The sequence below is a fragment of the Palleronia salina genome (genome assembly GCF_900141995.1).
In the GTDB taxonomy this organism is placed as follows: Bacteria; Pseudomonadota; Alphaproteobacteria; order Rhodobacterales; family Rhodobacteraceae; genus Palleronia; species Palleronia salina.
This window is the reverse complement of the sequence record NZ_FQZA01000001.1, coordinates 148,365-204,112: the sequence shown is the minus strand read 5'-3', so window position 1 is coordinate 204,112 and position 55,748 is coordinate 148,365. Positions and strand designations below refer to the sequence as shown.

At 68.3% G+C, this 55,748-nt stretch carries 52 protein-coding genes and 1 tRNA gene (2 of these 53 cut by a window edge); 19 read left to right on the top strand and 34 right to left on the bottom strand.

Annotated features, from left to right (window positions below):
• From glgX to BUB76_RS01010, 9 genes are all read right to left on the bottom strand, one after another.
• Positions 1–759: the 5' end (the start) of a glycogen debranching protein GlgX gene (glgX, locus tag BUB76_RS01050; RefSeq protein WP_073125782.1), read on the bottom strand. 1,335 nt of this gene lie to the left of the window's left edge; only the first 759 of its 2,094 coding nucleotides appear in the window; its start codon is at positions 757–759; its stop codon lies off the left edge, out of view.
• Positions 759–2,180, bottom strand: a complete 1,422-nt coding sequence (gene glgA, locus BUB76_RS01045; protein WP_073125780.1) for a glycogen synthase GlgA — start codon at positions 2,178–2,180, stop codon at positions 759–761. Before glgA ends, glgX begins: the two co-directional genes overlap by 1 nt.
• Entirely contained in the window at positions 2,177–3,463 is a 1,287-nt protein-coding gene (glgC, locus tag BUB76_RS01040; protein ID WP_073125777.1) for a glucose-1-phosphate adenylyltransferase, read from the bottom strand. Before glgC ends, glgA begins: the two co-directional genes overlap by 4 nt.
• A gap of 43 nt (positions 3,464–3,506) precedes the next feature.
• Positions 3,507–5,708, bottom strand: coding sequence for a 1,4-alpha-glucan branching protein GlgB (glgB, locus tag BUB76_RS01035; protein ID WP_073125774.1), 2,202 nt, complete (start codon positions 5,706–5,708; stop codon positions 3,507–3,509).
• A 51-nt stretch (positions 5,709–5,759) separates the two neighbouring features.
• Complete coding sequence (locus BUB76_RS01030) at positions 5,760–8,126, bottom strand: glycogen/starch/alpha-glucan phosphorylase (RefSeq protein WP_073125771.1); 2,367 nt, start codon at positions 8,124–8,126, stop codon at positions 5,760–5,762.
• A gap of 178 nt (positions 8,127–8,304) precedes the next feature.
• Positions 8,305–8,982, bottom strand: coding sequence for an alpha/beta hydrolase (locus BUB76_RS01025; RefSeq protein WP_073125767.1), 678 nt, complete (start codon positions 8,980–8,982; stop codon positions 8,305–8,307).
• Positions 8,979–9,596, bottom strand: coding sequence for a DNA-3-methyladenine glycosylase family protein (locus BUB76_RS01020; RefSeq protein WP_373280039.1), 618 nt, complete (start codon positions 9,594–9,596; stop codon positions 8,979–8,981). Before BUB76_RS01020 ends, BUB76_RS01025 begins: the two co-directional genes overlap by 4 nt.
• A gap of 4 nt (positions 9,597–9,600) precedes the next feature.
• A complete protein-coding gene (locus BUB76_RS01015; protein ID WP_308417653.1) occupies positions 9,601–10,338 on the bottom strand; it encodes a cobalt-precorrin-6A reductase in 738 nt (245 codons plus the stop codon).
• Positions 10,339–10,343: 5 nt separating this feature from the next.
• On the bottom strand, positions 10,344–11,393 hold the full coding sequence (locus BUB76_RS01010; RefSeq protein WP_073125761.1) for a cobalt-precorrin-5B (C(1))-methyltransferase: 1,050 nt from the start codon (positions 11,391–11,393) through the stop codon (positions 10,344–10,346).
• Between the two features lie 109 nt (positions 11,394–11,502).
• Between BUB76_RS01010 and cobA the strand changes: the two genes are divergently transcribed.
• From cobA to BUB76_RS00995, 3 genes are read left to right on the top strand one after another with little or no spacing between them, the layout of a single operon-like run.
• The gene (gene cobA / locus BUB76_RS01005; protein WP_073125757.1) at positions 11,503–12,354 is read left to right on the top strand and encodes a uroporphyrinogen-III C-methyltransferase; all 852 of its coding nucleotides are present in this window, start codon (positions 11,503–11,505) and stop codon (positions 12,352–12,354) included.
• On the top strand, positions 12,351–13,661 hold the full coding sequence (locus BUB76_RS01000; protein ID WP_073125754.1) for a cobyrinic acid a,c-diamide synthase CobB: 1,311 nt from the start codon (positions 12,351–12,353) through the stop codon (positions 13,659–13,661). The genes cobA and BUB76_RS01000 overlap by 4 nt, the downstream gene beginning before the upstream one ends.
• A gap of 36 nt (positions 13,662–13,697) precedes the next feature.
• Entirely contained in the window at positions 13,698–14,912 is a 1,215-nt protein-coding gene (locus tag BUB76_RS00995) for an MFS transporter (RefSeq protein ID WP_073125751.1), read from the top strand.
• A 106-nt stretch (positions 14,913–15,018) separates the two neighbouring features.
• On the opposite strand, the gene BUB76_RS00990 is transcribed toward BUB76_RS00995, so the two are convergent.
• The 3 genes from BUB76_RS00990 to cysS all read right to left on the bottom strand — a co-directional run bounded on the left by BUB76_RS00990 (position 15,019) and on the right by cysS (position 18,881).
• Positions 15,019–15,759 (bottom strand): squalene/phytoene synthase family protein, encoded by a 741-nt coding sequence (locus tag BUB76_RS00990; protein ID WP_073125748.1) that lies wholly within the window; start codon positions 15,757–15,759, stop codon positions 15,019–15,021.
• Positions 15,760–15,790: 31 nt separating this feature from the next.
• Positions 15,791–17,431: a citramalate synthase gene (gene cimA / locus BUB76_RS00985; protein WP_073126485.1), complete on the bottom strand. Its 1,641-nt coding sequence runs from the start codon at positions 17,429–17,431 to the stop codon at positions 15,791–15,793.
• Between the two features lie 88 nt (positions 17,432–17,519).
• Positions 17,520–18,881, bottom strand: coding sequence for a cysteine--tRNA ligase (gene cysS, locus BUB76_RS00980; RefSeq protein WP_073125745.1), 1,362 nt, complete (start codon positions 18,879–18,881; stop codon positions 17,520–17,522).
• Between the two features lie 217 nt (positions 18,882–19,098).
• Here cysS and BUB76_RS00975 point away from each other — a divergent pair, with 217 nt between their 5' ends.
• Together BUB76_RS00975 and BUB76_RS00970 are read left to right on the top strand one after the other, a co-directional pair.
• Positions 19,099–19,785 (top strand): RraA family protein, encoded by a 687-nt coding sequence (locus BUB76_RS00975; RefSeq protein ID WP_073125742.1) that lies wholly within the window; start codon positions 19,099–19,101, stop codon positions 19,783–19,785.
• Positions 19,778–20,602, top strand: coding sequence for an isocitrate lyase/PEP mutase family protein (locus BUB76_RS00970; protein WP_073125739.1), 825 nt, complete (start codon positions 19,778–19,780; stop codon positions 20,600–20,602). The genes BUB76_RS00975 and BUB76_RS00970 overlap by 8 nt, the downstream gene beginning before the upstream one ends.
• 52 nt (positions 20,603–20,654) lie before the next feature.
• Here the strand turns inward: BUB76_RS00970 and BUB76_RS00965 are convergent, their stop codons facing one another.
• The 3 genes from BUB76_RS00965 to BUB76_RS00955 all read right to left on the bottom strand — a co-directional run bounded on the left by BUB76_RS00965 (position 20,655) and on the right by BUB76_RS00955 (position 24,148).
• Complete coding sequence (locus tag BUB76_RS00965; RefSeq protein WP_073125734.1) at positions 20,655–21,236, bottom strand: outer membrane protein; 582 nt, start codon at positions 21,234–21,236, stop codon at positions 20,655–20,657.
• Positions 21,237–21,428: 192 nt separating this feature from the next.
• Positions 21,429–23,270, bottom strand: a complete 1,842-nt coding sequence (locus BUB76_RS00960) for an ABC-F family ATP-binding cassette domain-containing protein (RefSeq protein WP_073125731.1) — start codon at positions 23,268–23,270, stop codon at positions 21,429–21,431.
• 146 nt (positions 23,271–23,416) lie between these two features.
• Positions 23,417–24,148, bottom strand: coding sequence for a GNAT family N-acyltransferase (locus tag BUB76_RS00955; protein ID WP_073125728.1), 732 nt, complete (start codon positions 24,146–24,148; stop codon positions 23,417–23,419).
• 129 nt (positions 24,149–24,277) lie between these two features.
• Here BUB76_RS00955 and msrB point away from each other — a divergent pair, with 129 nt between their 5' ends.
• Entirely contained in the window at positions 24,278–24,670 is a 393-nt protein-coding gene (msrB, locus tag BUB76_RS00950; protein WP_073125725.1) for a peptide-methionine (R)-S-oxide reductase MsrB, read from the top strand.
• Positions 24,671–24,710: 40 nt separating this feature from the next.
• Here msrB and BUB76_RS00945 read toward each other — a convergent pair whose 3' ends face one another.
• Positions 24,711–25,157, bottom strand: a complete 447-nt coding sequence (locus tag BUB76_RS00945) for an outer membrane protein assembly factor BamE (RefSeq protein ID WP_073125721.1) — start codon at positions 25,155–25,157, stop codon at positions 24,711–24,713.
• 94 nt (positions 25,158–25,251) lie between these two features.
• Between BUB76_RS00945 and BUB76_RS00940 the strand changes: the two genes are divergently transcribed.
• Both BUB76_RS00940 and BUB76_RS00935 read left to right on the top strand, forming a co-directional pair.
• On the top strand, positions 25,252–25,809 hold the full coding sequence (locus BUB76_RS00940) for a YceD family protein (RefSeq protein WP_073125718.1): 558 nt from the start codon (positions 25,252–25,254) through the stop codon (positions 25,807–25,809).
• Positions 25,809–28,055, top strand: a complete 2,247-nt coding sequence (locus BUB76_RS00935; protein ID WP_073125715.1) for a xanthine dehydrogenase family protein molybdopterin-binding subunit — start codon at positions 25,809–25,811, stop codon at positions 28,053–28,055. The genes BUB76_RS00940 and BUB76_RS00935 overlap by 1 nt, the downstream gene beginning before the upstream one ends.
• Here the strand turns inward: BUB76_RS00935 and BUB76_RS00930 are convergent.
• From BUB76_RS00930 to BUB76_RS00885, 10 genes are all read right to left on the bottom strand, one after another.
• Positions 28,052–28,387, bottom strand: coding sequence for a dihydroneopterin aldolase (locus BUB76_RS00930; RefSeq protein WP_073125712.1), 336 nt, complete (start codon positions 28,385–28,387; stop codon positions 28,052–28,054). The genes BUB76_RS00935 and BUB76_RS00930 overlap by 4 nt on opposite strands.
• Positions 28,384–29,148: an SDR family oxidoreductase gene (locus BUB76_RS00925; RefSeq protein ID WP_073125707.1), complete on the bottom strand. Its 765-nt coding sequence runs from the start codon at positions 29,146–29,148 to the stop codon at positions 28,384–28,386. The genes BUB76_RS00930 and BUB76_RS00925 overlap by 4 nt, the downstream gene beginning before the upstream one ends.
• Positions 29,141–29,995: a hypothetical protein gene (locus BUB76_RS00920; protein WP_073125704.1), complete on the bottom strand. Its 855-nt coding sequence runs from the start codon at positions 29,993–29,995 to the stop codon at positions 29,141–29,143. Before BUB76_RS00920 ends, BUB76_RS00925 begins: the two co-directional genes overlap by 8 nt.
• Positions 29,992–30,870: an NAD(P)/FAD-dependent oxidoreductase gene (locus tag BUB76_RS00915; protein WP_073125701.1), complete on the bottom strand. Its 879-nt coding sequence runs from the start codon at positions 30,868–30,870 to the stop codon at positions 29,992–29,994. Before BUB76_RS00915 ends, BUB76_RS00920 begins: the two co-directional genes overlap by 4 nt.
• A gap of 56 nt (positions 30,871–30,926) precedes the next feature.
• Positions 30,927–31,001, bottom strand: a tRNA-Val gene (locus BUB76_RS00910).
• Between the two features lie 13 nt (positions 31,002–31,014).
• Complete coding sequence (locus BUB76_RS18085) at positions 31,015–31,428, bottom strand: HU family DNA-binding protein (RefSeq protein ID WP_236737824.1); 414 nt, start codon at positions 31,426–31,428, stop codon at positions 31,015–31,017.
• 150 nt (positions 31,429–31,578) lie between these two features.
• The gene (gene lon, locus BUB76_RS00900) at positions 31,579–33,984 is read right to left on the bottom strand and encodes an endopeptidase La (RefSeq protein WP_073125698.1); all 2,406 of its coding nucleotides are present in this window, start codon (positions 33,982–33,984) and stop codon (positions 31,579–31,581) included.
• Positions 33,985–34,152: 168 nt separating this feature from the next.
• The gene (locus tag BUB76_RS00895; protein ID WP_073125695.1) at positions 34,153–34,722 is read right to left on the bottom strand and encodes a hypothetical protein; all 570 of its coding nucleotides are present in this window, start codon (positions 34,720–34,722) and stop codon (positions 34,153–34,155) included.
• Positions 34,719–35,846 carry a tRNA guanosine(34) transglycosylase Tgt gene (gene tgt, locus BUB76_RS00890; protein WP_073125692.1) on the bottom strand — a complete coding sequence of 376 codons (1,128 nt, stop codon included), beginning with the start codon at positions 35,844–35,846 and terminating at the stop codon, positions 34,719–34,721. Before tgt ends, BUB76_RS00895 begins: the two co-directional genes overlap by 4 nt.
• A gap of 165 nt (positions 35,847–36,011) precedes the next feature.
• Positions 36,012–36,770 (bottom strand): class I SAM-dependent methyltransferase, encoded by a 759-nt coding sequence (locus BUB76_RS00885; RefSeq protein ID WP_073125690.1) that lies wholly within the window; start codon positions 36,768–36,770, stop codon positions 36,012–36,014.
• Positions 36,771–36,860: 90 nt separating this feature from the next.
• Between BUB76_RS00885 and rimK the strand changes: the two genes are divergently transcribed.
• From rimK to BUB76_RS00855, 6 genes are all read left to right on the top strand, one after another.
• Entirely contained in the window at positions 36,861–38,264 is a 1,404-nt protein-coding gene (rimK, locus tag BUB76_RS00880; RefSeq protein WP_073125687.1) for a 30S ribosomal protein S6--L-glutamate ligase, read from the top strand.
• Between the two features lie 25 nt (positions 38,265–38,289).
• Positions 38,290–39,954 carry a mechanosensitive ion channel family protein gene (locus BUB76_RS00875; RefSeq protein ID WP_073125683.1) on the top strand — a complete coding sequence of 555 codons (1,665 nt, stop codon included), beginning with the start codon at positions 38,290–38,292 and terminating at the stop codon, positions 39,952–39,954.
• A 65-nt stretch (positions 39,955–40,019) separates the two neighbouring features.
• Positions 40,020–40,388 carry an SUF system Fe-S cluster assembly protein gene (locus BUB76_RS00870; RefSeq protein ID WP_073125680.1) on the top strand — a complete coding sequence of 123 codons (369 nt, stop codon included), beginning with the start codon at positions 40,020–40,022 and terminating at the stop codon, positions 40,386–40,388.
• Between the two features lie 108 nt (positions 40,389–40,496).
• Positions 40,497–41,717: a glycerophosphodiester phosphodiesterase family protein gene (locus tag BUB76_RS00865; protein ID WP_073125676.1), complete on the top strand. Its 1,221-nt coding sequence runs from the start codon at positions 40,497–40,499 to the stop codon at positions 41,715–41,717.
• 81 nt (positions 41,718–41,798) lie between these two features.
• A complete protein-coding gene (locus BUB76_RS00860; RefSeq protein WP_073125673.1) occupies positions 41,799–42,335 on the top strand; it encodes a sugar O-acetyltransferase in 537 nt (178 codons plus the stop codon).
• Positions 42,336–42,447: 112 nt separating this feature from the next.
• Complete coding sequence (locus BUB76_RS00855; RefSeq protein WP_073125669.1) at positions 42,448–42,825, top strand: HesB/IscA family protein; 378 nt, start codon at positions 42,448–42,450, stop codon at positions 42,823–42,825.
• Between the two features lie 69 nt (positions 42,826–42,894).
• Here BUB76_RS00855 and ispG read toward each other — a convergent pair whose 3' ends face one another.
• The 3 genes from ispG to hemA form a co-directional block, all read right to left on the bottom strand.
• Positions 42,895–44,022 carry a flavodoxin-dependent (E)-4-hydroxy-3-methylbut-2-enyl-diphosphate synthase gene (ispG, locus tag BUB76_RS00850; RefSeq protein WP_073125665.1) on the bottom strand — a complete coding sequence of 376 codons (1,128 nt, stop codon included), beginning with the start codon at positions 44,020–44,022 and terminating at the stop codon, positions 42,895–42,897.
• Positions 44,023–44,119: 97 nt separating this feature from the next.
• On the bottom strand, positions 44,120–45,412 hold the full coding sequence (locus tag BUB76_RS00845; RefSeq protein ID WP_073125662.1) for a helix-turn-helix domain-containing protein: 1,293 nt from the start codon (positions 45,410–45,412) through the stop codon (positions 44,120–44,122).
• Between the two features lie 131 nt (positions 45,413–45,543).
• A complete protein-coding gene (hemA, locus tag BUB76_RS00840) occupies positions 45,544–46,767 on the bottom strand; it encodes a 5-aminolevulinate synthase (protein WP_073125659.1) in 1,224 nt (407 codons plus the stop codon).
• Between the two features lie 147 nt (positions 46,768–46,914).
• On the opposite strand from hemA, the gene BUB76_RS00835 reads away from it, so the two are divergent.
• Genes BUB76_RS00835 through BUB76_RS00825 form a run of 3 tightly spaced genes read left to right on the top strand, consistent with a single transcriptional unit; the run spans position 46,915 to position 49,719 of the window.
• Entirely contained in the window at positions 46,915–48,285 is a 1,371-nt protein-coding gene (locus BUB76_RS00835) for a M20/M25/M40 family metallo-hydrolase (protein ID WP_073125656.1), read from the top strand.
• Between the two features lie 39 nt (positions 48,286–48,324).
• A complete protein-coding gene (locus BUB76_RS00830; protein WP_073125652.1) occupies positions 48,325–49,254 on the top strand; it encodes a nucleoside hydrolase in 930 nt (309 codons plus the stop codon).
• Between the two features lie 24 nt (positions 49,255–49,278).
• Positions 49,279–49,719, top strand: a complete 441-nt coding sequence (locus tag BUB76_RS00825; protein WP_073125649.1) for a GNAT family N-acetyltransferase — start codon at positions 49,279–49,281, stop codon at positions 49,717–49,719.
• A 48-nt stretch (positions 49,720–49,767) separates the two neighbouring features.
• Here the strand turns inward: BUB76_RS00825 and BUB76_RS00820 are convergent, their stop codons facing one another.
• Entirely contained in the window at positions 49,768–50,307 is a 540-nt protein-coding gene (locus BUB76_RS00820; RefSeq protein WP_073125646.1) for a CBS domain-containing protein, read from the bottom strand.
• 112 nt (positions 50,308–50,419) lie between these two features.
• On the opposite strand from BUB76_RS00820, the gene BUB76_RS00815 reads away from it, so the two are divergent.
• A complete protein-coding gene (locus BUB76_RS00815; protein WP_073125643.1) occupies positions 50,420–51,841 on the top strand; it encodes a protein adenylyltransferase SelO in 1,422 nt (473 codons plus the stop codon).
• 83 nt (positions 51,842–51,924) lie between these two features.
• Here the strand turns inward: BUB76_RS00815 and BUB76_RS00810 are convergent, their stop codons facing one another.
• Together BUB76_RS00810 and BUB76_RS00805 are read right to left on the bottom strand one after the other, a co-directional pair.
• Entirely contained in the window at positions 51,925–52,458 is a 534-nt protein-coding gene (locus BUB76_RS00810) for a peptidylprolyl isomerase (protein WP_073125640.1), read from the bottom strand.
• A complete protein-coding gene (locus BUB76_RS00805) occupies positions 52,451–52,957 on the bottom strand; it encodes a peptidylprolyl isomerase (protein ID WP_073125637.1) in 507 nt (168 codons plus the stop codon). Before BUB76_RS00805 ends, BUB76_RS00810 begins: the two co-directional genes overlap by 8 nt.
• 144 nt (positions 52,958–53,101) lie before the next feature.
• On the opposite strand from BUB76_RS00805, the gene BUB76_RS00800 reads away from it, so the two are divergent.
• Complete coding sequence (locus tag BUB76_RS00800) at positions 53,102–54,280, top strand: phosphoglycerate kinase (RefSeq protein WP_073125634.1); 1,179 nt, start codon at positions 53,102–53,104, stop codon at positions 54,278–54,280.
• Between the two features lie 21 nt (positions 54,281–54,301).
• Here the strand turns inward: BUB76_RS00800 and dusA are convergent, their stop codons facing one another.
• The gene (gene dusA / locus BUB76_RS00795) at positions 54,302–55,291 is read right to left on the bottom strand and encodes a tRNA dihydrouridine(20/20a) synthase DusA (protein WP_073125631.1); all 990 of its coding nucleotides are present in this window, start codon (positions 55,289–55,291) and stop codon (positions 54,302–54,304) included.
• 158 nt (positions 55,292–55,449) lie between these two features.
• Positions 55,450–55,748: the 3' end of a SulP family inorganic anion transporter gene (locus tag BUB76_RS00790; RefSeq protein ID WP_073125628.1), read on the bottom strand. It continues 1,429 nt past the right edge of the window; 299 of the gene's 1,728 nt are visible here — the last part of the coding sequence; its start codon lies beyond the right edge, outside the window; its stop codon occupies positions 55,450–55,452.

Genomic DNA, 55,748 nt, shown 5'->3' with positions numbered 1-55,748 from the left:
CTGGAATTCGTCGATCTGGCCGCGCGCCATGTATTTCGGCTCGGGCGCGAAGAAACCGATGGTCTGGTAGCCCCAGTAGTTGGTCAGGCCTTTCTCGTGCAGGAAATGGTCGGTCAGGTAGGCATGGACCGGCAGCAGCTCGATCGCCGTGATCCCGAGGTTGGTCAGGTAGTCCAGCATCGGGTCCGACGACATCGCCAGGAACGTCCCCGGGTCGGGTACGTCGGCGCGGCGCTTGGTCAGGCCCTTCACATGCGCCTCGTAGATCACCGATTGCTGGATCGGCGTGCGCGGATGTTCGTCCTCGCCCCACGAGAAGGCGGGATCCTCGACGACCGACCGGGGCATGAAGCGGGCATTGTCGCGCGGGTCGATGACCAGATCCGGGTCCTTGGCTGTCCCGACCTTGTAGCCCATCAACGTGTCGTGCCACGTCGGGTGCCCGGTCAGCCGCTTGGCATACGGGTCCATGAGCAGCTTGTTCGGGTTGAACCGGTGACCCTGTTCGGGGGCATAGGGGCCGTGGGCGCGATAGCCGTAGTGCTGTCCGGGCCGCAGCCCCGAGATGTAGCCATGCCACACGTCGCCGTCGCGTTCGGGCAGGTCCACCCGGCCCGTTTCGGTGCCATCGGCATCGAACAGGCACAGCACCATCCGTTCGGCATTTTCGGAAAAGACGGCGAAATTCACACCATCGCCGTCGAAGGTCGCACCGATGGGGGCCGCGCGGCCCTCGGTGATCGTGATCGGGTTATTCATTATGCGGTTATTAAGCTCCGGTAGAGGTCGGCATAGGCCGCCGCCGATACGTCCCATCCCACCGGATGGCGCATCGCGTTTCGGGTCATCTTCGCCCAAACGTCGCGATCCGCGTAAAGGTCCGCCAGCCGCGACAGCGCCTGCGCCACCGCCTCGGCCGAGCCGGGGTCATGCACGATCCCGGTGGCAACCCCCGCGCGCAGGCCCGCGTCGTTGGCGTCGATGACGGTATCCGCCAAACCGCCCGTGCGTGCAACAACCGGGATGGTGCCATAGCGCAGACCGTAAAGCTGCGTCAGGCCACAGGGCTCGAACCGCGAGGGCACGAGCACGGCGTGGCCCCCCGCCATCATCCGGTGGCTCAGCCCCTCGTCGTAGCCGATGCGCACCGCCAGCCCCTCGTGCCGGGCGCCCGCGACTTCCCACGCACGTTCCAGGTCGCCCTGGCCCGAGCCCAGAAGTACCATCTGCCCGCCGCGTGCGAGAAAGTCGGGCAGTCCCTCAAGCACCAGATCCAGGCCCTTCTGTTCGGTCAGGCGCGAGACGACGACGGCCAGCGGGCCATCGCTGTCGGGCAGGCCGAATTCATCGCGCAACGCACGGGTCGCTTTCTTCTTCGAGGCCGCGGTCTTGTAGGTCGCGATCTCGGGGTCCGTCGCAGGATCCCAGACATCGGTATCGATACCGTTAAGAATGCCCTGCAAATCGGCGGCGCGCGCGCGGATCAGGCCGTCGAACCCCATGCCGAAGGTCTCGGTCTGCAATTCTCGGGCATAGGTCGGGCTGACCGTGGTGATCTTGTCGGACCAGACCAGCCCCGCCTTCAGGGCCGAGATCTGCCCCCAGAATTCCAGCCCGCCCGGGTGGTAATCGTCGAGCTCCAGCTTCAACTCGCCCAGCATCTCGGGCGCGGCGGGACCGGGGAAGGCCACATTGTGGATGGTCATGACCGACGGCACGCCGACCTCCATCCGGTGGAGATAGTAGGGCACGAAACCCGCCTGCCAGTCGTGCCCGTGCACGATATCGGGGCGCCAGTCCCCTGCCCCGTCCCGCGCGATCAGCGCCGCCGCGCGGCTGAGCGCGGCAAAGCGCTGGGGGTTGTCCTCCCAGTCCTGTCCGCTTTCATCCAGGTAGATCCCGTGGCCACGGTCGAATAGGTGATCGGCGCGTAGTACCAGCAGGGGCACGCCGCCCGCCTCGGCCTGGAGCAGCTCGGCTGGCCCGCCGAACAGGTCATCGAACCGTGCGACCGCGGGCGCCTGGCCCGCGCGGTCCATCACCTTGGGATACCCCGGAAGAAGAACCCGCATCTCGACGCCCTGCGGCTTCAGGGCGGCGGGCAGCGCGCCGACCACGTCGGCAAGGCCACCGGTCTTGATGATGGGGGCACATTCCGACGCGACCGACAGAACCTTCATCCATGCACCTCGTGCCACTTGTCGACCATGGGCTTGGTGATCAGCGTCACGCCACCCGGCGAGGTGTGGAAGATCGGCTTGCCGTCGCGATCCAGGTGGTCCGGCGCGTCCTCGGTGCCGATCTTCAGCCCCTCGGGAATGTCGACGCCACGATCGACCACGCATTTCGTCAGCTCGGCCGAGCGGCCGATATTGCAGTCTGGCAGGATCACCGCCTGGTTCAGCTTGGCGTAGCTGTTCGTCTTCACCTTGGAAAACAAGAGCGACTCGCGGATCTCGGTGCCCGAGATGATGCAGCCGCCCGACACCAGCGACGACAACGCGTGCCCGCGCCGGCCCTCGGTGTCGTGGATGAACTTGGCGGGCGGCATGGATTCCGAGTAGGTCCAGATCGGCCAGTTGGTGTCCCACAGGTCCAGATCAGGGTCGAAATTGGTCAGGTCGATATTGGCCTGCCAGTAGGCGTCGACCGTGCCCACGTCCTTCCAGTAGGCGGGCGCGTCCGCGGCGTGGCGCACGCAGCTTTCGGTGAAGCGGTGCGCCTGCGCGTGGCCGTTCTCGACGATGTAAGGGATGATATCGCCGCCGAAATCGTGCTTGGAATGATCGGCCTCGGCGTCACGGATCAGAAGCTCGCGCAGGTAGCTCCACTTGAAGACGTAGAGCCCCATCGAGGCGAGCGTTTCCGTGTCGCTGCCCGGCATCGTGGGCGGATCGGCGGGCTTTTCCAGGAACGACGTGATCTTCCAGTTGTCATCGACGGCCATGACGCCGAAGGCCTTGGCCTCTTCCTTGCTGACGGTCAGGCAGCCCACGGTCACGTCCGCGCCGCTGTCCACATGCTCGCGCAGCATGATCTCGTAATCCATCTTGTAGATGTGATCGCCGGCCAGGATCAGGATGTACTCGATGCCGTAGCTGTCGATGATGTCGATATTCTGGGTCACGGCGTCCGCGGTGCCGACATACCACTTGTCCTCGGCCACGCGCTGGGACGCGGGCAGGATATCGAGATACTCGTTCCGCTCGGCCCGGAAGAAGGACCAGCCGCGCTGGCAGTGCCGGATCAGGCTGTGCGCCTTGTATTGCGTGGCGATGGCCATCTTCCGGATGCCCGAGTTCAGCGCGTTCGACAGCGCGAAATCGACGATCCGGGTCTTCCCCCCGAAATAGACGGCGGGCTTGGCGCGGGTCTCGGTCAGATCCTTCAGTCGCGAGCCGCGTCCACCCGCCAGCACGAAGGCCAGCGTCCTATTCGACAGCCTCGAGTTCGGCTTCTCCATGTCTTTCCCCTCCCTGAAATCATTATCTTTTTCGTATCGTGGGTCAGCCCTTGTCCTTGATGAAGATCTGGGTGCTCAGCGGCGGCAGGTAGACGCTCGCGCTGGCCGGTTGGCCGTGCAGCGGTTCGTCCTTCGCCTCGATCGCGCCCATGTTGCCGCGACCGCTGCCGCCATAGACCTCGGCATCGGTGTTCAGCGCCTCGCGCCAGCGGCCCGCGCTGGGCATGGCCAACGTGTGCGACGGCCGCTCGACCGGGGTCATGTTGCAGACCACGACGACCTCGGCATCGCCCGCGTTGCCGCGACGGATCCACGAGAAGGTCGATTGCGCCGCATCGTTGGCGTCGATCCACTGGAACCCCTCGGGGTCGCAGTCCTTCACGTGCAGCGCCGGCGTCTCGCGGTAGAGCTTGTTCAGGTCGCGGATCAGTGACTGAACGCCGCCGTGCTTGGGGTCCTTCAGCAGGTCCCAGGGCAATTGTTCCTTCTCCTGCCACTCGGTCGGCATGCCCAGCTCGTTGCCCATGAACAGCAGCTTCTTGCCGGGATGGCCCCACATGAAGCCGTAATAGGCCCGCAGGTTGGCGAATTTCTCCCATTCGCTGCCGGGCATCTTCTTCAGCATCGACCCCTTGCCGTGCACGACCTCGTCGTGGCTGATCGGCAGGATGAAGTTCTCGGAAAACGCGTAGTGGATTCCGAAGGTCATCTGGTGGTGGTGGTGCTGGCGGTAGATCGGGTCCTTCTGCATGTAGGACAGGGTGTCGTTCATCCAGCCCATGTTCCACTTGAACCCGAAGCCAAGTCCGCCGCCGTCCACGGGGCGCGACACGCCCGGGAAGCTGGTGGATTCCTCGGCCACCGTCATGATGCCGGGGTGTTCGCCGTAGGCAGCGATGTTGGTCTTTTGCAGGACGGCGATGGCCTCGTAATTCTCGTTGCCGCCGTCCTTGTTGGGGATCCATTCGCCCGCCTTGCGGCTGTAGTCGCGGTAAAGCATCGAGGCGACCGCATCCACGCGCAGGCCGTCGACGTGGTATTCGTCCAGCCAGTAAAGCGCGTTCGACACCAGGAAGTTGGCGACCTCGATCCGGCCGTAATTGTAGATCGCGGTGTTCCAGTCGGGGTGGAAGCCCTCGCGCGGATCGGCGTGTTCGTAAAGCGCGGTACCGTCGAACTTTGCCAACCCGTGCGGGTCGACCGGGAAGTGTCCCGGAACCCAGTCCAGCAGGACGCCCATGCCTTTTTCATGCGCCGCTTCCACGAGGTCGCGGAACTCGTGCGGGGTGCCATGACGGATCGTGGGCGCGAAGAGACCCACGGGCTGGTAACCCCACGAGCCGTCGAACGGGTATTCGCTGACCGGCATGAACTCCAGGTGGGTGAAGCCCAGGTCGGCGGCGTAATCCACCAGCTCCACCGCCAGTTCCTGATAGGACAGCGACCGGCCGTCCTCGGCCATGCGCCGCTTCCACGACGGCAGGTGCACCTCGTAGACCGAGATAGGCGCCGCGCGGTCGTTTCGCTGGGCGCGGCCCTTCATGTACTCGGCATCCTTCCATCCGTAGCCGCGCAGGTCGCGCACGATCGACGCGTTCTCGGGCGGATGCTGGCTGCCGAAGCCCACCGGGTCGGCCTTCAGCGGCTGAAGATGCCCCTCGGGGCCGACGATCTCGTACTTGTAGGCCTCGCCCTCGCCGATATTGGGGATGAAGATCTCCCAGATGCCGGTGGCGCCGCGGGCGCGCATGGCGTGGCGGCGTCCGTCCCACTGGTTGAAGCCTCCGACCACGCTGACGCGGCGCGCCGAGGGGGCCCAGACCGCGAAATGGGTGCCGTGCTGGCCTTCGTGCTCCATCACGTGGGCGCCCAGGACGGTCCAGATCTTCTGGTGCGTGCCCTCGCCCAGAAGGTATTCGTCCATCTCGCCCATGACGGGGCCGTAGCGATAGGCGTCTTCGTATTCCCAGACGTTGCGGCCCTTCTTGCCCTTCAGCCAGTAATGGCCATCGCCGGGCGCGGGGCCGGTGAAGACATCCGTGCCGTCGACGCGGGACAGCTTGTGTTCGCCGGTCTGGTCGACGGCGAACAGGTCTTCGGCGCCGGGGTCCAGCGCCGTGACATGGCGCTGCCCACCTTTGACATGCGGCCCCAGGACCGAGAACGGATCACGGTGCTGACCGTTCTGAACCTTGCGGGCATCCTCAAGGGAAATGGCGGCGGGGGGTGTGTCTGCGGTGCTCATGACCAATAGGTTAGGCCATCCACCCTCAGACTCAATCCCCCGCCACGGGCCTTATTCGGCGGCCAGCGCCTCGCTGTACCAGACGTCGCGCATGTAGCCACGAATGGTCCGGTCCGAGCTGAACCAGCCCGACCGCGCCGTGTTCAGCACGGCCATACGCGTCCAGGCATCCTGGTCGGCATAGGCTTTCTCGACCTCGCGCTGGGCGCGGTAGAAGTCGGTGAAGTCCGAGGCGACGAGGAAGTAGTCAGGCCCCGACACGTTGTCGACGATGCCTTCGAAGCCCGGCCCGAAAGTGCCCGAGCGGATGGCGTCCAGGGCGCGTTTCAGGCGCGGATCGGCGTCGATGGCCTTCTGGGCGTGGCCCTCGACCTCGCGCCGCTTCACCACCTCGTCGGCGGTCATGCCGAACAGGAAGAAGTTCTCGGCGCCCACCAGGTCGCGGATCTCGACATTCGCGCCATCCAGCGTGCCGACCGTCAAAGCGCCGTTCAGGGCGAACTTCATGTTGCCGGTGCCCGACGCTTCCTTGCCCGCCGTCGAGATCTGTTCCGAAAGCTCGGCCGCCGGGATCAGCCGCTCGGCCAAGGTGACGTTGTAGTTGGCGGGATAGGCGACCTTCAGCAGGTGACCGGTATCGGCATCGGTGTTGATGACCTCGGCCACCGCGTTGATGAGGTGGATGATCTCCTTCGCGAACACGTAGCCGGGCGCGGCCTTGCCGCCGAAAATCTTGACCCGCGGCACCCAGCCGGCGCCCGGATTGTCCTTGATTTCCTGCCAGTGGGCGATGGTCTCGATGATGTTCAGGTGCTGGCGCTTGTATTCGTGGATGCGCTTGATCTGCACGTCGAACATGGCGTCGGGGTCCACGTTGGTGCCCCGGTCGCCCAGGTAGTTGGCCAGGTCCGCCTTGTTGGCGCGCTTGGCCGCGGCGAAAGCGTCGCGGAAGGTCTTGTCGTCGGCCATGGGCTCGAGCTTGCTCAAACGCTCCAGGTCGTCGACCCATCCGTCGCCGATGGCCTCGGTGATGAGCGCGGACAGCCGCGGGTTGGCCGACAGCACCCAGCGGCGCGGGGTCACGCCGTTGGTCTGGTTCACGATCCGGTCGGGGTGGAGGCGGTGCAGTTCCTCGAACACCGTTTCCTTCATCAGCTCGGTATGAAGCGCCGAGACGCCGTTGACCTTGTGCGCCATGGCGAAGGCCAGCGGCCCCATCAGCACGTCGCCGTCGTCGGTCATGGTCACACCGCGCGACGGATTCTCGCGCGCGTGGGCCGCGTCGATTTCCTCGATCAGCTGCATGTGGCGGGGCAGCAGGTCGCGCATCAGCCCCTCGGACCAGCGTTCCAGCGCCTCGGGCAGCAGGGTGTGGTTGGTGTAGCTGAGGCAGCCGCGCGCGATCTCGATGGCCTTCTCGACCGGCATGCCCTTCTCGTCGGCGAGCAGGCGGACGAGCTCTGGGCCGGCGATGGCGGGGTGCGTGTCGTTCAGCTGGATCGCGACCTTCTGCGGAAGAAGCTCCAGGTCGTCGTATTCGGACTCGAACCGGCGCAGGATGTCGCGCAGCGATGCGGCGGTGAAGAAAAACTCCTGCTTCAGGCGCAGGCGCTTGCCCTCGTCGGTGGTGTCGTCGGGATAGAGCACGCGGCTGATGGTGCGGGCCAGATTCTCGGGCTCGGCCGCACCGTAGTAGTCACCCGCGTTGAACCGGTCGAGGTCGAAGACCTGCTCGGGCTTCGCCGCCCACAGCCGCAGCGTGTTGGCCCAGCGGCCCTCCCAGCCAATGATGGGCGTGTCGAACGCCTCGGCGATGACCGCTTCGGACGGGGTCCACACGGTCTTGCCCCCCAACTCCTCGACCGAACCGCCGAAGCCGATGCGGAACGCGGCCTCGGGACGCTCGAACTCCCACGCGTGGGGCTGCGTCAGCCAATCCTCGGGGCTTTCGATCTGGCGTCCTTCGTGGAAGCTCTGCTTGAACAGGCCATGCTCGTACCGGATACCATAGCCGTAGGCGGGGCAGCCGATGGTCGACAGCGACTCGAGGAAGCAGGCGGCCAGACGGCCCAGGCCACCGTTGCCGAGCGCGGCATCGGGTTCGTCGCCCAGCACGTCGTCCAGCGACAGGTCGTTGGCCTTGAAGGCGGCCTCGGCCTCGTCCATCAGGCCCAGGTTGACCACCGCGTCTTCCAGAAGCCGGCCGATCAGGAATTCCATCGACAGGTAGTAGACGCGCTTGCCCTTCTGGGCATAGGTCGCGCGGGTCGAGGCGAACCACGGATCGACGATGCGGTCGCGGATCGCATAGCTCAGCGCCAGCCGCCAATCGGTGATCTGCGCGTGCCCGGCATCCTTGCCCAGGCTGTATTTCAGGTGATGCTGGATGTCGTCGCGAAGGTCGGTCTTGGTGGGCATGGGACCCCCCTTTGGTTGAAGGACCGCTGCGGTCCGGGACAATTCTGTTTGCGGTAACGCGCACCGCGTCGACGAACGAAATGCACCCGTCGGCGCATGCTTTCAAGTTCGAAGCCCGGCAAATGCAACTTGGCGTCATATCGCCGCAACATTTGCCCACGCCTTGGGCGGGCGGCGATCACCGGGCCGGGGTGTCGAGCCCCAGCCGGTCACGGACGAAGGCCAGCGCGACGCTCAGCCCGTCGGGCGCGATGCCGTGGGCGGTGCCCTCCATCACGTGGGCGTAGACGTCGAGCCCCGCGTCCTGCAACGCCTGCGCCGCCTCGGGCAGGGATTGCGGCGGCACCACGTCGTCCTGATCACCGTGGATCAGCAGGACCGGCGGTTTGGACTTCAGCTCGGCCTCGAGGGTTTCGGGGCGCAGCAACCGGCCCGAGAAGCCCACCAGCGCGGCCACCGGCGCGTCCCGGCGCAGCGCCACGTGCAGCGCCATCATCGTGCCCTGCGAAAAGCCCACCAGCACAAGCTGGTCGGCGCCGATCCCCTCGTTACGCATGAGATTGTCGAGATAGGCGTTGAGGTCATCGACCGCCGCGTCCATGGCCTGCTCGGCCTCGACGGGGTCGGACCCGTCCAGCCACGGGATCGGGAACCACTGGTAGCCCATGGGATTCATGGCCGAGCGTTCGGGCGCGTCCGGCGCGACGAAAACGGTATCGGGCAGGTGCTCGGCCAGCGGCTCGGCCAGGCCCAGCAGGTCGGCCCCGTCCGCGCCGTAGCCGTGCAGGAACACCATGACCGATCCGGTCTGCCCGGATTTCGAGCCGCGCCGCTTGCTGTCCAGGATGCGTGTCATCGGATGCCCTCGCGTGATTTCTCGTGCGCGTAGTAGGCCCAAAGCCCCCGCGCCGCAACGCCCCGCCAGGGCGACCAGTCCTCGGCCATGTCGCGCAGGGCGCGTTCGGTCGGGCGCTCCGGCAACTCGAACAGCAGGCGCGCGCTCTCCTGCAAGGCAAGGTCGCCCGCCGGAAACACGTCGGCCCGGCCAAGCGCGAACAGCGCATAGATCTCGGCCGTCCAGACACCGATCCCCTTCACCGACACCAGCGTGGCGATGACCTCGTCGCTGGGCGCCCGCGACAGCGCGTCGAAATCGATGCCCGCCTCGGCCAGCGCGCGCAGGTAGCGTTGCTTGGGCCGTGACAGCCCGCAGGCCTTCAGCGTCTCGTCATCGGCGGCCAGCACGGTACCCGGGTCATGCAGGCCCGCCGCCTCGACCCGGCCGCCTATGGCCGCGGCCGAGGCGACGCTGACCTGCTGGCTGACGATGGCCTGCACCAGCGCCGGAAAGCCCCCGGGGCGCAGCCGGTCCGGCCATGGCCCCGACAGCTCCAGCGCCCGCGCCCAGGCCGGATCGCGTTCCGCCAGCCACGCCGCGCCCTCGGCCACGCAGGCCGGCCCCTCGATCACCCGCTCAGGCAAGGCGCCGGGCCCATCTCAGTGCCGCGGCCACCGATGTCAGCTTGTCGCATTGGGGTTGCAGGGGCCGCCGGATCATCGCCACCGGCAGACCCAGCTCGCGCGCGGCGTCGAGCTTCGAGCGGCTGGCGCTGCCGCCCGCGTTCTTCACCACCAGCCAGTCGACGCCAAGCCGTGCAAACAGATTGATCTCGTCCTCGAGGCTGAACGGGGGCCGTCCCACGATCCATCCGCCCTTGGGAAACGGAAATGTATCGGGCGCGCTGTCGATCTGGCGGGCATAGATCGTCCGGTCGCTCAGGTTATCGAACAGGTGCAGCGTCTGCCGCCCCGTGGCCAGGAACACGGTGGCGTCTTCGGGGATGTGGCGCGCGGCGTCGGTCTCGTCGTTCAGGAAATGCCAATCGTCGCCGTCGTTGGGTTGCCAGGCGGGACGCAGGAGTTGGGCGTAGGGCATGTCCAGCTCGGCGCAGACCTCGGCGCTGCGGTGACTGATGCGGGCGGCGAACGGGTGGGTGGCGTCCAGCACGGCGCCGATGCGCTCGCGCTGAAGGTAGTCGATGAACCCCTCGCGCCCGCCGAAGCCGCCGATCCGCGTCGCCACGCCCAAGGGCTGCGGCGCCCGGGTCGCCCCGGCGAGGGACGCGATCACCTGCAACGAGGCCTGCCCGCCCAGGGCGGCGGCCAACTGGCGGGCTTCGTTGGTGCCCGCAAGCAAAAGCAGTCGCAGCATCGCCGTCAGGCCCGCGCGAGGATCAGGCCGGCGCGGTCGCACACGACAACGTCGATGACGATGGGGGCGTCTTCCATCATCCGCTTCAGTTCCCTTTCCGCCGTCCGCGCAACGTGATCGGCCAGCGGCTGACCGCAGATCTCGTAGGCTTCCAGCATCGTGTTGGCTGAGCGCAGCCTAGGGCATGCAACCGCATACGCAAGCCGGTCGAAGTCCACCTGGCTGCGCGCGGAGTGCAGGTCGTGCGCGCCCTGCCCCAGCTTGGCGAGCTTAGCGATGCCGCCGCCGACGGTCAGCCGGTCGACCGGGTGGCGGCGCAGGTACTTGACCATGCCGCCCACGAAATCGCCCATGTCCAGCATGGCATGGTCGGGAAGGCCGTAGAGCTCCTGCACCGCCCGTTCCGACTGCGCGCCGGTGCTGCCGGCCACATGGGTCAGGCCGTCCGCCCGCGCGACGTCGATGCCGCGATGAATCGACGCGATCCACGCGGCGCAGGAAAACGGCCGCACGACCCCAGTCGTCCCGAGGATCGACAGGCCGCCCTCGATCCCCAGCCGCGGGTTCCAGGTGCGACGCGCGATCTCGGCCCCGCCGGGCACGCGGATCGTGATGTCGATATCGCGGGCCCGGCCCAGTTCGGCTGCCAGTGCGTCGACCTCGGCGGTCATCATCCGGCGCGGCACCGGGTTGATCGCCGCCTCGCCCGCCGGGATCGGCAGGCCCGGCTTGGTCACCGTCCCCACGCCCTCACCCGCGAAGAACCGCACGCCCGCGCCGGCCTCGCCTTGCGTGACGCGCGCGACGATCAACGCGCCGTGGGTCACGTCGGGATCGTCGCCCGCGTCCTTCACCACGCCCGCCTCGGCCCAGCCGTCGTCCGCGTCGCGATGGGCCAGTTCGAAGACCGGCACCTCGCCGCGGGGCAGCACGATGGATACCCGGTCCGGGAACGCACCCGCCCAGAGCCGCCGCAGCGCGCCCTGGACGGCGGCGGTGGCGCAGGCGCCTGTGGTCCAGCCGCGGCGCAGGGGGCCTTCGGGTTTGCGTGTCATCGCGCGGGACTATGGCCGAAGGTGGAAGGCGGCGGAAGGGTCGCATTCCCGCCGCGGCGCGGCGCATTTCCGCTTCCCCTCGCCCCCCGCCCGCGCGATAGGGTGAGGCATGACCGACTCCCTTCCCCATGCGCCACAGGGGTGGCCCGCCTTCCAGCCCGGTTGGGTCTGGCTCTGCGGGGCCGGTCCGGGTGACCCGGGCCTTCTGACCCTGCACGCGCTGAACGCGCTGCGGCAGGCCGATGTCGTTGTCTACGACGCGCTGGTGGAACCGGCGATCCTCGATTGGGCGCCGGGGGCCGAACACATCTACGCGGGCAAGCGCGGCGGCAAGCCGTCTTCGGTGCAGCGCGACATCTCGCTGCGGCTGGTGGAGCTGGCCCGCGCGGGCAAACGCGTGCTGCGGCTGAAGGGCGGCGACCCCTTCGTTTTCGGGCGCGGCGGCGAAGAGGCGCAGACGCTGGTGCAGCACGACGTGCCGATCCGCATCATCCCCGGCATCAGCGCGGGGATCGGCGGGCTGGCCTACGCGGGCATTCCCGTCACCCATCGCGACGTGAACCAGTCCGTCACCTTCGTCACCGGCCACGACCAGTCGGGCAACACGCCCCAGACGCTGGACTGGGCCGCGATCTCGCGCGGGAGCCAGGTGATCGTGATCTACATGGGCATGAAGCACATCGGCCAGATCGCGGGCGCTCTGCTCGACGCCGGGCGCGCGCCGTCCGAGCCGGTCGCCGTCGTCACGCAGGCCACCACGGGCGACCAGCGCGTGGTCGAGACGACGCTGGCCCGCTGCGCCGACGATATCGCGGCCGCCGCGCTCGAGCCGCCGGCGATCATCTGCGTGGGCCGCGCCACGCTGATGCGCCAGGCGCTGGACTGGCAGGCCATGGCCGCGGGCGCCGCGCCGCGCAACACCGATCCGCTGGACCGGGGGCGCCCAGCCGAAAGCGCATGACCGGCCGGGGCCTGATCCTGGCCGCGCCCGCCTCGGGCAGCGGCAAGACCACCGTGACCCTGGGCCTGCTGCGCGCGCTCCGCCGCGCGGGCCATGCCGTGCGCGGTGCCAAATCAGGCCCCGACTACATCGATCCGCGCTTTCACGAGGCCGCCTGCGGCGCGCCCAGCCCCAATCTCGACGCCTGGTCCATGACGCCCGACCGGATCGCCGCGCTGGCGGCGGGCGACGGTCTGCTGCTGATCGAGGGCGCCATGGGCCTTTTCGACGGCGCGCCGCCCACGGGGCGCGGGGCAACGGCCGAGCTCGCCCGGCAACTGGATCTGCCGGTGGTGCTGGTGGTCGATGCGGGCCGCATGGCGCAGTCGGTCGCGCCGCTGGTCGCGGGCTTCGCGGGGCACGACCCGGCCGTGCGGGTGGCGGGCGTCATCCTGAACCGCGTCGGCAGCGAAAGGCACGCGGCCATGCTGCGTACGGCCCTGGAGCGTATCGGGATGCCGGTGCTGGGCGCGATTCCGCGTGCCGAGGCGCTGTCTCTCCCGTCCCGCCACCTCGGCCTGGTGCAGGCGGGCGAGCATCCCGACATCCGCCGCTTTCTCGATGCCGCCGCCGACCGCATGGCCGATGCGGTCGACCTCGACGCGCTGGCGGACTTGGCAAGCCCCCTGCCCGCTCCGCCACCCGTTTCCCCGGGGATTGCCCCCGCCCGCATCGCCATCGCGCGCGACGCGGCCTTCAGCTTCACCTACCCGCACCAAATCGACGACTGGACCCGCGCGGGCAGCCGGATCGACTGGTTCTCGCCGCTGGCCGATCAGGCGGTGCCCCCCGCCGACCTGGTCTACCTGCCGGGCGGCTACCCCGAACTGCACGCCGGGCGAATCGCCGCCGCGACCACCTTCCTCGGGTCCCTCCGCGCGGCAGCCGAGCGGACCGCGATCTACGGCGAATGTGGCGGCTACATGGTGCTGGGCGAGACCCTCACCGATGCCGACGGGGTGCCGCACGCCATGGCCAATCTTCTGGACCTCCGCACCAGTTTCGCGCGGCGCAAGCTGTCGCTGGGCTACCGGACGCTGGACTGCGCGGCCGCCGCGGGGCCGTGGCAAGGCCGGCTCAACGCCCACGAGTTCCACTATGCCACCACCGAGCGCGCCGAGGGCACGCCGCTGTTCCGCGCCCGCGACGCCGAGGGCCGCGACCTCGGGCCCATGGGGTTGCGCCGGGGGCACGTCTCGGGATCCTTCGCCCACGTGATCGACGCGGCATCCATCGCGGCGGCTGATGGGGACGATCACCTGTCCTGACTTCCCCACCGCGGGCTTTCGGGATACGGCACATCCATGACCGAAGATGCCCCCCACGCGACCGCCGTTCGCAACGTCGTCATCCTGACCGCCGCGCAGGCGTTCCTGGGCGCGCAGATGCCCATGATCTTCGTGCTGGGCGGGCTGGCGGGGCAGTCTCTGGCCTCGAACCCGTGCTTCGCCACGCTGCCGATCTCGTTGATCGTGCTGGGCTCCATGCTGTCGGCGCAGCCCATGGCGTGGCTCATGCAAAGCTTCGGGCGCCGCGCGGGATTCTTCCTCGGCGCGCTGGGCGGCGCCATGGGGGGGGCGGTGGGCGCCTACGGGCTCTACCTGGGGTCGTTCCCGGTGTTCCTGATGGGCTCGCTCTTCACCGGCATCTACATGAGCGCGCACAACTTCTACCGCTTCGCCGCCACCGATACCGCGTCCGAAGCGTTCCGCCCCAAGGCGATCAGCTACGTCATGGCGGGCGGGCTGGCCTCGGCCCTGATCGGTCCGCAACTGGTCAAGCTCACGGCCGATGCCATGGTCGTGCCCTTCATGGGCACTTACCTGGCGGTGATCGGCGTGAACCTGGTCGGCGCGCTGCTGTTCTTCTTCCTGCGCATACCGCGCCCGCCCGTCCCGGACGAAAACAGCCCCAAGGGTCGCACCCGGTGGGAGCTTCTGACCACGCCGCGCATCGCCGTCGCCGTGATCTGCGCCATGGTCAGCTACGCGCTGATGAACCTGGTGATGACCTCGACGCCGCTGGCCGTTGTCGGCTGCGGCTTCGACAAGGCCAACGCGGCCGATATCGTATCGGCCCACGTGCTGGCCATGTACGCCCCCAGCTTCTTCACCGGCCACCTGATCGCCCGCTTCGGGGTCGAGCGGATCGTGGCGCTGGGCCTCACCCTCCTTGCGGCGGCGGGCGCCGTGGCGCTTGCCGGCGTCCAGCTCGAGAACTTCTTCCTCGCGCTGGTTCTGCTGGGTCTGGGCTGGAACTTCGGCTTCATCGGCGCCACGGCGATGCTGGCGGGCGCGCACCGGCCCGAGGAACGGGGCCGCGTACAGGGCATGAACGACGCGCTGGTCTTCGGCTGCGTGACCTTGGCCTCGCTCAGCTCGGGCGGGCTCATGAACTGCGCCGGCGGCACGGCACAGCAGGGCTGGACGGCGGTGAACCTCGCCATGATCCCGTTCCTGGTGGCGGCCTTCGGCGCGCTGGCCTGGCTCTGGGCCCGGCGCAAGGGCCTCGCCGCCTGAGCCGGAAGCGGGTCCGAATTCTCCCGGACCCGAACCAGCTTCATCTTTCCATAAATACCTATATTCCGCGGCCGGCCGCCCCTAGGCCGACGATCGGTCCGAAGGGCTACCGCAGGCCGCCCACCAGCCGCCGCCACCGCTTGCCGAATTCCGAAACCGTCAATCCGCCGTCCCGGACCCGCGCGGGGTCCTGCACCACCGCCTTCAGCAGGGCCACGGCATCCGCCGCAGACAGCGTGGCGTGCCGGGCGGGTTGCGACAGGCGCAGGCCTTTCACCCCGTCCAGCGCCTCCTCAGCCAAAGCACGCAGGGCGTCGTCGCTGTCGTCCACCAAAGGCGCCATGTTGCGCGCCCGCATCTCCGGCACCGCCTGGAACCACCGCGCGAGCCCGTCGGCGAAGGCAAGCTTGCGCACCGCCCCCTCGTCCGTCGCGCCCAGCAGATGCGCGGCGGACCACAGCAGGTTGCCCGAGCTCGCGTCGATATGGGCGCGGAACTGCGCCTCGCTCAGGAACGGCTCGCCTTCGATGTCCCAGCGCCGCGCGTCGGCGATGCGGGTCAGCGTCTCGCAGGTGGGCGCGTCGAGGATGGCGGCCAGCGGCTCGACCACCTCGTGCCGGCGGGGCGTCTGGCCGGTGCGGATCTCCTCCAGCGCGTCCCGCCACCATTGCAGCCTTATCTCGGCCAGCATCGGCTCGGACGTGACATAGGGCGCGCGGGCGATCTCGAGGTTGTAGGCGAAGATCGGGAACAGCACCGCCCGCGCATGCGGCGGCGCGGCCATGGCGGCCAGGAACCGGTCGGGATCGCCGCTTTGCACGGCGGCGGCGCAGGCATTCACACTCATGGCGAGACAGGTAGGCGTCGGGCCGCGTCCGTCACGCGGTCGCCGTCGCCCCGGCGTCGCGGATCAGCTTCCACTGCACCGCGTCCAGCAGCGCCTCGAAGCTCGCGTCCACGATGTTGGGCGACACGCCCACGGTGGACCAGCGCCGGCCATTGCCATCCTCGCTGTCGATGATGACACGCGTCACCGCCTCGGTCCCGCCCTGGGTGATGCGCACCTTGAAATCCACCAGCCGCATGTCGTCGATGGCGTCCTGGTAGGGCCCCAGGTCCTTGGCCAGCGCCTTGGACAGGGCGTTGACCGGGCCCCGGTCGCTGCCGGTCTCGTCCAGGCTTTCGCTGACGCTCAGCTTCTTCTCGTCGCCGATTTTCACCACCACGACCGCCTCGGACAGGGTGATCATCCTGTTGTACTTGTTCTTCCGCCGCTCGACCGTGACGCGGTAGCGCTTGACCTCGAAGAAGGCCGGCAGAAGCTTCAATTCGCGCCGCGCCAGCATCTCGAAGCTCGCCTGCGCCGTGTCGTAGGAATAACCCTCGGCCTCGCGCGCCTTGATCGTCTCGAGGATGCGACCCAAGGCCGGATCGCCCTTTTCGACCTTCAGGCCCATCGCCGTCAGCCGGGCGCGCAGGTTCGACTGGCCGGCCTGGTTCGACATGGGCACGATGCGCGCGTTGCCCACCGTGGACGGGTCCACGTGTTCGTAGCTGCCGGGGTTCTTGGCGATGGCGCTGGCGTGCAGGCCCGCCTTGTGCGCGAAGGCCGAAGCGCCCACATAGGGCGCGCTGGGGCGCGGCACGCGGTTCAGGATGTCGTCCAGCGCGCGGGACATCCGGGTGAGCCGTTTAAGACCCTCGGCCGTGACGCCGGTGGCATAGCGGCTGGCGTAGGGCTCCTTCAGCAGCAGCGTGGGGATCAGCGAGGTGAGGTTGGCGTTGCCGCAGCGCTCGCCCAGGCCGTTCAGCGTGCCCTGCACCTGCCGCACGCCGGCATCGACGGCAGCCAGCGCGCCGGCCTCGGCCATGCCGATATCGTTGTGGGTGTGGATGCCGAGCCGGTCGCCGGGCAGGCCTTCGGCCCCGTCCGTCGGCGCGATCAGGTCGCGCACCACGTCGCCGATCCGCGTGGGCAGCGTGCCGCCATTAGTGTCGCACAGCACGGCCCAGCGGGCGCCCGCGTCCAGCGCCGTGGCGATGCACCTGCGGGCGTAGCCAGGGTCGATGGCGTAGCCGTCGAAGAAATGCTCGGCATCGAACAGCGCCTCGCGGCCCTGAGCCACGATATGGGCGATCGAGGCGCGGATGTTCTCGAGGTTTTCCTCAAGCGTGATCCCCAGCGCCTCGCGCACCTGTTTCGCGTTGGTCTTGCCGACGATGCAGACCGATTTCGTCCCGGCGTTCAGGACCGCGGCCAGCACGTCGTCATTGGCGGCCGAGCGTCCGGCCCGCTTGGTCATGCCGAAGGCCGTCATCGTGGCACGGGTCTGCGGCACCGTCTCGAAGAACGCGCTATCGGTGGGGTTCGCGCCCGGCCAGCCGCCCTCGATGTGATCGACGCCAAGGTCGTCCAGCATCGCGGTGATCCGCAGCTTGTCGTCGGTCGAGAACTGCACGCCCTGGGTCTGCTGCCCGTCGCGCAGGGTCGTGTCATAGAGGTAGAGGCGGTCGGTCATGGCGTGCACCGATTGTTCGAAAGGCAGGGCACGTAGCCCGATCGTTCGTGCCAGCGGCACGGACAGCCCACGGTGAACACGATCGCCATCACACCCCGTCCAGCTTCTCGGGCGCGAAATCGGCCGTCGGCAGCAGCTCCACGCTGTCCTTCGACATCCGCACCTCGACCCCCGCCGCCAGCAGCGCGGCCTTCATCCGGTCCAGCTCGGCGAAATCCTTGGTCGCCATCGCCGTGGCGCGGGTCTCGCGCAGCCGCTCGGCCAGCGCGCTCAGGTCCGTCTCCGGGGCGGCGGCCCAGTCCCCCATGGCGTCGTCCAGCAGCCCCAGCATCGCCGCGCCGGCCTTCAGTGCGCCGGCATCGCCCGCGCGCGCGGCGGCGTGCAGGCGCGTCAGCGCCTCGGGCGTGTTCAGGTCGTCGGCCAGCGCCTCGACCACAGGCCCCGCGTCCCCCGCCGCCGCATCGCCCGCGAGGTCGCGCCAGCGCCGCAGGGTCGCCTCCGCCTCGCGGGCCTTGGCATCAGTCCAGTCCATGGGCTTGCGGTAATGTGTCGACAGCATGACGAAGCGGATCACCTCGCCCGGAACGCCGCGATCCAGCAAGTCGCGCACGGTGAAGAAGTTGCCCAGCGACTTGGACATCTTCTTGCCCTCGACCTGCAGCATCTCGTTATGCAGCCAGACCTGCGCCATCCGGGCCCCGCCATGGGCGCAGCAGCTCTGGGCGATCTCGTTCTCGTGGTGCGGAAACATCAGGTCGTTGCCGCCGCCGTGGATGTCGAAGCTTTCGCCCAGCAGGTCCGCCGCCATGGCCGAGCACTCGATATGCCAGCCCGGCCGCCCGACACCCCAGGGCGAGTCCCATCCCGGCTGGCCGTCGCCCGACGGCTTCCAAAGGACGAAGTCCATCGGGTCTTCCTTGTAGGGCGCGACCTCGACCCGCGCGCCGGCGCGCATGTCGTCGACCGACCGGCCCGAGAGCGCACCGTAATTCTCGTAGGACCGCACGCGGAACAGCACGTGCCCCTCGGCCGCGTAGGCGTGCCCCTTGGCCACCAGGTCCTCGATCATCGTGACCATCTGGGCGATGTAATCGGTGGCGCGCGGCGTGTGGTCCGGCATGAGGTTGCCGATGGCGGCCATGTCCTCGAAATACCACCCCGTCGTCTCGGCGGTGATGTCGCCGATGGACCGACCCGTCTCGGCCGCGCGCGCGTTGATCTTGTCGTCCACGTCGGTGATGTTGCGCACGTATGTGACATGCTCCGCGCCGTAGACCTGCCGCAGCAGGCGGTAGAGCACATCGAACACGATCGCCGGCCGCGCATTGCCCAGGTGCGCGCGGTCGTAAACCGTCGGCCCGCACACATACACCCGCACGTTCCGCGGATCGAGCGGGGTGAGGTCTTCCTTGCGGCGGGTTGCGCTGTTGGTCAGGCGGATCGAGCTCATGGGCGCCTCTTGGCAAGTCTCGGCCCACGGCGCAAGTCCCGCGGCGCCTCGCGCGCTCTCACGCCCGCCACCGGCCCGACGTCCGTCACGGTGCGCGCCCCAGGCTTTCACCTTTCTCCAAATACCTCGTGCCGGACACCACGACCCGCGCAACATTCCCGTTGCAGAACCCGCCCCGCCGCCGCACCCTCGCCCCGTCAGGCAGAGGGAGGCAGACATGATCGAGGAACCCGTCAAGCTGGTGGTGAAACGCGACCGCCCGCGCCCCACCGAGGCCCAGATCGCGGCCTTCCAGGACACGCCCACCGGCTTCGTCGTGGACGCCATGTTCGGGCGCGGATCGCTGGACACCCGCATCGCGCCGCTGGACCGGCATCGTCACCGGGTAGCCGGGCCCGCGCTCTGCGCCGAGAATCAGCCGGGCGATATCCTCGCCACGCTGGCCGCCCTGAACTTCGTGCGGCCCGGCGACATCCTGATGGTCGGGGTGGCGGGCTGGCAGGGCTGCTCGGCCTCGGGCGACCGGGTCTGCGGGATGGCGAAGAACGGCGGCGCCGTTGGTCTCGTCACCGATGGGCCCCTGCGCGATCTCGAGGGGATCGAGGCGGTGGGCCTTCCGGCCTGGTGCACGGGGCTGAACCCGGGCTCGCCCTTCACCACCGGCCCCGGCACGGTGGGCGGCGCGATGGCGCTGGGCGGGCAGCACGTCGCCACCGGCGACATGATCGTGGCCGACGCGGACGGCGTGGTCGTCGTGCCCTTCGACCAGATCGACAGCGTGATCGCCCGGCTGGACGCCGTGCGCCATTCCGAGACGTCGCTGGATGCCGAGGTGCAGGCCGGCCTCAAGGTCCCGCCTGCCATCGTCGAACTGGTCGGCGGCCCCGAGACGCGCCATGAGTGATCCGGGCGCGGTCTTTCGCGCCCTGCACCGCCCCGGCGACCCGTTCATCCTGGCCAATGCCTGGGACGCGGGCTCGGCCCGGATGCTGGCGGCGCTGGGCGCGCGGGCCATCGCGACCTCGTCGGCGGCGCAGGCGTTCACGCTGGGCCTGCCGGACGGCAGCCTCACCCGCGACCAGGCGCTGGCCCACGCGCAGGACCTTGTGGCCGCGACCCAGCTGCCCGTGTCGGGCGATTTCGAGGATGGCTGGGGCGACGCACCCGAAACCGTGGCCGAAACCGTGCGCCTGGCCGCCGAGGCGGGCCTGGCCGGCATCAGCATCGAGGATACGCCCCATCCCGACGCGGCCCATTACGACCGCGACCTGGCCATCGAACGCATCCACGCCGGGGCCGCCGCGGCGCGTGCGCTGCCCCGCGACTTCGTCTTCTGCGCCCGCGCCGACGGGGTGATGAACGGCCGCTACGACCTGCACGAGGCGCTCGCGCGGATCGCCGCGTTCGATGCCGCCGGTGCGGATGTCCTTTACGTGCCGCTGCCAGGCGACCTGGCGGCGCTGGAACGGGTCTGCACCGCGACGTCGAAACCGGTGAACGTGCTGGCCGCCGGTCCCCTGGCCCGGCACGACCGCGCCGCGCTGGCGCAGGCCGGCGCCGCGCGCATTTCGCTGGGATCCGCGCTGGCCCGCGTCACCCATGCCGCGATCCGCGATGCGGGCATCGCCATGTTCCGGGACGGCGACTTCACGCCGCTGACCAGGGGCATGCCCGGCGCCGAGGTGGATGCCATGTTGACGGACACCGGCCCCCGGACATGAAAAAGGGGCAGGCCCCGCGGCCTGCCCCTTTTCAACGCGAAAGATCGATCGATCAGAAGCGGTAGCCGAAGCGCGCCTGGACGGTGGTCGCATCCACGTCGATGCCGCTGTTGTCGAAATCGTCGAATTCGTGACGCAGCACTTCCAGGCCATAGTGGAAGCGGTCGGACACGGCATAGTCGACGCCGACACCGTACAGGTAGCCGTTGTCGCTGACGCTGGCGCCACCGACCTCACCCGAGGCATAGGCCGCACCCACGGTGCCGTAGAACAGCGCCGCGCCGGTGCCGTAGCCGGCCTTCACCTTCAGGCGGTGCACGCGGTCGATGAACGCGGTCGGTTCGTCGTCGAAATCGGCGGCGTTCAGGTCAAGCTCGGCGCCCACGACGGTGTTGCCGAAATCGACGTTGTAACCGGCGAACACGCCGGCGATCGCGCCGTTCGGGTCGGCCACGGTGCCGATATCGCTCGAGCCATAGCCCAACGAGGTACCGGCATAGGCGCCGGTCCAGTCGGTCGAGACCGGCGGCAGCGGGGCCAGCGGCTCGATCGGCGCGGGGGCGGTTTCGATGCCACCGGCGAACGCGGTGGAAGCCGCGACGATCGCGGCGGCGGAAACAGTCAGCAGTTTCATATCTGCTCCTTCATGGTTCAATGCTGTGGTGCGAGGCGCTGCTGCCTTCTTACACGCAGATCGTTCGGCGACCCCGCCTTCTCAATACGACATCTATGACGCGTGGCGGTCGCGGCAAATATCTGCCCCGGACTTCGCCAAAACAAGCGGTGTTTTGCTCAATTCTAGGCGAGTGCCACCTATTTGCATCGCCTATTCTCCTGCTTTTTCGGCAAGATCCAGCCACTCTTCCTCGGCGGCCGACAATTTGTCCTGGCACGACGCCAGCGCCTCGGTCGCCTTGCGGAATTTCACGGGGTCGGCGGTGAAAAGTTCGGGGTCGGCCAGCAGGCCCTCGAGCTTGGCGATTTCCGCCTCGATCCGGGCGATCTCGTCCGGCAACGCGTTCAGACGATGCGATTCGGTGAAGCTCAGCCGCGAGGCCTTGCCGCCGCCCGTGGCGCCCTTGTCCTTCCCGCCCCCGCCGCCGTTCTGCGGCGCCTTTCCCGGCGATTGCGGCTTCGCGGCCGGCTGGGGCGCGGCGCGGTCGGGCCTTTGCGCCTGGTAGTCGCTCCAACCGCCGGCATAGATCGTGGCGCGGCCCCCGCCTTCGAAGGCGACGGTCTGGGTGGCGACCCGGTCCAGGAAGTCGCGGTCGTGGCTGACCAGCAGGACCGTTCCGTCGTAATCGCCCAGCACGTCCTGCAACAGGTCCAGCGTCTCGATATCCAGGTCGTTCGTCGGCTCGTCCAGCACCAGCAGGTTCGACGGCTTCGCCAGGATGCGCGCCAGCAGCAGGCGCGCGCGCTCGCCCCCCGACAGCGATCGCACCGGCGCGCGGGCCTGGCTTTCGGAGAACAGGAAATCCTTGAGGTAGCCCACCACGTGGCGGGGCTGTCCGCGCACCATGACCTGGTCGGCCGCGCCGCCCACGCGCATCTCGGGCGTGCCGGTCAGGCTTTCCCACAGGGTCATGTCCGGGTCGAGCTGCGCGCGGGCCTGGTCGAAGACGGCGATCTCAAGGTTGGTGCCATGCTGCACCTCGCCCGTGTCGGGTGACAGCTCGCCCGTCAGCATCTTCAGCACCGTGGTCTTGCCCACGCCGTTGGGCCCCACGAAGGCCACCCGGTCGCCGCGCTGGATGCGGATGTCGAAGGGGCTGAGGATTGTCCGGTCGCCGTAGGATTTCGAGATACCCCGCGCCTCGATCACGCGCTTGCCGCTGCCCGGCGCCGTGGCGGTGTCCAGCGCGGCCGCCCCCTGCCGCCGGATCATGTCGGCGCGCTGCTGGCGCAGGTCCTGCAAGGCGCGCACCCGGCCCTGGTTGCGCTTGCGCCGGGCGCTGATGCCCTCCACGGCCCACCGCGCCTCGGCCTTGATCTTGCGGTCGAGCTTGTGGCGCTGGATGTCCTCTTCCTCCCAGGTGGCGTCGCGCCATTCCTCGAAGGCCTCGAACCCCTTTTCCTGCCGGCGCACCGCGCCCCGGTCGATCCATAGCGTGGCGCGAGTCAGCGCCTTCAGGAACGCCCGGTCGTGGCTGATGAGAACGAAGCCCGCCCGGCTGGATTTCAGCTGGTCCTCGAGCCAGGCGATGGCCTCGATATCCAGGTGGTTCGTGGGCTCGTCCAGCAGCATGAGCTCGGGCGCCTCGGCCAGCAACTTCGCCAGCGCCGCGCGCCGCCGTTCGCCGCCGCTGGCCTTGGCCGGGTCGGCGGCAGGGTCGAATTTCAGGCCCTCGGCCACCATCTCGACCTTGTAGGCCTCCGCCGCATCCAGCTCGCTCGCGGCGAAGTCGCCCAGCGTGGCGAACCCGTTCATGCTCGGGTCCTGCTCCATGTAGCCGACGGTGGTGCCGGGCGGCAGCACGACGTCCCCCCGATCGGGCTCGACCAGCCCGGCCATGACCTTCATCAGGGTCGACTTGCCCGAGCCGTTGCGCCCCACCAGCGCCACCCGGTCGCCGGGATGCACCACGAGGTCGAGATCGTCGAAAACCGGGTTCCCGCCGTAGGTCAGCGAGATGCCATTGAGCTGGAGAAGGGGTGCGCGCGCCATGGCCCGCAGGTAGGCGCAGCCGCCGGGAAGGTCAACGCGGCACGCGCGAACATCCGTCGTGGACCGGCGCGGCTGCGGGCCGGACGGCCCCGCCCCATCACTGGTCTGCAAAGACTTCGGCCCGACGGCGCAACCGGCGCGACCCGTCAGCCTGTCGCCGCCAGCGACCGAAGACGGCGCGCCCGCGCGGGCGGAATCCGCGCGGTCTCGACCCCGGTGAAGACATGCAGCGTGCCCATCCCGGGATCGATCACGGCGTGGTCGGACACCCAGCCGCCCATCCCCAGATAGGACCGCATGAGCGTCGGCATGGCCTGCAGCGCCGCGCGCGGATCGATGGCCGGCGCCAGGTCGTCGAACCGGACCACCGGGCCGCGGCCGGGCGTGGGGCGCCACCGGTCGGGGCCGCGATATCGCGCGCCCAGCAGCGACAGCGCCGCGGCGTGAGGCGCCGGGTCGCAGCCCGCGAAGCTGGTGCACCCGAACAGAAGCCCAGCGTCATCACGGTCCACCAGCCGGGTGATCCCCGCCCAGGCCAGCCGCAGGATATCGGGGTCGCCACCGCCCGGCGCGATGCAGAACCGGCCCAGCTCGATCAGCGGGGCCGAGAAGGCCGACAGTTTCGACAGGTCGTAGAACTGGCCGGCGTAGCTGGCATCCGCAAGCTCGGGCCCCCGCAGGCTGAGCGCGCGGAAGGCGGCCACGGGCGCGCCGCTGACGCTGTCCTCGATGGTGGCGTGGGTGGCGCGGGCGTCCACCGCGTCGGGGCCATCCCGGTCCACGGGGAAAATCCGCGCACGCAGCGCCATCGCCCGGTCCAGATCGCCCGGCGCGCGCCCCGATCGCAGGCGCAAACGCCCTGTCTGAAGGTCGATCATGGCGAGCCGCGGCGCCCCTCACCCCTTGGATGGTCAGGTGACGTGTCTATCTATTGGCCAAGGATTGCAACCATCGGCCGCCCGGCCACCGGCGCGCGCGGCCCCGACAGGAGACACCGAAGGACCGTCATGGAGAAGATCGAGAAGACCGACGCCGAATGGCGCGAGCAGCTGACGCCCGAGGCCTACAAGGTCACCCGCAAGCACGGCACCGAACGCGCAGGCACCCACGAGGATTTCCCGGACGGGCCCGGCACCTATAACTGCGTGTGCTGCGGGCTGCCCGTGTTCGACCAGGACCACAAGTTCGAAAGCGGGACGGGCTGGCCGTCCTTCTACAAGCCCGCCGACGACGCGAATGTCGAGACCTCGGAAGACCGCAAGTTCTTCATGGTCCGGACCGAGGTGCATTGCGCGCGCTGCGAGGCGCATCTGGGCCACGTTTTCCCCGATGGCCCCAAGCCCACGGGCCTGCGGTATTGCATCAACGGCGTGGCGCTGGATTTCGAGCCGTCGCGCTGAGGGGTCACGCGCGTCGCCCCCACGGGCGGCGCGCGGCGCCTCACTCGAAGAAGTCGGCGGCGTTGAAGTTGCCCAAGTTGCCGAACAGCTGACGCAGGAAGCCCACGCCCTGGACATTGGCCTCGGTCACGCGGCGCGACAGGCGCACGACGCGACCGTCCTCGAGACCGTAGCGTTCGATGTTGCTGACGGTACCGCCACTGTTGAAGCTGACGGCGACGACCTCGCGGTCGATCTCCTCGGGCGCGCGCCAGCCGTAGTTGCGAAACCGGCTCTGCACGTAGTACCAGCCGCTGTCGTCGAGAACGCCCATGCTCGTGGGCCGCCCGATCGTCTGCGTCACGTCCTCCTGGGTCGAGACGCCCACGTCCAGTTGCGCCAGGTCCTGATCGGTCGGCACGTATCCATGATTGCGATAGACGGCCGTGCAGGCGGCCAGCGCCAGCACCAGACCAAGCGCGATACCGCGACGCAGTGCTGCTGCCATTCTCGTCCCTGCCCCTTGTCCTGCCGAGACGCCTCGGCCTATTCCGGTGACAGGTAACGCAAATCCACCGCGCACTTCAAGAATGGAGACGCGAATGCCCCAAACACCCCATGACGGCGCGAAGGTGACGTCACGTTCCCTGCGCCTGGCGCGGCTCGACCGCACGCATCCGCACGCGTTCGAACTGGTGCCCGACGCCGACACCCGCGCGGCCCTGGCCGACGAGCTGGACCTGTCGGCGCTGCGCAAGCTGCGCCTGACGGGCGCGCTTCATCCCGAGGGGCGCGCCGACTGGCGGCTCGAGGCAACGCTGGGCGCGACCGTGGTGCAGCCCTGCGGCATCACGCTCGAGCCGGTGACCACGCGCATCGACCGCCCGGTCGCCCGCCGCTACATCGAGGCCTTCCAGCAGCAGGATCTGCCGGCCGAACAGGAGATGCCCGAGGATGACAGTCTCGAGCCGCTGCCAGACACGCTGCACCTCGACAGCGTCCTGATCGAGGAGCTGGCGCTGTCCATCCCCGCCTTCCCGCGCGCCGAGGGGGCCGAGATGGGCGATGTCGGCGCGACGCCGCCGGGGGCCGAGCCGATCCGGGACGAGGACACCAAGCCCTTCGCCGGGTTGCGCGACGCGCTGAAGGGCGACGACTGATGGGACGCGCGGCCCGGATCGCGCGCCGCAGTTTCCTCATCGGCAGTGCCGCCCTGGCGGGTGGCGTCGCCTTCGGCACCTACCTTGTGGTCCGCGACCCGGAAAACCCGCTCGAGGCCAGCGCCGGTCCGGGCGAGGTGCCGATCACCCCCTACGTGCTGCTCGACGCAACCGGCGTCACGCTCATCACCCCGCGCGCCGAGCTGGGACAGGGCGCGACCAGCGTTCTGGCGGCCCTCCTGGCCGAAGAGATGGACCTGGACTGGCGCGCCATCCGCACGCTGCACGGCCCGCCCTCGCCGGCCTACTGGAACGGCGTCGTGGCGGGCGAAGGACTGCCCATCGCGGCCACCGACGACAGCTACCTCGCGCAGGCGGGCCGCGGCATCGGCGCGGCGGCGGCCAAGGTGCTCGGACTGCAGATCACCGGCGGATCGTCCACCGTGCCCGACGCCTACGACAAGATGCGCGCCGCCGGCGCAGTGGCCCGCGCCACGCTGCTGCGCGCCGCCGCGGCCGAGACCGGGATCGACGCGGGCGACCTGCGCACCGAGGCCGGACAGGTGGTCCTGCCCGACGGCACCGCCCTGCCCTATGGCGCGCTGGCCGGCCGCGTCGCCGAGACCGATCTGCCCGACCGGGTGGCGCTGAAGGATCCGGACGATTGGCGGCTGCTGGGCAAGTCGTTCCCGGGTCTCGCGCTGCGGGACAAGGTGACGGGCCGGGCGCGCTATGGCATCGACTTCTACTTGCCGGAGATGGTCCATGCCGCGATCCGCCAGCCGCCCTGGCCGGACGCGACGATCGGCAATCTCGACGACAGCGCGGCCCGTGCGGTGCGCGGTGTCAGCGATGTCTTGCAGGTGGGCGGCTCGGTGGCTGTCATCGCCAGCGGCACCTACCCGGCGATGAAGGCCGCGAAGCTGTTGCGGATCGATTGGACGGCCCCCTCCGGCCCGCGCGAGGACAGCGGCGACACACAGGCTCGCCTGACGGCTGCATTCACCGGCGACGCCCGCGACAGCCGGCTGCGCGATGACGGCGACGTGGATGATGCATTGGCCGCGGCGGCCGAGCCTTGGGACGCCGAGTATTTCGTCCCCTACCTCGCCCACGCGCCGCTGGAACCCATGAGTGCCACCGCGCAGCTTGCGAACGGCAAGCTGCGGATCTGGACCTCGACCCAGGTGCCGTTGATGCTGCGCGACAAGGCCGCCGAATCGCTCGAGATATCGCCAGAGGACGTGGAGGTGACCGTGCTGACCGGCGGCGGGTCCTTCGGGCGGCGGCTCGAGCTCGACTACGCCCTCCAGGCGGTGCGGATCGCGCCCCACGCCGAGGGGCGCCCGGTCAAGCTCACCTGGACCCGCGAAGAGGACATGACCCACGACTTCCCGCGCCCGGCCGCCGTTGCGCGGGCACGGGGGGCCGTCGACGATGGCGGCATCGGTGCGCTGGACCTCGCCATCGCCGCGCCGTCGACCGCCGCGTCGCAGATGGGCCGGCTGGGATATCCGGCCATGGGGCCGGATGTCGCCATCGTGGCCGGTGCCTGGGACCAGCCCTTCGCGATTCCCGCCCTGCGGGTCACCGGCTACCGCGCGACCGAGACCGTCGGCGTCAGCTCGTGGCGGTCGGTGGGCGCATCGGCCAACGCGTTCTTCCACGAATCCGCGTTCGACGAGCTGGCCCATGCCGCCGGGGCCGATCCCCTGGAAGAACGCCTGCGGCTGTGCAGCGATCCGGCCTCGGCCCGCGTGCTCGAGGCGGTGGCCGAGCTGTCGGGCTGGGGCACCGATCTGCCCGCGGGGCACGGCCGCGGGCTGGCCTTCTGCCTGTCCTTCGGCGTGCCCACTGCACAGGTGGTCGAGGTCGCCACCACCCCGCGCGGCCTGCGGCTGGTGGCGGGATACGCGGTGTCCGAAATCGGCCGCGTGCTGAACCCCGACAACGTGGCGAACCAGATGCAGGGCGGCATGGCCTGGGGTCTGGGCCACGCGATGTTCGCCAAGCTGACCTATCGCGACGGCGTGCCCGAGCAGGACAATTTCGACAGCTACCGCGCGCTGCGGCTGCCCCAGTGCCCGCCGATCACCACGCGGGCGCTGGAAACGTCGGACCATATCCGCGGCATCGGCGAGCCCGGCGTGCCGCCCGCGGCCCCGGCCCTGGGCAACGCGATCTTCGCCGCGACGGGACAGCGCATCCGCGCCCTGCCCTTCGCCGATCACGTGACCTTCGCCTAGCCTTCGAAGACCAGGCCCACCGCCTTGCAGTCGGGATAGACGTCCGGCTTTTTCGAATGGACACGGGCGTGGCGGACGCCCTCCATCGCCGCGATGGCGGCATGGATCCGGGTCGTCAGTTCCTCCTGCGTGGCAACCCGCGTGCCGGCATAGCCGCGGATCAGGTCGGCCACCCGGTCGTAGTCGAAGTAAAGATCACCATCGGCCGCCGCGACCTCGACATCGATCTCGGCCGAGACGAGGACCCGCTGCATGGCGTCCTTCTCGAACTGGTGGATGCCCAGGTACATCTCGATCTCAAGCTCTTCCAGCAACACCTTGAAGCGCGTCATCCCGCCTGCCCCTCCTTCACCAGGAATGCCACGTCGCGCGGCAGCGCCCACAGGGCCTGCCCGCCGTCCAGCGTCACGATCTGCCCGTTCGCGGCCCCGTCGTTCCACAGATATTCCACCGTCGCGGCGATGTCCGCCGGGCTGACCCGCCGCTTCAACGGGTTGATGCGCGACGATTTCACGAAATTCTCTTGGCTCTGCTTGCCCGAGATCAGCACGATGCTGGGCGCGATGCCGCAGACCCGTGGCCGCCCGTCGAAGCGCAGGGCCAGCATCTCGGTCGCGGCCTTCAGCGCGGCCTTCGACACGGTGTAGGTGAAGAAATCAGGGTTGAGCGCGTCGAGCTTGTTGTCGAGCATGTTGACGATCAGCCCGTGCGCGTTGTCGCCCTGCGCGTCCATCGCCTGCGCGAGGAAGACCGGCGCGCGCAGGTTGACCTCGAAATGGGTGTCGAAGCTCGCGTCGGTCAGGTCGGTGATGTCGTCGTTCACGAAGCTCGAGGCGTTGTTGAGCAACAGGTCCACAGGCCCGAACGCCGCGCGCGCCCCGTCGAAGACCGCGTGGCAGGCCCGCTGGCTGTCCAGCGCGCCCTGCACCAGCGCGCAGACCTTGCGGTTCCGGTTCAACTCCTCGGCCAACGCCTCGGCCTCGGTGGCCGAGCTGCGGTAGTGGACGACGACGGTCCACCCGAGCGCGGCGAAATGCCGGGCCACGTCGGCGCCCAGCCGCTTGGCGCCACCGGTGATGAGAATGTTAGGCATTGTCGAAGGGCCGGGCGAACATCTTGGGGCTTTCCTGCAGCAGGGCGCGGATCATGAACATCAGGTCCTGCGCGAAATAGACCTTTTCCGAGGGATTCCAGACCGTGTCCTCGGCCAGCCGGGTGGAGGCCACCAGCACCACGTAGGTGCGTCCATCGACCACGCGGATCAAGGGCTCGGGATTGAAGGCATAGGCGATGCCGGTGCGTCCCTCGGGGCCCTGCGCGCCCGCGTCGCGCGCCTGGATCTGCTCGACCTCCAGCGTGTGCTGGAAATGGCTGCGCAGGATGCCGGCCGGGTCCAGCGGCGTGCCGTCGGCCTCGGCCATGCGCGCCAGGTGGTCGTGACGGAAAGCGATGTTCACGTTGGCGCGCTTCACGTTCAGCTCGACCCGCAGGCGGATATGGCCGCCCGCCTCGCCCGGCAGGCTGATCCGGTAGTCGGCGTGGCAGCGGCCCCGGCTGTGATGCAGCTCGACCTTGGCCAGCGCGTCGGGATCGGTGCGCGGCGACCACCGGCGCGACGGGAAAGCGCGCCACTGGCGGTCCTCCTCGGGCAGAAACTGCAACTGGTAGGGGATCGTGCGGGTCAGCACCCGCTCGGTCCGGCGGCGGATCGAGCGTTCACCGAAGGACGCCCCCAGCGCGATGATGCAGACCAGCAGCAGCGGAAAGACGATGCCCAGCACGTAGGCGCCCGCCTCGACCCAGTCGGGGCTGGTATCCTCGACCAGCGCGCCCCAGAACAGCAGCATCGCCACGCCCAGCGTGCCCGCCACCAGCAGCCCGATCAGGACGCGCACCCAGACGGGAATGAAGATGATCTGGACCTGGTTCGCGATGTTCATGTCGTCCCGCCGCGTCGTCTTTCGATGTCCTTGGCCACGATGACGCCATCGGCCAGCGCGGTCGCCACGCAAGGATAGCCGCGACCGTTCACGTCGCCCACGGCGTAAAGCCCGGGAAGATTGGTCCGGCACACCGCATCGACCACCAGGTGACCCGCCGCATCGGTTTCGATCGTGCCGGGCAACGTGGGCACGGCGGGCGCCCAGCCGTAGCAGACCAGCGCGCGGTCGAAGCGATGCGCGCCGCCGGACCAGTGCACCGCGCCATCCTCGACCGTGTAGGCGCCCGTGTGCCTGTGCGCCGCCGGGATCGCGTCCCACAAGTCGTCACGCGCGCGCCGTGTCCGGGCGAAAAGGTGCAGCGAGGCGGGATCGCGCGCCGACAGGATCGCGTGCGCCTCGCAGGCCGCGTCGCCGCCGCCCAGGATCACCACGTCCCGCCCGCCGATATCGTCCAGCGCCGCGGTGCCGACCAATCCGATCTCGACCCCCCGCAGCGACTCGAGCCCGCCGGTCCGCTCGCGCGTGCCGGTGGCCAGGACGACTGTTCCCGCCGAAAGCGTGCCGCCCTCGGCGAGCGTCAGTGCGAAACCGTCCGGTGACGCCGACACGGCAGTGCAACGCGAGCCGACCACGCGACAGCCCTGGGCCGACAGGTTGTCTTCGATGTTGCGCGCCACCGACCGCGCGGCGGTGGTCGCCTGGACGACCGCGAGCCACGAGTTGGTGAAGGGCGAGCGCGCCTGCAAACCGCCCAGGGTCCCGGGTTCGAGCAGCAGGCAATCTATGCCCAGCTTGGTCAGCCACAGCACGCACTGCGCGCCGGCCGGCCCGCCGCCGACCACGGCCACCTCGACCCGGTCAGGCAGGGTCATGGTCAGTGGGTCGCTGGGCGGGCCAGATCAACATATGTTCCGGAAAAAGGGGGAAATGGTGGGTGATAACAGATTCGAACTGCTGACATCTTCGATGTGAACGAAGCGCTCTACCACTGAGCTAATCACCCGTTGGGCCGCCTTCTAGCCGCCCGCGTCGGGGTCTGCAAGGGCTTCCGTTTCGTCCAATGACTGCGACGAGCGGCGCAGTTTCAGGGTCAGCGCCTGGCCGTTCGGAAGGTCCTTTTTCTTCTGCACCTTCACCTTTCCGAAGGGTTGCAGGTTCAGCTGTTCGCCGTCGCTCAGCGCCTGACCCATGACGGCCAGCATGGCCTCGACGATCGGCTTGGCCTCGGGCTTCTTCACGCCCGCCTGCGCAGCGACACGTTCGAGCAGGTCCTTCTTCTTGATCTCGGGACCGTCGGCGACCTTCTGCGCGGGCTTAACCAGCGACGGCGGCGGGGCCTCGGGCACGCTGGCCAGTTCCGGTTTGGGCGGTGTGCCGGGCTTTGGCGCGGCGGACTTGCCGCCGGTGGCCCCTTTCGTCGGTCGTGCCATGGTATCCTGTCATCCCTGTCTGGTTTGCGCGCAGGTTAGCCGCTGTCGATGCGCCTGTCATCGGCCGAGCGGCCCGGACCCTCACATTCCACCCTGAGACGAGAACGGGCGCCCGAAGGCGCCCGTTTGGTGGTCAGTTTGCCGGTTCCGTCAGTGCGCGGTGGGCGTCGCGGCCGGGTCCGCACCGGGCGCCAGGCGCGCCTGGGCATCCGCCGCTTCCTGGTCGGCCTCGCCCCATTCCACCGCTTCGGGTTTCGCGGTCAGGGCGTGCTCCAGCACCTCGGAGACGTGGCGGACGGGGATGATGGTCAGCCCTTCCTTCACGTTGTCCGGAATGTCGGCCAGGTCCTTCTCGTTCTCCTGCGGGATCAGCACCGTCTTGATGCCACCGCGCAGGGCCGCGAGCAGTTTCTCCTTCAGCCCGCCGATGGCCGAGGCATTGCCGCGCAGCGTGACTTCGCCGGTCATGGCGATGTCCTTGCGCACCGGGATCTGGGTCAGCACCGACACGATGGCCGTCACCATGGCCAGGCCGGCCGAGGGGCCGTCCTTGGGCGTCGCGCCGTCGGGCACGTGGACGTGGATGTCCAGCGTGTCGAATTTCGGCGGCTTCACCCCGATCTGCGGGCTGATCGACCGGACATAGCTGCTGGCCGCGTCGATGGACTCTTTCATCACGTCGCCCAGCTTGCCGGTGGTCTTCATCCGGCCCTTGCCCGGCAGGCGCAGCGCCTCGATCGACAGAAGCTCGCCGCCGACGCTGGTATAGGCCAGCCCGGTGACCACGCCGATCTGGTCCTCTTCCTCGGCCAGGCCATAGCGATGCTTGGGCACGCCCAGGAAATCGGCCAGGTTGTCCTCGGTCACGGTGACCTTCTCGGCTTCTTTCTTGACGATCATCGTGGTCGCCTTGCGGGCAAGCTTGGCCAGCTCACGCTCCAGGTTCCGCACGCCCGCCTCGCGGGTATAGGTGCGGATGATGGCGGTCAGCGCCTCGTCGGTGACCTCGAACTCGCCCTTTTTCAGGCCGTGGTTCTTGACCTGCTTGCCCAGAAGGTGACGGCGCGCGATCTCGGCCTTCTCGTCCTCGGTGTAGCCCGCCAGCGGGATGATCTCCATACGGTCCAGAAGCGGCCCCGGCATGTTGTAGGAGTTCGCCGTGGTCAGGAACATCACGTTGGACAGGTCGTATTCGACCTCGAGATAGTGGTCGACGAAGGTGCCGTTCTGTTCAGGGTCCAGCACCTCGAGCATCGCAGAGGCCGGGTCGCCACGGAAGTCCTGTCCCATCTTGTCGATCTCGTCGAGCAGGATGAGCGGGTTCGTGGTCTTGGCCTTCTTCAGCGCCTGGATGATCTTGCCGGGCATCGAGCCGATATAGGTCCGGCGGTGGCCGCGGATCTCGGATTCGTCACGCACGCCGCCCAGCGAGATGCGGATGAATTCGCGTCCCGTGGCCTTGGCGACCGATTTGCCCAGCGACGTCTTGCCCACGCCCGGAGGGCCGACGAGGCACATGATCGGCCCCTTCAGCTTCTTCGAGCGCTGCTGCACGGCGAGGTACTCGACGATCCGCTCCTTCACCTTCTCGAGGCTGTAGTGATCGTCGTCGAGGACCTTCTGCGCGCGGCCCAAGTCCTTCTTCACGCGGGACTTGGTGCCCCACGGGATCGACAGCATCCAGTCGAGGTAGTTGCGCACCACCGTGGCCTCGGCCGACATGGGCGACATGTTCTTCAGCTTCTTCAGCTCGGCCTCGGCCTTCTCGCGGGCTTCCTTGCTGAACTTGGTCTCGGCGACCTTCTGCTCCAGCTCGGCCACCTCGCCGGCACCGTCCTCGCCGTCGCCCAGCTCCTTCTGAATGGCCTTCATCTGCTCATTCAGGTAATATTCACGCTGGGTGCGCTCCATCTGCGACTTGACGCGGGTCTTGATCTTCTTCTCGACCTGCAGGACGGACATCTCGCCCTGCATCATGCCATAGACCTTCTCCAGCCGTTCGCCCACGTCGAGCGTTTCCAGAAGCCCCTGCTTCTGTTCCACCTCGACGCCCAGGTGACCGGCCACGAGGTCAGCCAGCTTGGCGGCCTCGCGCGTCTCGGACACGGCCGACAGGGCCTCTTCGGGGATGTTCTTCTTGACCTTCGAATAGCGCTCGAACTCTTCGCCGACCGACTTGGTCAGCGCGCCAACGGTCTCGGGCTCGCCCGGGGTCTCGGTCAGCGGGGTGGCCGTCGCCTCGAAGAAACGCTCGTTCGGCACGTAGGCGTCGATCTTCACGCGGCCGCGGCCCTCGACCAGCACCTTCACGGTGCCGTCGGGCAGCTTCAGCAATTGCAGCACGTTGGCCAGGACGCCCACGCGGTAGATCCCGTTCTCGTCGGGTTCGTCCTGGGCGGCGTCGATCTGGCTGGCCAGCAGGATCTGCTTGTCGTCGGCCATCACCTCTTCCAGGGCGCGCACGGATTTCTCGCGGCCCACGAAGAGCGGCACGATCATGTGGGGGAAGACCACGATGTCGCGCAGCGGCAGGACTGGGTAGGAATGCTCGGTCATCTTTGTATCCTTCTTGGCAGGAACGAACGATCCCGCTTGGGCGGCGATGCTGTCGTTCCCCGGTCTTCCGTTATCTGGGGGCGGCGTGGGGACGCTTCAACCAGGGTGAGACCCGTGATGACGCTGACTGTGACGCCTGCGCGCAGCGGTCGCAAGGGCCCCTTTGCCTCACCCGTCGCCCGGGGCCGGTTCGGCGGGGCGCAGCAGGACGGTTTCGGTCAGGTAGAGGGTCGCGCCCTCGTTCTGGAGCGTCAGTTCGGTGATCCCCAGCAGCCGGTCGGTGAAGTAGGCGACGATCGTGATCGTCCCCTCGACCCGGGTGCCGCCCTCAATGCCGACGGTGCCGCTGAACTGCGGCAGGCTTTCGGGGCCGCAGGGCGTATCGGACAGGAGATCCGCAAGCACGGCGTTCTCGGTCGTGTCGAGCACGTCGTCCACCCGGTCGACATTGTAGGGCAAGGGCCGGGCGCGTCGCAGGTCCAGCGGCGCGATGCCGAGGTTGTCGAGAAAACCCGTGGTCATCGCAAGGCCCGGGTCACCGGCGGCCAAGCGCACCCGGATCTCTCCCGGCGCGCGAATCCGAGCGGTGTCCAGGCTGACGATGGCCTGGCGCGGCTCACCCGTCCAGGTGCCGGCCAGGAGGTCTGCCAGCGCGTCGTCCGGGGCCTCGCACAGCGACGTGGCGTCGGCCGCCGGTGCGGCAAGAACGATCAGCAGCGCGGCGACGACGGCTTTCATAGCGGCGCGATATCCCCCTCGGCGCGGGTCGCGTGGAAATCGGCCTCCCACGCGGCGAAGCGGCCGGCGGCGATGGCGTCGCGCATGCCCTGCATGATCTCCTGGAAGTAATGCAGGTTGTGCCATGTCAGCAGCATGCCCGAGATCATCTCGCCGGCGCGAAACACATGGTGCAGGTAGGCGCGGGAATAGCCGGTGCAGGCCGGGCAGGAGCAGCTTTCGTCCAGCGGGCGGGGGTCGTCGGCGTGCCGGGCGTTCTTGATGTTGACCACGCCGCGCCGGGTGAAGGCCTGCCCGGTCCGCCCCGAGCGGGATGGCAGCACGCAATCCATCATGTCGATGCCGCGCTTGACGGCGCCCACGATGTCGTCGGGCTTGCCCACCCCCATCAGGTAGCGCGGCTTGTCCGCCGGCAGCTGCGCGGGGGCGTAGTCCAGCACGCCGAACATGGCCTCCTGCCCCTCGCCCACGGCCAGGCCACCCACGGCGTAGCCGTCGAAGCCGATATCGACCAGGGCCTTCGCGCTCTCCTCGCGCAGATCGGGCTCGAGCCCGCCCTGCTGGATGCCGAACAGCGCGTGGCCCGGCCGGTCGCCGAAGGCATCCTTCGACCGCGCGGCCCACCGCATGGACAGGCGCATGGAGCTGGCGATGCGGTCGCGGTCCGCGGGCAGCGCGGGGCATTCGTCGAAACACATGACGATGTCGCTGCCCAGCAGGCGCTGGATCTCCATGCTGCGCTCGGGCGTGATCTCGTGGCGCGAGCCGTCGATATGGGATTTGAAGGTCACCCCCCGCTCGGTCAGCTTGCGCAGGTCGGCCAGGCTCATCACCTGGAAGCCGCCGCTGTCGGTCAGGATCGGCCGGTCCCAGTTCATGAACCCGTGCAGCCCGCCCAGCCGGTCGATCCGCTCGGCCGTGGGGCGCAGCATCAGGTGGTAGGTGTTGCCCAGCAGGATGTCGGCCCCGGTGGCGCGCACGCTTTCGGGCAGCATCGCCTTGACCGTCGCCGCCGTGCCCACGGGCATGAAGGCGGGCGTGCGGATCTCGCCGCGGGGGGTATGGATGGTGCCGGTGCGGGCGGCGCCGTCGGTGGCGTGCAGGTCGAAGGAAAAGCGGGTCATGGCCGGCGGTCTAGGCCGAAACGCGGGCGCGTGAAAGGCGGATCGTGGCGTGGGTGGCGGGCGGCGGATGAGTATTTGAAGACCAGTGATGCCGCCATCGGCGCGTCAGGCCACGGCGGTGAACAGGTTGATCCGCGCCGGAACGTGAACCGCGCCGTCCGCGGCTTAGGGCGCGAAGGCCTGCGCGATCCGCCCGGTCACGGCGGCGCGGGTGGGCTTGTCGGCCTGGTAATGTCCCAGCACCGAGCTGGCGCCGCCGACCCGGGTGGCGTTGTAGGCGACCTGTTCCAGCGTGCCCGGCTGCGGCAGGGCGATGTCGAGCGCCCTGCCCCGGGCCTCCTGCCAGCCGGCCGCCCGCATCAGCGCCACGGTGCCATCCACGTCCCGCAGCCGCATGGGCCCGGGCGCGTCGGGATCGCTGTCGAGCGGCCCCGTGGCGGCCACGGCCAGCGCGCGCGGGACCGAGAACCACGGGTTCACCTCGGACGCGGCCCAGGTGGCGAAGGCCAGCCGCGCACCGGGCCGCGCCGCGCGCCGGAGATTGGCGAGCGCGGCGGTGGTGTCGGTGAAGAACATCATGCCGAACTGCGACGCGATGGCATCGACCGGCGCACCGGGCAGATCGTCGGTCTCGGCATCGGCGAGGGAATAGTCGGCATTTCCGGGCGCCCTCGCCCGGGCGGCGGCGAGGAACGCGAGCGAGATGTCGATCCCGTGCACCTGCCCGGCGCGCGCGGCCAGCACCCGGCTGAGCGCGCCGGCCCCGCAGCCCACGTCCAGCACCACCGCCCCCGACAGATCCCCCAGCGCGTCGGCCACGGCGTGGGTGACGGGCGTGAAGGTCGCGTCGAGGAACGGCGCCATCTCGACCCAGCGCGCGCCCACGTCACCGCCCCAGAACGCCTTTTGCGTCTCGTTAACCATGGCATATGACCAGAGCGCGGCGCGGCCCGCCAGACCTTTCCCTGTGGCGGCGGCTGTGCGACAGAGGCGCCGCAGAAGCAGGAGGCGCATATGTCTGAACCGCTGAGACTGGGTTGGGAAGAATGGGTGAGCCTGCCGCAGCTGGGCCTGCCCGCGCTGAAGGCCAAGGTCGACACGGGCGCCAAGACCAGCGCGCTGCACGCCAGCGATATCGAGCCCTTCGGCACCGCCGCGCAGCCCAAGGTGCGATTCCTGATGCACCCGATTCCCAGCCGGCCGGAGCTCGCCATCGCGTGCTCGGCCCCGGTGACCGACCGGCGCGAGGTCACCAGCTCGAACGGCGAGACCGAGCTGCGCTTCGTCATCACCACCAAGATGCGCGTGGCCGACCGCGAATGGCCAGTCGACATGACACTGACCGACCGCAGCTCCATGCAATACCGCATGCTGCTGGGCCGTCAGGCCTTCAACGACGACGTCATCGTCACCCCGAACGAGTCGTTCTGCCAGCCCACGCTGAGCTATGATGTCTATTCCTCGGCCAAGGTGCGCGAGGTGGCGCCCGACCGCGCGCTGCGCATCGCGGTTCTCAGCCGCGAGAACAACTATTCCACACGACGGCTGGTCGAAGAGGGCGAGCGGCGCGGCCACACGGTCGAGGTGATCGACACCCTGCGCTGCTACATTGCGCTGAACGCCATGGCGCCCGAGGTCCATTACGACGGCAAGCGCCTGCCCCGCTACGACGCGGTGATCCCCCGCATCGGCGCGTCGATCACGCCCTATGGCACCGCCATTATCCGCCAGTTCGAGACCATAGGAACCTGGTGCATCAACGGCAGCGCGGGCATCACCGCGAGCCGCGACAAGCTGCACGCGCACCAGGTGCTGGCGCGCCAGAAGATCGGCATGCCCGCCACCGCCTTCGCCGCCTCGCCCAAGGACACCGGCAGCCTGATGGCGCTGGCGGGCGGCGCGCCGATGATCGTGAAGCTGCTGGAATCGACCCAGGGCAAGGGCGTGGTGCTGGCCGAGACCAAGAAGGCCGCCGAATCCGTCATCACCGCCTTCCGCGGGCTGCGGGCGAATTTCCTGGTGCAAAGCTTCGTCAAGGAAGCCGCGGGCGAGGATATCCGCTGCCTGGTGCTGGACGGCCGCGTGGTCGCGTCGATCAAGCGCACTGGCGTCGCGGGCGATTTCCGGTCCAACCTCCACCTGGGCGGCGCGGCGAAGGCGGTGAAGATCACCCGGGCCGAGCGCGACACCGCGCAACGGGCCGCGCGCGCCTTCGGCCTCGGGCTGGCGGGCGTGGATCTCCTGCGCGCCAGCGACGGGCCCAAGGTGCTGGAGGTCAATTCCTCCCCCGGCCTTGAAGGGATCGAGGGCGCCAGCGGCAAGGACATCGCCGGCGCGCTTTACGACATGGTCGAGCGCCGCGCGCGGCCCGTCCCGGTCCGCCGCAGCCGCAAAAGCGCCGGCACGGCGGGAACCTGACGGACGCCAAGGCGCTTTGCGTATCATGGGGAGACGGATCACCACCGCCGTCGCGCTGGTCTGCGCGATCGTCATCGCTGCGGCCTGGCCCGCGTCCGCGCAGGATGGCGAGGGCCCCGTCGGCACGTATTTCCAGCTGGAATCGCTGAATACCGGGCTTGAGAACAGACCCGATTACCTGGAACTTTCCACGCCGCAGGGGGCGATCGAGACGTTTCTCGACCTCATCGACGTGGGCGATCCCGCGGTGGCCCACGTGCTGAACATGAACGGGCTGGACGCGGTGAACCAGCCCGTTCTGGGCCCCCGGCTCGCGCGGCAGCTGGCCTTCGTGCTGGACCGTCAGGCGCTGATCTCGTGGCGCCTGCTGCTCGAGCGGCCGGACGCGCTCAACGCGCAGCAGGCCAGCTCGGCCACCATGTCGGGCGAGCCGCGGCGGTCGATCCTTCTCGGTGTGCTCGACGACGGCCCGCGCGAGGCGGCGGTTCGGCTCTCGCGGGTGCGGGTGGGCGATGCCGAACCGATCTGGATCTTTTCCCGGCGCACCGTCGACCAGATCCCGGATCTCTACGCGCAATACGGGCCCTCGTGGCTCGAGAACGTCATGCCCGACGTCCTGAAGCGCGAGACCTTCCTTGGCCCCGAGCGGTGGGAGCTGATCGGAATCCCGGTGATCGTGGCGATCACCCTCGTGTCGGGACTGCTGGCCTATCGCGGGTTTCACGAGCTCGACCGCTTTGCCAACTCGTACTGGAGCCGGATCACCCTGCGCGCCTTGCGCTGGCCGCTGATCATATTCGTGGTGACCACGGTCCTGCTGATCGCCGCCATGCGCGTCTTCACCGTCTCGGGAATGGCCGGCGCCATCCTGACCCCCTTGACCGTTATCGGCTACACGACCGCCGTTCTGCTGTTCGCGCTGGAGGTCATCGACACGGTTCTGGACCGCATCGTGACCTTCGACAGCGAGAAGCTGGCCGACCCCGACAATTCCACGATCCGCAACCTGGCGACCGTGATGACGGCGGGCAGGCGGGCTCTCATCGTGATCGGGCTGATGATCGCGGCCGGCGTCGTCATGTCGTCAGCCAACCTGTTCCGGTCCCTGGGCTTCTCGCTGCTGGCCTCGGCCGGCGCGCTGACACTGATCCTGGGCTTCGCGGCACGGACGGTGCTGGGCAATATCCTGGCGTCCTTGCAGATCGCGCTGAACCGCTCGGCCCGGATCGGCGACCAGCTGATCTTCGACGGCACCTTCTGCAACGTCGAGCGCATCCATTTCACCTTCGTCCAGCTGAAGACTTGGAACGGCCAGCGCAAGGTCGTGCCGGTCAGCTATTTCGTGTCGAAGGAGTTCGAGAACCTATCGATGGAGGACGGGGCCTCGATCCGCTTCTCGGTGCTGACCTTCGCGCAGGAGGCCGATGTCGATGCCCTGCGTGACGAGTTCATCGCCCTCTGCGAGGAGGACGACCGGGTCGAACCAAAGGACCGCGTCAAGGTGATCGTGCTGGGCCAGGACGCCTTCGGCCAGCAGGTCCGCTTCGAGGCGCCGATTCCCGACCAAGGTGAAGCCTGGGCGACCGAATGCGACCTGCGCGAGGCCATGCTGAAAGCCGCCCGGCGTCTCGAGGACGAGACCGGCAAGCCGGTGCTTCCAAGCGTGGGCATGGACGACGCGGCCGCCTGACGGGTCTGGACGGCGCGCGGTGCAATCCTTATGTCCATTGTCGGAATTCAACGAAGGATCGCCCCATGGACGACCAGCCCGACAGCCCGCAGATGGAAGGCGCACCGCTCATCAAGCCGTCTTCGACCGAGCACCCGTTGCACGAACAGGTGGTCGAGGCCTGCCGCAGCGTCTATGACCCGGAAATCCCGGTGAATATCTATGACCTGGGCCTCGTCTACACGATCGAGATCAACGAGGCGAACGAGGTCAACGTCATCATGACCCTGACCGCGCCCGGCTGCCCCGTGGCGGGCGAAATGCCCGGCTGGGTCGCCGACGCGATCGAGCCGCTGCCGGGGGTCAAGCAGGTCGACGTGGCCCTCACGTGGGAGCCGCCTTGGGGCATGGACATGATGTCCGACGAGGCCCGACTCGAGCTCGGCTTCATGTGATCGGCGAAGGGGCGCGCATTGTCACGCCCCTGTGATCCTACTGTCGTCATGGCGTTTCAGACGCGACATCATCTTCGCGGTGATGTTGCCATTTGAAAGGTCCCGACGATGACGAAACCGATCCTTCCCGCCCTGCTTCTGGGCGCCCTGTCCCTGCCCGCCTTCGCCGAATCCCATATGTCGGGCCCCGCGCTGACCTATGGCACCCGGCCCGCGTTCCTGGTCGACAAGCTGCCCGAGGGCGAACTGAAGACCAAGCTCATGTCCTGCAAGGGCCAGACGCCGCAGGCCACGAAATTCTCGGTCGGCCACCGCGGCGCACCGCTCATGTTCCCCGAGCACACGGTCGAATCGAACGTCGCCGCCGCGCAGATGGGCGCGGGCATCCTCGAATGCGACGTGACCTTCACCGCCGACAAGGAACTGGTCTGCCGCCACGCGCAGAACGACCTGCACACCACCACCGACATCGTGGCGACCGACCTGGGCGAAAAGTGCACCATGCCCTTCACGCCCGCCGAGGGCGACAGCGACGCCGCCGCCGAATGCCGCACCTCGGATCTGACCCTGGCCGAGTTCCGCACCCTGTCGCCCAAGATGGACGCCGCCGACGCCTCGGCCACCACCCCCGAGGGCTACCTGGGCGGCACCGCCGATTTCCGCACCGACCTCTACGTGCCCGGCGCCATGCTGATGACGCATGCCGAGTCGATCGAGCTGTTCGATTCGCTCGGCGCCGACTTCACGCCCGAGCTGAAAAGCCCGTCGGTCGAGATGCCGTTCGACGGTTTCAGCCAGGAGGACTACGCCCAGAAGCTGATCGACGAGTACAAGGCCGCCGGCATCGACCCCTCGCGCGTCTGGCCGCAAAGCTTCAACCTCGACGACGTGCTCTACTGGATCGAGGCCGAGCCCGAGTTCGGCGCGCAGGCCGTCTACCTGATGGATGAGTACGACACCGAGGGCTACGACCCCATGGACGCCTCGACCTGGCCCAACTCCATGGCCGAGCTGAAAGAGATGGGCGTGAACTACATCGCCCCGCCGCTCTGGATGCTGGTGACGGCGCAAGACGGCGAGATCGTTCCCTCGACCCTCGCCATCGAGGCCAAGGCCGCCGACCTGGGCATCATCACCTGGACCCTCGAACGCTCCGGCCCGCTGGCGGGCGGCGGCGGCTGGTATTTCCAGTCGGTGAGCGACCTGATCGACGGGGACGAGGATTACCTCACCCTGCTCCACGTGCTGGCGCAGGACGTGGGCGTCGAAGGCGTGTTCTCGGACTGGCCCGCCACGGTGACCTATTACGCCAATTGCTACGGGCTCTGAGACCCGTCATACCTTTTCATGACGACAGGCGGGCGGTCCCTTGGGGCCGCCCGAATTTTATCCGCATCAAGGGGGGCCCCCATGGTCAGCGAGCGCGAGAAAATGGTGTCGGGTCAGCTCTATCACCCGGGCGACCCCGAGCTTGCGGCCGCCCGCACCCGGGCCCAGGGCCTCATGCGCGCCTACAACCAGACCATCGTGGGCGAGGACGCCCGCGGCCCGATCCTCGCGGCGCTTCTGGGCAGTCACGGCGCCGCGCCGGCGCTCCGGGCGCCCTTCTACGTGGATTACGGCTTTAACATCCACCTGGGCGACCAGGTCTTCGCCAATTTCGGCTGCTGTTTCCTGGATGTCTGCGAGATCCGCATCGGCCACCGCGCCGCCATCGGGCCTTACGTGCAGCTGCTGACGGCCGACCATCCGCGCGAGTCCGAGACACGGGGCCAGATGCTGGAAAACGGCGCGCCCATCACCATCGGCGAAGACGTGTGGATCGGCGGCGGGGCCATCGTCCTGCCGGGGGTCACCGTGGGCGATGGCGCCATCATCGGCGCGGGCGCGGTGGTCACCCGCGATGTCCCGGCGGGCGCCACGGTCAAGGGCAATCCGGCCCGTTAGGGCGCGTCCCTGGCATCACTGGTCCGAAAATACTCGAACGGCGCGCCGTTTCGCCCCCTTGAGCCGTCCCCGCTGCACGCTTACCTTTGGGACAAGTCAACAGGAGCGCACCATGTTCGCCATTCCCGGCAAGCAGGCCGTCACGATCACCCCGGCCGCCGAACGCCAGATCTCCAAGCTCATGTCCCGCGACGGCCACCAGGGCCTGCGCATCGGGGTCAAGAAGGGCGGCTGCGCGGGCATGGAATACACCATGGACTACGTGACCGAGATCGACACCCATGACGAGGTGGTCGAGCAGGGCGACGCGCGGGTGATGATCGCGCCCATGGCGCAGATGTTCCTGTTCGGCACCGAGATAGATTACGAGATCAGCCTGCTGGAATCGGGCTTCAAGTTCCGCAATCCCAACGTGGCCGACGCCTGCGGGTGCGGCGAGTCGATCAAGTTCAAGGATATCGACGAGCTCGCAGCCGAGCGCGAAAGCTGACGCGGCCGCGAATTTCGACCCGAAATTCGCCCGGATTCTCCTGGAAAATCATTGCGTTGAGGGGCGCGGTTACTCCGCCGCTTCGGACGTCGCCTCGGACTCGATCTGCTGGGCGCGTTCCTCGACCTGCTCCACGATATGATCGATCATCTGGTCGTTCGACATCTTGTGGCTCTGCTTGCCGGCCAGGTAGACCATGCCGGACCCCGCCCCGCCGCCGGTGAACCCCACGTCAGTCATCAGTGCCTCGCCCGGTCCGTTGACCACGCAACCGATGATGCTGAGCGACATGGGCGTCTTGATGTGCGCCAGCCGCTCTTCCAGGATCTCGACCGTCTTGATGACGTCGAAGCCCTGCCGCGCGCAACTGGGGCACGAGATGATGTTCACGCCCCGGTGCCGCAGCCCCAGCGCCTTCAGGATCTCGTAGCCCACGCGCACCTCTTCCACCGGATCGGCGCTGAGCGACACGCGCAGCGTGTCGCCGATGCCCATCCAAAGCAGGTTGCCCAGCCCGATGGCCGATTTCACCGTGCCCGCGTTCAGGCTACCCGCCTCGGTGATGCCCAGGTGAATCGGCGCATCCGTGGCTTCGGCGATGCCTTGGTAGGCGGCGGCCGACAGGAACACGTCGCTGGCCTTCACGCTGATCTTGAACTCGTGGAAATCGTTGTCCTGCAGGATCTTGATGTGATCGAGCCCCGACTCCACCATCGCGTCGGGGCACGGCTCACCGTATTTTTCCAGCAGATCGCGCTCGAGACTGCCGGCGTTCACGCCGATGCGGATGGAACAGCCATGGTCCTTCGCGGCGCGGATCACTTCCTTCACCCGCTTCTCGTCACCGATATTGCCCGGGTTGATCCGCAGGCAGCCGGCGCCGGCCTCGGCCGCCTCGATCGCGCGTTTGTAGTGGAAGTGGATGTCGGCGACGATCGGCACGGGGCTTTCGCGGCAGACCGTTTTAAGCGCGGCGGTGGCGTCGGTATCGGGGCAGGACACGCGGACGATGTCGGCGCCCGCGTCGGCACAAGCCAGCACCTGGTTCAACGTCGCACGCGCATCGCCCGAGTCGGTATTGGTCATCGTCTGGACCGAGATCGGCGCGTCGCCCCCCACGGGAACGTTGCCCACCATGATCTGGCGCGACTTGCGGCGATAGATGTTCTTCCAGGGACGAACGGCGTTCAGCGACATCGATTGGCTCCGGCAGGATGCGTTGCCCCAGACCTAGTGGCCCCCGAGGCCGATGCCAACCGCTACCAGCGCGTTGACCGCCGCGCGCGGCGCAGGGTCACTCGGTGCCGTCGCTCTCGGTCGCGCCGGGCAGCTCGGGCTGGGCCGACATCTCGGCCACGACGCGGGCCAGCGCCTGGTCCGCGGCGATGTCGGCGGTCTGGTAGGTCTCGGTCAGGTTCTGTGCGCTCAGCGCCAGGTTCGACGTGATCTGGCCGCTGGACCCTGCGGGGCCGTAGGCCGTGCCGTTGACCGAGAAGTAGATCGCCCCCGACTCGCCCGTGCGCAGGGTCGCCGGCTCCTCGGTCGCGGGCAGCGTGAACGTGTCACCTTCCTGCATGATCTGTTCGTAGAGCGTCGTGCCCTCGGCCGAGCGCACCCGCACCCAGCTGGGTCGCACGGCGACCAGGACCACCTCGGGCGTCCCGTCGGCCAGCACCTGCACCCCGGCCGAACCGCTCTCGTCTCCGGTCCCCGCTTCGGCGACCTGGGCGGCGGCCATGTCGGGGCCGCGCACTTGCGTGCTGTCGCTTCCGGGCTCCGCCGGGGCCTGCGGCGATGCGCCGGCGACCGTGGTCGGCGCCGTGCGCGCACGGTCCGACAGCGCGCCGAACTCGCGCGGGTCGAGATTGGCGATCGGTCCGTCGCGGGCAACCATGACGGGCACATCCAGAGCCTGCGGGCGGTAGATGCGGTCGAAATTGTCAGGTGCCGCCGTGGCCAGCTCGGTCGGGTCGTCCTCGGCCGGTGCGGCGGGACGGGCGCTGTCCAGCGGGTCGATATCCGCCACGACCTCGGGCGCCTGGTCCACGGGAACCACCTGCACGCGCTGCACCTCGTTCAGAACGGCATAGCCACCGTAGCCGATCAATCCGATCAGGCCGAAAAGCACGGCGATGGAGCCGATGGCCCCCGGCTCGATCCGCGACAGCAGGCCGTCGCCCTTGGGCACGAAGCCCAGCGGCGAATCGAGGAACGGATCGCGGGTCGAGTTCGTGACCCGCGGTTCGCGGCGCTTGGACGATGCCGCCTCGCTCATGCCGTGGGCCGTCTCGAAACCGGATTCGACGCAGAACGCCTTGAAGGCCCAGTCGGGGTCGAGTTCCAGGTAACGGGCGTAGGAACGGACGTAGCCGGCGATGAAGCCGGGCGTCTCGAAGGCCGAAGGGTCTGCGTTCTCGATCGCGGCGATATAGGTCGCCTTGATCTTCAGTTCGCGTTGGACGTCGAGAAGGGATTTGCCGAGCGTCGCGCGTTCACCGCGCATCACGTCGCCAAGGCGCATGTCGAAATCGTCGAACCCCTTGATCTCGGCGGGTTCAGTATCGGGTTGGCGATTGCGCCCTATCATGCCCGTCCCCTCGTCGCTCCATGCACTTCATCTGACCGGATCAACGGCATCCCGACCGCGATTCGACCCTATTGTGCCTTTTGACAACGAAATAACACAGAATGGAACGTTCTGGATAACTCTTTGTGGCGTCAAGCCGATAAATCGGCGCGATTTAGCGCACATTGCGCCCAAAGCGTATCCATCGCGTTAACCAAAGCATCCATTTCCCGCGGCCCGTGGACCGGCGACGGGGTGAAGCGCAGCCGCTCGGTCCCGCGCGGCACGGTCGGGAAATTGATCGGCTGGACGTAGATCCCGTGATCCTCCAGCAGCATGTCCGACATCATCTTGCAGTGCACCGGGTTGCCCACGTGGACCGGCACGATGTGGCTGCCGTGGTCGATCAGCGGCAGGCCAAGCCCCTTGAGCCGCGTCTTGAGAATGCGCGCCTGGGTCTGGTGCGCATCCCGAAGCGCCTGGTCGTGCTTCAGGTGACGCACCGAGGCCGCCGCGCCGGCCGCCGTGGAGGGCGTCAGCGAGGTGGTGAAGATGAACCCGGGCGCATAGGACCGCACCGCGTCGCACATCTTCTCGGAAGCAGCGATATAGCCACCCATGACGCCATAGGCTTTCGCCAGGGTGCCGTTGATGATGTCGATGCGCCCCGCCAGGCCGTCCCGCTCGGTCACGCCGCCGCCGTGCGGGCCGTACATGCCCACGGCGTGAACCTCGTCGATATAGGTCAGCGCGTTGAATTCATCGGCCAGGTCGCAGATCTCGGCGATGGGTCCGAAATCGCCGTCCATAGAATAGACCGACTCGAAGGCGATGAGCTTGGGCACGCTCGGATCGTCGGCCTCCAGCAACTCGCGCAGGTGCGCCACGTCGTTGTGGCGGAACACCCGCTTGGCCCCGCCATTGCGGCGCACGCCTTCGATCATCGAGGCATGGTTCAACGCGTCGGAATAGATGATCAGTCCGGGAAGGATCTTGGGCAGCGTCGAAAGGGTCGCATCATTGGCGATGTAGGCCGAGGTGAAAAGCAGCGCCGCTTCCTTGCCGTGGAGATCGGCCAGTTCGGACTCGAGCGCCTTGTGATACACCGTCGTGCCCGAGATGTTGCGCGTGCCGCCCGATCCGGCGCCCACGGCGTCCAGCGCCGCGTGCATCGCCTCCAGCACCACCGGATGCTGCCCCATGCCAAGATAATCGTTGCCGCACCAAACGGTTACGGGGCGTTCTGTGCCATCGGGCCGGGTCCAGGTGGCGTGGGGGAAATTGCCCCGCTCGCGCGCGATGTCGATGAACGTGCGATAGCGTCCTTCGTCGTGCAGTTTCTGGATCGCGGCGTCGATATCTGTTTCGTAGGACACAAGCAGTCTTTCACATTTCTCCTGTCGCTTAGATAGGCCAATTCGCCGCCGGGGCACAGACCCGATTTCCCGGATCAATCGTCGCACTGGACTGTGACGACCGGGCTGTTACGTTCGCCGCTCGTATTTTGCCGACCGGAGCCCGCGATGAGCCTCGACGCCGTATTGTCCCGTATCGATGCCGATCTCGGCGCCGCGACCGACAGGTTGCTGACTTTCCTGAGAATTCCGTCCATCTCGACCGATCCCGCCTACAAGGGTCAGGTGTCCGAGGCGGCGGATTGGCTGGTGGCCGAGCTGGGGCAGATCGGCGTCGACGCGACCGCCCACAAGACGCCGGGCCACCCGATGGTGGTGGGCCATGGCGGCGACGGCGGGCGCAGCCTGCTGTTTTACGGTCACTACGACGTGCAACCGGTCGATCCGCTCGAGCTGTGGGATCGCGACCCTTTCGACCCGGCGATCGAGGACACGCCGAAGGGCAAGGTCATCCGCGGCCGCGGTGCCTCGGACGACAAGGGCCAGCTGATGACCTTCGTCGAGGCCTGCCGCGCGTGGAAGGCGGTGCACGGCACCCTGCCCGCGCGCCTGACCTTCCTGTTCGAGGGCGAGGAGGAATCGGGCTCGCCCTCGCTCGTGCCGTTCCTGGAGCAGAACCGCGATCTGCTGGCCGCGGACCTGGGGCTGATCTGCGACACGGCGCTTTATGGACGCGACACGCCCGCCATCACCACCATGCTGCGCGGGTTGCTGGGCGAGGAGATCACCGTCACGGGCCCGTCGCGCGACCTGCACTCGGGCTCCTACGGCGGGCCCGCCATGAACCCGATCCGCGTGCTGGCCAAGGTGCTGGCCGGGCTGCACGACCTACAGGGCCGCGTCACCGTGCCGGGCTTCTACGACGACGTGGAAGAGATCTCGCAGCAGGTGTCGCAGCAATGGGATGCGCTGGGTTTCGACGCGGGCAGCTTCCTGGGCGAGGTGGGGCTGAGTTCCCCCGCGGGCGAGGCCGATCGCAGCGCGCTGGAGCAGATCTGGGCGCGCCCCACCTGCGAGATCAACGGCATCAAGGGCGGATACGCCGGGGCGGGCTTCAAGACCGTTCTGCCCAGCCAGGCCAGCGCCAAGATCAGCTTCCGCCTGGTGGCCGCGCAGGATCCGTTGAAGATCCGCGAGAGCTTTCGCCAGATGGTGCGCGACGCGATGCCCTCCGACTGCACGGTCGAGTTCCACGGCCACGGCGCGGCCCCGGCCAGCCGCATGGATATCAGCGACCCGGCCTTCGAGGCGGCGCGCCAGGCGTTGTCGGGCGAATGGCCCAAGGACGCGGCCTATGTGGGCGCGGGCGGCTCGATCCCCGTGGCGGGCCACTTGCAGCAGATCCTCGGCATCGACTCGATGCTGATCGGGTTCGGCAAGGGCGACGACCAGATCCATTCGCCGAACGAGAAATACGACCTGGAAAGCTTCCATCGCGGAATGCGGTCCTGGGCGCGTATCCTCGACGCGATCTCCTGAGGCTTTCGGCCAGAAAACCATGTCCTGGAAGGGGCTTGCATGAAGATCATCATCGATACCGACCCAGGCCAGGACGATGCCGTGGCCATCCTGCTGGCGCTGGCCAGCCCCGAGATCGAGGTGCTGGGCATCACCGCCGTGGCCGGCAACGTCCCGCTGGAGCTCACGGCGAAGAACGCCCGCATCGTCTGCGAATTGGCCGGCCGGACCGAAGTTCCCGTCTTCGCGGGCTGCGCCGCTCCGCTGATGCGCCCGCTGGTCACGGCCGAGCACGTCCATGGCCGCACGGGGCTGGACGGGCCGGTGTTGCCCGATCCGCAGATGCCGCTGCAGGATGCCCACGCGGTGGATTTCATCATCGACACCCTACGGGCCGAGGGACCGGGCAGCGTCACGATCTGCCCGCTGGGGCCGCTGACCAACATCGCCATGGCGCTGAAGAAGGCGCCCGACATCGCCGACCGGATCGCCCGCATCGTGCTGATGGGCGGCGCCTATTTCGAAGTCGGCAACATCACCCCCGCCGCCGAGTTCAACATCTATGTCGACCCCGAAGCGGCTGATATCGTTATGAAATCCGGTGTTCCGCTGACCATCCTTCCGCTGGACGTGACCCACAAGGCGCTGGTCACGAAAGAGCGGAACGACGCCTTCCGCGCGCTCGGCACGCCGGTGGGCATCGCCGTGGCCGAGATGACGGATTTCTTCGAGCGTTTCGACCGCGAGAAATACGGCAGCCACGGCGCGCCGCTGCACGACCCCACGGTCATCGCCTGGCTTCTGAACCCCGACCTTTTCACCGGGCGCGAGATCAATGTCGAGATCGAAACGCGGTCCGATCTCACCCGCGGCATGACCGTCGCGGACTGGTGGCGTGTCACCGAGCGCGCGCCCAACGCGCTTTTCATCGAGGATCTGGACGCCGAGGGATTCTTCGGGCTACTGACCGAGCGATTGGCCCGATACTAGGCCGCCGCGAAAGGCCCCATCCCGATGACTGCCAAATTGCGCCTGGCCGCGCCCGAGGATGCCGCCAAGCTGGACCGCCTGATGGCCGCCTGCCACGACGAGACGGGCTACGCCATGGACGAGGACGCGCGCAGCGCGGCGCTCGAACCGCTGCTTGCGGGCGACGTGCCGGGGGCCGCCTACCTGATCGGACCGCCCTCCAGCCCCGTGGGATACGTGCTGTTGCGCTTCGGATACTCCGTGGCCCAGGGCGGCATGGTGGCCGATATCGACGAGATCTACATACGCCCGCCGGTCCGCAACCGCGCCATGGCGAGCGAGGCGGTCAACAGCCTGGCCCGCAACCTGCGCAACCTTGGCATCGCGCGGCTCACCGCCCGCCTGGACGACGCGGCGCCCGATGCGCTGTTTCGGCGGCTGCTGTTCAAGGGCCGGTCCGAGCAACGGCTGGACCTGGCCCTTTGACCCACTTCGCGCATCGCCTTCAAAGCGCGATGCAAGACGCTGATTTAATTACAGAACAAGCGATATCACGATGATCATGATAAGCGTGTAAAGCATGATGCCGCCGCCGATCAGAACCGTCGGGAAGTTCCGCGTGACCGAGGCGCGCGTCATCTGCCGCGCCTGGTTCAGCAGGTCGGGCCACGTGTAGCTGACGAAATCGCCCTGCGTGAACACCGCCTTGATCCGTCCGTCGGCATCGACGACGGGAAGACGGCGGAACCGCTCGTTCGACATGATGCGCAGCCAGTCGACCACGTCGTCATCCTCACGGGCGAGCCGGGGTTCCTTGGTCATGATCTCGTGCAGCTGGGTCGCCTTGGCGTCACGGCCCTGGTTCACGATCTTGCGCATGACGTCGCGCTCGGTCACGACGCCGATCACCTTGTCCTCGGCGTCCACGATCATGACCGAGCCGTAATTCTTCTGGCACATGGCGGCCACGGCATCGCTGACCATCTGGTCCTTGGTCATCGTCAACGGCTTGGGTTTGGAGTCGTACTCGGCCCGGTCCTTGATCCGCATGCCGCCTCTGTTCTCGGCTTTCATGGCGTCCTCCGTTCGTCGTTGATCCGCGTTGGTGAAAAGACGTAGGGCAATCGCCCGCGCGGCAAGTCTTTTCGATACGTCCGCAACTGCTTAGGTCCATGGCAAGGAGATCATGATGCACCTGCCATTCGACAACACATACGACGCCCTGCCCGACCGGTTTCACAGCCGGCAGCCGCCCGTTCCGGTCGCGCGGCCCGACCTGGTCGCCGTGAACGACGCGCTGGCCGCGAAGCTGGGCCTGGATGCCGAGGCGCTGCGCACGCCCGAGGGCGTGGCCATGCTGGCCGGCAACACCGTGCCCGAGGGCGCCGCCCCGCTGGCGCAGGCCTATGCCGGGCACCAGTTCGGCGGCTGGGTGCCGCAGCTGGGCGACGGGCGCGCGATCCTGCTGGGCGAAGTGCTGACCGACACGGGCCGCTACGACATCCAGTTGAAGGGCGCGGGCCGCACGCCCTTCAGCCGCGGTGGCGACGGACGCGCCTGGCTGGGCCCCGTGCTGCGCGAATACGTGGTGAGCGAGGCGATGGCCGCACTCGGCATCCCCACGACCCGGGCGCTGGCCGCGGTGACAACGGGCGAGGATGTCCTGCGCGAGGCGCCCCTGCCCGGCGCCGTGCTGACCCGCGTGGCCCGGTCGCATATCCGCGTGGGCACGTTCCAGTATTTTGCCGCCCGCCGCGATACCGAGGCGCTGGAGCTGCTGACGCAACACGTGATCGACCGCCATTATCCCGGGGCCGGCGACGCCTGGGGCCTGCTCGACGCCGTGATCGGCGCGCAGGCCGACCTGGTCGCGCGGTGGATGGGCGTGGGCTTCATCCACGGGGTCATGAACACCGACAACATGGCCGTCTCGGGCGAGACCATCGATTACGGCCCCTGCGCCTTCATGGACGACTACGATGCCATGCGCGTGTTTTCGTCGATCGATCGCGGCGGGCGTTACGCCTATGCCCGCCAGCCGGACGTCGCGGCCTGGAACCTGGCGCAATTCGCATCGGCCCTGCTGCCCGTCCTGGGCGACGAGGAGACGGCGATCCCCCGCGCGACCGAGATGATCCACGGCTTCGGCGCGCGGTTCCAGGACGCGTGGCTCGACGTGTTCCGCGCCAAGCTGGGGCTGGCCACGGCCGAGGAAGACGACCCGGACCTGATCGAGGGGCTGCTGGACCGCATGGCGGCCGCACGGGCCGATTTCACGCTGACCTTCCGGGGTCTCGTGGACGGCAGCGCGCGCGAGCGCTTCGGCGATCCGGCCGCGTTCGACCAATGGGCGCAGGCCTGGGAGGCGCGGCTGGCGCGCGAGGGCACCGATGCCACCACCGCCCGCGACCGGATGCGGCGGGCCAACCCCGCCATCATTCCGCGTAATCACAGGATCGAACAGGTCATCGCCGCGGCGGTGACAGGCGACTACGCGCCATTCCACGCGATCAACGCGGCCCTCGCCTCGCCCTTCGACGATCATCCCGCCTTCGCCGCGCCGCCACTGGAGGGCGAGGTGGTCACGGCGACATTCTGCGGCACCTGAGCCGAGGCTTGCCCGGAGGTACAAATGCAAACGCGGGACGGCTGGGATGCCGCCCCGCGTCGCCATTCTAGGCTTCTTGACCGTCAGTCGGTGGTCGTGACCTCGTCCATCACCACCATTTCGCCCTGCCCCGTCGCCGGGATCTGGTCGATCAGGTCCATGCCCTCGGTCACGCGGCCCACGACGGTATAGTCGCCGTTCAGGTGCGGGGCCGGTTCGGTCATGATGAAGAACTGCGAATTGGCGCTGTCCACCGAGTTGCCCGAGCGCGCCATGCCGACGACACCCGGCTCGAAAGCGATGTCCGAGAATTCCTGCGCCAGGTCCGGCAGGTCCGACCCGCCATAACCCGCGCGGGACATGTCGCCGTCGGCGCGGCCGAACTGCACGTCGCCGGTCTGCGCCATGAAGCCGTCGATCACGCGGTGGAACACCACGCCGTCATAGGCATCGCGATTGGCCAGCGCCGTGATCCGCTCGGCGTGGTTGGGCGCCACGTCCTCGAGCAGGTCGATCCGCACGGTGCCCTCGACCCCGCCCGACAGCGAGATCTCGATCCCCGACGCCGCGGCCGGGCCGGCCGCGAGACAGGCAAGAAGGATCAGGCCCTTACGCATCGGCGGCCACCTTCACGCTCAGCATGCGGTCGGGGTTCATCGGCGGCTCGCCGCGGGTGATCTTGTCGACATGCTCCATCCCCTCGATGACGCGGCCATAGACGGTGTATTGGCCGTTCAGGAAATGGTTGTCGGAAAAGTTGATGAAGAACTGCGAGTTGGCCGAGTTGGGGTTCGACGAGCGCGCCGCGCCCAACGTGCCGCGATCGTGCGGCAGTTTCGAGAACTCGGCCGGCAGGTCGGGATGCTCGGATCCGCCGGTGCCGGCCAGGCGGATGTTGAAATCCTTCTCGGCATTGCCGTTCGACACGTCGCCGGTCTGCGCCATGAAGCCGTCGATCACGCGGTGGAACACCACGTTGTCATAGGCGCCTTCGCGGGCCAGCGTCTTAATCCGGTCCACGTGCTGCGGCGCCACGTCGGGCAGCAGCGCGATGGTCACGGGGCCGTCCTTCAGCTCGATGATGATGGTGTTCTCGGGGTCCTTGATCTCGGCCATCGGGGGATCCTTGCTTGGTCTTCGGGTCGCGCGGACCCTAGTCGTGACGCGCGGTGTTGGGAAGCGGAAAGCCATCGCGGGGGCGGTTGCGCGCCGGTCCCGATCACGCGATGACTAGACCGGTTCTTGATGCAGGAGGCCCCGATGGGTTGGAAGACGCTCGACGACATGGATCTGGACGGAAAGCGCGTGCTGGTGCGCGTGGATATCAACGTGCCGGTCGATGACGGGCGCGTGACCGACACCACCCGGATCGACCGCATCGTGCCCACGGTGAACGATATCGTGAACGCGGGCGGCATCCCGATCCTGCTGGCCCATTTCGACCGGCCCAAGGGCAAGGTGGTGCCCGAGATGTCGCTGAACCAGGTGGTGCCGGCGTTGCAGGAAGTACTGGGCCGCGACGTGACCTTCATCGACGGTGACTACGGCGACCGGGTGGGCCAGCTGGGCCAGGGCGATGTCGCGCTGCTGGAAAACCTGCGCTTCAATCCAGGCGAAGAAAAGAACGACGATGCCTTCGCCGGGCGCCTGGCATCGCTGGGCGATGTCTACGTGAACGACGCGTTCTCGGCCGCCCACCGCGCCCACGCCTCGACCGAAGCGCTCGCGCGCAAGCTGCCGGCCTGTGCCGGGCGGCTCATGGCCGAGGAACTGGGCGCGCTGGAAAAGGCCCTGGGCGACCCCGAGCGTCCGCTGATGGCCGTGGTCGGCGGCGCCAAGGTCAGCACCAAGCTCGACCTCCTGGGCAACCTGGTGCGCAAGGTGAACCACCTGGTGATCGGCGGCGGCATGGCCAACACCTTCCTGGCCGCGCAGGGCATCGACGTGGGCAAGTCCCTGGCCGAGCACGACATGACCGGCACGGCGCGCGATATCCTCGACCGCGCCGACGAGGCGGGCTGCGAGATCATCCTGCCGCAGGACGTGGTCGTCGCGCGCGAGTTCAAGGCCGGCGCCGACAGCGAGGTCGTCCCGGCCGACAAGTGCCCCGCCGACGCCATGATCCTCGATACCGGCCCCGACTCGGTCGAACGCATCGGCAAGGCCATGGCGAACTGCCGCACGCTGATCTGGAACGGCCCCCTCGGCGCGTTCGAGATCGCGCCCTTCGACGTGGCCACCAACCAGGCCGCGCGCATGGCCGCCGACCAGACGAAGGCCGGCAACCTCGTGTCGGTCGCGGGCGGCGGCGACACGGTGGCGGCCCTGAACAAGGCCGGCGCTGCGGGCGATTTCACCTACATCTCGTCCGCGGGCGGCGCGTTCCTGGAATGGATGGAAGGCAAGACCCTGCCGGGCGTCGCCGCGCTGGAGGACTAGGCGCCGATGCGCGCCGCCGGATCACGCCGCGGCGCGCGTCACCTCGCCCAGGGCCTCGAGCACCAGGTGCCGATCCGCACCCGGGCGGCTCGCCCCTTCGGACAGGACACGCCGCCACCGCCGCGCGCCGGGCTGGCCGGTGAACAACCCCAGCATGTGCCGCGTGACCTGCCCCAGCTTGCCGCCCGTCGCGATGTGGCGGTCGATATAGGGCAGCATCGCGTGCACGACCTCCTCGCGCGTGGGCGCCGGGGCCGTTCCGCCGAAGATGCGCTGGTCGGCCTCCAGCAACACCGTCGCGGGGTCGTGGTAGGCGGCACGTCCGACCATCACGCCGTTAAGCCCGCGCGCCAGATGCGTCTCGACCTGGTCGAGATCGGTGATGCCGCCGTTGATCGACACGTGCAGGTCCGGAAACGCGGCCTTCATCCGGTGGACAAGGTCGTAATCCAGCGGCGGCACGTCGCGGTTTTCCTTCGGGCTGAGCCCCTGCAACCACGCCATGCGCGCGTGGATGGTGACCCGGCGCACGCCCGCCGCGCGGATCTTCGACAGGAAGTCCGGAAGCACTTCGGCGGGCCGCTGGTCGTCGACGCCGATCCGGCATTTCACCGTGACCGGCAAAGGTTGAGCCGCGATCATCGCGGCGCAGCACTCGGCCACCAGCTCCGGCTCGCGCATGAGCACGGCACCGAACCGGCCCGACTGCACCCGGTCCGAGGGGCAGCCGACATTCAGGTTGATCTCGTCATAGCCATGGTCCGCGCCCATCCGCGCCGCCCGTGCCAGCTCGTCCGGCTCCGAGCCGCCCAGTTGCAGGGCCACGGGATGCTCCTGCGCGCCGAAATCCAGCAGGTGCGTCGCCCCGCCCCGCACCAAGGCGGGCGCCGTCACCATCTCGGTATAAAGCAACGCGCGACGCGACAGCTGCCGGTGAAACGTCCGGCAATGGCGGTCGGTCCAATCCATCATCGGGGCGACGGACAGCTTGGCGTGGTCGTCCAGGTGCATTTTCGAACTCGATCGATTGCGGCGCGTGCGAATGGGCGAGGGCTTCGTTCCGGAAGCGACCCTTCGAGGTCACCGCACATAGGCGCTCTCGCGTCGAAAATCCAGCGGAGGAGATCCGGCTGGCGGGGTATGGCGCCCCCACTCGCACGAGACGGAAGTCAGGCGGCCGACCGTTTACCGACGGCCAGCGCCCGCCACGCGTCGTGTTGGGACAGGAAGACCTGGCCGTTCAGCTGGTCGAGGAAGTGCGAGCGACGCAGGCGGTCCATGACCGGGCCCTTCACCTCGGACAGGTGCAGGCCCACCTCCATGTCCTTCAGGCGCTGGTTGATCGCCTCGAGGCTTTCCAGCGCCGAATAGTCCACCTCGTTCACCGCCGAGAACTGCAGCACCACGTTGCGGATCGTGGTGCCCGTCGTCACCCGCCTTTGCACCAGGTCCTCGAGGAAGCGCGCAT

Coding starts and splice junctions, on each gene's coding strand:
- BUB76_RS00810 (WP_073125640.1), bottom strand. CDS start 52,458: ATGCGTAAGGGCCTGATCCTTCTTGCCTGTCTCGCGGCCGGCCCGGCC.
- BUB76_RS00940 (WP_073125718.1), top strand. CDS start 25,252: ATGCCCCAAACACCCCATGACGGCGCGAAGGTGACGTCACGTTCCCTG.
- BUB76_RS00870 (WP_073125680.1), top strand. CDS start 40,020: ATGGACGACCAGCCCGACAGCCCGCAGATGGAAGGCGCACCGCTCATC.
- BUB76_RS00865 (WP_073125676.1), top strand. CDS start 40,497: ATGACGAAACCGATCCTTCCCGCCCTGCTTCTGGGCGCCCTGTCCCTG.
- cysS (WP_073125745.1), bottom strand. CDS start 18,881: ATGAGCTCGATCCGCCTGACCAACAGCGCAACCCGCCGCAAGGAAGAC.
- BUB76_RS00995 (WP_073125751.1), top strand. CDS start 13,698: ATGACCGAAGATGCCCCCCACGCGACCGCCGTTCGCAACGTCGTCATC.
- BUB76_RS00915 (WP_073125701.1), bottom strand. CDS start 30,870: ATGACCCTGCCTGACCGGGTCGAGGTGGCCGTGGTCGGCGGCGGGCCG.
- cobA (WP_073125757.1), top strand. CDS start 11,503: ATGACCGACTCCCTTCCCCATGCGCCACAGGGGTGGCCCGCCTTCCAG.
- BUB76_RS00960 (WP_073125731.1), bottom strand. CDS start 23,270: ATGGCGCGCGCACCCCTTCTCCAGCTCAATGGCATCTCGCTGACCTAC.
- BUB76_RS00945 (WP_073125721.1), bottom strand. CDS start 25,157: ATGGCAGCAGCACTGCGTCGCGGTATCGCGCTTGGTCTGGTGCTGGCG.
- BUB76_RS00800 (WP_073125634.1), top strand. CDS start 53,102: ATGGGTTGGAAGACGCTCGACGACATGGATCTGGACGGAAAGCGCGTG.
- BUB76_RS00885 (WP_073125690.1), bottom strand. CDS start 36,770: ATGGTTAACGAGACGCAAAAGGCGTTCTGGGGCGGTGACGTGGGCGCG.
- BUB76_RS00820 (WP_073125646.1), bottom strand. CDS start 50,307: ATGAAAGCCGAGAACAGAGGCGGCATGCGGATCAAGGACCGGGCCGAG.
- BUB76_RS00825 (WP_073125649.1), top strand. CDS start 49,279: ATGACTGCCAAATTGCGCCTGGCCGCGCCCGAGGATGCCGCCAAGCTG.
- BUB76_RS00955 (WP_073125728.1), bottom strand. CDS start 24,148: ATGATCGACCTTCAGACAGGGCGTTTGCGCCTGCGATCGGGGCGCGCG.
- glgA (WP_073125780.1), bottom strand. CDS start 2,180: ATGAAGGTTCTGTCGGTCGCGTCGGAATGTGCCCCCATCATCAAGACC.
- BUB76_RS01025 (WP_073125767.1), bottom strand. CDS start 8,982: ATGACACGCATCCTGGACAGCAAGCGGCGCGGCTCGAAATCCGGGCAG.
- msrB (WP_073125725.1), top strand. CDS start 24,278: ATGGAGAAGATCGAGAAGACCGACGCCGAATGGCGCGAGCAGCTGACG.
- BUB76_RS00935 (WP_073125715.1), top strand. CDS start 25,809: ATGGGACGCGCGGCCCGGATCGCGCGCCGCAGTTTCCTCATCGGCAGT.
- BUB76_RS00895 (WP_073125695.1), bottom strand. CDS start 34,722: ATGAAAGCCGTCGTCGCCGCGCTGCTGATCGTTCTTGCCGCACCGGCG.
- cimA (WP_073126485.1), bottom strand. CDS start 17,431: ATGACCGACCGCCTCTACCTCTATGACACGACCCTGCGCGACGGGCAG.
- dusA (WP_073125631.1), bottom strand. CDS start 55,291: ATGCACCTGGACGACCACGCCAAGCTGTCCGTCGCCCCGATGATGGAT.
- BUB76_RS00830 (WP_073125652.1), top strand. CDS start 48,325: ATGAAGATCATCATCGATACCGACCCAGGCCAGGACGATGCCGTGGCC.
- BUB76_RS00835 (WP_073125656.1), top strand. CDS start 46,915: ATGAGCCTCGACGCCGTATTGTCCCGTATCGATGCCGATCTCGGCGCC.
- BUB76_RS00965 (WP_073125734.1), bottom strand. CDS start 21,236: ATGAAACTGCTGACTGTTTCCGCCGCCGCGATCGTCGCGGCTTCCACC.
- BUB76_RS01030 (WP_073125771.1), bottom strand. CDS start 8,126: ATGCCCACCAAGACCGACCTTCGCGACGACATCCAGCATCACCTGAAA.
- BUB76_RS00975 (WP_073125742.1), top strand. CDS start 19,099: ATGATCGAGGAACCCGTCAAGCTGGTGGTGAAACGCGACCGCCCGCGC.
- glgC (WP_073125777.1), bottom strand. CDS start 3,463: ATGGAGAAGCCGAACTCGAGGCTGTCGAATAGGACGCTGGCCTTCGTG.
- BUB76_RS00855 (WP_073125669.1), top strand. CDS start 42,448: ATGTTCGCCATTCCCGGCAAGCAGGCCGTCACGATCACCCCGGCCGCC.
- BUB76_RS00815 (WP_073125643.1), top strand. CDS start 50,420: ATGATGCACCTGCCATTCGACAACACATACGACGCCCTGCCCGACCGG.
- BUB76_RS00970 (WP_073125739.1), top strand. CDS start 19,778: ATGAGTGATCCGGGCGCGGTCTTTCGCGCCCTGCACCGCCCCGGCGAC.
- glgB (WP_073125774.1), bottom strand. CDS start 5,708: ATGAGCACCGCAGACACACCCCCCGCCGCCATTTCCCTTGAGGATGCC.
- BUB76_RS00875 (WP_073125683.1), top strand. CDS start 38,290: ATGGGGAGACGGATCACCACCGCCGTCGCGCTGGTCTGCGCGATCGTC.
- rimK (WP_073125687.1), top strand. CDS start 36,861: ATGTCTGAACCGCTGAGACTGGGTTGGGAAGAATGGGTGAGCCTGCCG.
- BUB76_RS00920 (WP_073125704.1), bottom strand. CDS start 29,995: ATGAACATCGCGAACCAGGTCCAGATCATCTTCATTCCCGTCTGGGTG.
- BUB76_RS01010 (WP_073125761.1), bottom strand. CDS start 11,393: ATGACACGCAAACCCGAAGGCCCCCTGCGCCGCGGCTGGACCACAGGC.
- tgt (WP_073125692.1), bottom strand. CDS start 35,846: ATGACCCGCTTTTCCTTCGACCTGCACGCCACCGACGGCGCCGCCCGC.
- lon (WP_073125698.1), bottom strand. CDS start 33,984: ATGACCGAGCATTCCTACCCAGTCCTGCCGCTGCGCGACATCGTGGTC.
- BUB76_RS18085 (WP_236737824.1), bottom strand. CDS start 31,428: ATGGCACGACCGACGAAAGGGGCCACCGGCGGCAAGTCCGCCGCGCCA.
- BUB76_RS00805 (WP_073125637.1), bottom strand. CDS start 52,957: ATGGCCGAGATCAAGGACCCCGAGAACACCATCATCATCGAGCTGAAG.
- BUB76_RS00845 (WP_073125662.1), bottom strand. CDS start 45,412: ATGATAGGGCGCAATCGCCAACCCGATACTGAACCCGCCGAGATCAAG.
- ispG (WP_073125665.1), bottom strand. CDS start 44,022: ATGTCGCTGAACGCCGTTCGTCCCTGGAAGAACATCTATCGCCGCAAG.
- BUB76_RS01015 (WP_308417653.1), bottom strand. CDS start 10,338: ATGCTGCGACTGCTTTTGCTTGCGGGCACCAACGAAGCCCGCCAGTTG.
- BUB76_RS00990 (WP_073125748.1), bottom strand. CDS start 15,759: ATGAGTGTGAATGCCTGCGCCGCCGCCGTGCAAAGCGGCGATCCCGAC.
- BUB76_RS00930 (WP_073125712.1), bottom strand. CDS start 28,387: ATGACGCGCTTCAAGGTGTTGCTGGAAGAGCTTGAGATCGAGATGTAC.
- BUB76_RS00925 (WP_073125707.1), bottom strand. CDS start 29,148: ATGCCTAACATTCTCATCACCGGTGGCGCCAAGCGGCTGGGCGCCGAC.
- BUB76_RS01000 (WP_073125754.1), top strand. CDS start 12,351: ATGACCGGCCGGGGCCTGATCCTGGCCGCGCCCGCCTCGGGCAGCGGC.
- BUB76_RS00860 (WP_073125673.1), top strand. CDS start 41,799: ATGGTCAGCGAGCGCGAGAAAATGGTGTCGGGTCAGCTCTATCACCCG.